Consider the following 41,472-nt stretch of genomic DNA (forward strand, 5'->3'; position numbering starts at 1 on the left):
TTAATGAAGCTCTGAGGTTCATTAACGGAGTTCAAAGACTCATTAACGAAGCTCTGAGGTTCATTAACGGAGTTCAAAGACTCATTAACGAAGCTTAATTTATTCCCCTGCCCCCCTGCCCCCCTGCCCCTCGCCTCCTCATCCTCGACCTTTGGCGAATAGGCTTAAACCCTCTGTGCCGATATCTTTGAAGATATCCATGTAACAACTGTCTAAGTGCCAGATATGGTTTATGGTCGTGAACGAGCCTATTTGGGAACAGGTTGGGCTTATCCACTGCATTTAAGCGTGCAAGGTGGGATACAACTTAGCCGTGAAGATCAAAAAGTTAAAGAATCTATTTGGATTATCCTCCGTACGGGAGTAGGTGAGCGAGTTTATCGACCTACCTTTGGTTCGCGCTTATCAGAACTGGCGTTTGCACCTTTAAATAGCGAAACCTTACTGCGAATCCGTCTTTATGTTTTGGAAGCTTTAGAAGTTTGGGAACCACGCATTATTATCGATGAAGTTGTCACCGATCCTGACCCTATGCGTGGCAGAGTGGACATCATCATCAATTATCGACTTAAAGACAGTCCCGATATTTATAGTTTTGTTTATCCTTATTATTTGGTTTCAGCTGGGGAGGAATCGTGAACTTTGATTTTTTACCGAAATTACCTTCTTCCAACTTAGACGATCGCGCTTTCGATGATTTGGTGGAAGAATGTATTATGCGTATTCCTCGCTACTGTCCAGAATGGACAGACCACAATCTCAGCGATCCTGGAATTACGCTAATTGAGTTATTTGCTTGGTTAACTGACCAAATGTTGCTCAGATTCAACCAAGTACCTCGAAAAAATTATGTCGCTTTCCTAGAATTACTCGGTATTCGCCTCCAGCCACCCGCCCCAGCCCGCACGGAATTAACTTTTTATTTAAGCGCTGCACTACCTGAAGCCTACACTATTCCAGCCGGATTAGAAGCCTCAACTATCCGCACTGAAACTACAGAAGCTATTACATTCAGCACAGATTCTCCTCTAATTATCGGCAACCCCCGCATTCAACATTTCTTAACTGCCCAAACTATTGAAGATATTCCCCAATCTCTGCGCGAAAGAGTCACAACTTCATGGACTCGTCAATCTAACGGTTTCTGGACAGGTAATGAACAAGCGATATTTGAAGAGGAACCCCAGCCTGGTAACTGTTTTTATTTAGCAATTAATTCTGACGATCCTTTAGACGCTAATGTTTTAGAAATTATTTTCCAAGGGGCTGCGGCTACCCCTGCGGGGATTAACCCCAATCAACCACCCCGCAAGTGGGAAGCCTGGGATGGGGAAAATTGGCAACCAGTTTTATTGCAAGAGTCGGATGATAAAACTCGCGGTTTCAGTTTTTATGAAATCGCCCAACAGGGTGGAAACCCGTCTCAAGGTGCAGAGGTACGTTTGCATTTACCTCAAATTTGGCCTGTGGCTAATTTTACTTCTTACCGAGGTCGCTGGTTGCGCTGTAGCTTTATTAGTACAGAAGCCAATGAATCTGGTTACAATCGTCCGCCAAGAATTATTGGTTTAGCAGCGCGGTCAATTGGCGGTACTGTTAGAGCTAGTCACAGTACGCTGATTTTAGATGAGCGATTGGGAATTAGTGATGGTACACCCGGTCAGAGTTTCCAGTTACAAACAGCACCAATTTTAGAACGCCGAGAAAATGAATATATTTTAGTTACTCCCAGTGGTGGTTTGCCTCAAAAGTGGACTGAGGTGAGAGATTTTGCTGATTCTGGGCCACATAACTTTCATTACACCATCGATTCGATCACTGGTACAATCCAGTTTGGGCCGCTGATTCGGGAACCTAGCCAACTTAAACAGCATACCCAGATGCGCTCGCGGATTCAAGAACCATCGCTAGATAGCACATCTGTACAAGTTCTAGAAAATAACCAGTCGGAACACCAATATGGGGCAATTCCTCCTCGTGGTGCAGAGATTAAAGTGGTTGCTTATCGTACAGGTGGCGGGAGAGAAGGTAATGTGCAAACTGGGGCAATCCAGTTTTTGAAGTCTGCGTATCCATACATTACTAGTGTGGTCAATCGCGTACCTGCAATCAATGGGGCGGATGCCGAATCGCTGGAGCAGGCTGTGATGAAGGCTCCCCGCATCCTCCGCACACGCGATCGCGCCGTCACTGCTGAAGATTTTGAAGTTTTGACTCAACAGGCGGGTGCTGGTGCGATCGCGCGCGTCCGGTGTTTGCCAGCAAATTCTCGTAGACAAGCTGGTATAGTTAGTTTACTTGTAGTTCCATTCGCAAATACAGATGCGATCGCGCAAGGTAATGGCATAACACCAGAAGAGTTTAATCTGAGTAATGCACTGCAAGAGCAAATTTTGAGTTACTTAGATGAAAGACGCTTATTAGGGGTACAAATAGAATTACAAGAGCCGAATTACGTAGGTGTTTCTGTGCAGACAGAAATTGCTTTAGAGCCAGCATACAACAACCCTTTTGCCAGCGAAGAAATTCGTCGGAATTTAAGGGTATTACTGTATAAATATTTAAATCCATTAACTGGAGGAATGGACGGCAAAGGTTGGCCATTTGGGCGACCCGTTTATACATCAGATATTGTCGCATTACTACAACAGACCCCAGGCGTGCGTCATTTAGGCCCCGTCCTGCTGTTTCCCATCCGCAAGCAAGGAGAAAATTGGCGACGACAACCATCACCAGAACAACTAATTGACCCAGGATCGGAAGGTTTAATATGTTCTTGGGCTGATACCAATCTACGTTCAAATCACGACATTCAAATAATTCGTAATTCTTAATTGGTTATTGGTCATTTGTCAGTAGTTGTTCTCTCCCCAATTCCCAATCCCCAATTTCCAATCCCCAATCCCCAATTCCCAATCCCCAATCCCCAGTCCCCAATCCCCAATCCTATGGTTCAAAGTCGCTCTAGTCCGGCTGTAAGCATTCAATTAACGCCAATGCAAATACCCGAAGCTCTACCTGTGGCGGGTTTAGGATTTACAAATGCGGATATTGATATAGGTGGACGTACTTTACTTTTGCATCCTGGACATCCCAGCGAGATGATTGTGCAGGTGCAAAACTTAGAACAACGTCCTTTGCGGGTAAGCTTAAGCGTTGATGGAAACTTTCCATCCCAGTGGTGTCAAATTGGCACAGAAGGTAGTGAAATACCGCCTCGTGGACAAATGGATGCTGTTCTATACTTCTCAATTCCCGACACATTTTTTGAAGACCAAGAAGCAATTTCTCCAGGAAAAAAAGACAAATTAACTCTCAATTTTCGCAGCCTAGTTACTTTACATATAGACCAAGGCACTGACAACGAACAAATCGAGAGAAGCGAGTATTTCGATTTATATATTCGTCCCTATACCGCCTACATGGAATTCTTGCCAATTTTGTATCGAGAAGTAGACTTTATTGGTCGCTTCATGAAGATATTTGAGCAAGCTTTTCAACCAATAGTTGATAGTTACAATGTCATGTGGGCAAACCTCGATCCTTTGACAGCACCACAAGCATTACTACCTTTTATGGCTCATTGGGTTGCTTGGCAAGTAGATTCAGTTTGGGATCTCCAGCAACAACGGCGTTTAATTCGTCGGGCTGTAGAACTTTATCGTTGGCGGGGAACTCGTAAAGGATTGCGTCTCTATTTACATCTCTATACTGGTTTACCACTCGACGAAGATTTACCTAATGAAGCTGATAAACATATCAGTCTCACAGAACCTTTCGGCCCAAGTTTCATCATCGGAGATGCCCAATTAGGAAATGCAGTTTTAGCAGGTGGTCAACCATATCATTTTATAGTACGTTTGCGTTCAAATATTTCTAGTGGCATCATTAACGAGCAACTTATCCAAAGAATCATAGAACAAGAAAAACCTGCTTTCTGCACATACGAATTATCTATTGAAAATCCTTCTAATTAAATAATTTTAAATTGTAGGGTGTGTTGTCGCTTTAGCGTAACGCACCATCGATAATTAAAGGTGCGTTAGTCTTTGGCATAACACACCCTACATCTTGAATAGGTAGTACTATTTAAAACTCCTAAAATAGACTTTTAATCCAAAATCCAAAATCGCTATGTCCCATCCTTTCCCACCCCCACCAATCAAATCCTTGGAACGCCTGCAAGCAGCAGACGGGTTACTAATCAATGCAGAACGCTGGCGCACAGCCCATGATTATCACCGGAATCGCCAAAATGCTCAATATCAAAGTTTAAATCAACCAGGAATTGTCTGTGGTTTAGGCGTTCGAGATGTGACAGCCCCAAGCCAAGTAGAAGCTAGATATCGAGATGGGCGTTGGGTGCAAATTCAACCTGGTATTGCAATTGATTTAGCAGGTAATCTAATTATTGTACCGACTTCTTATGACTTTCCTATTGATATAGAAGTAGTAAGTTCTGAACCACTAATGATCTACTTAGTAGTTAGCTATGTAGACCCTGATGAACTGCGACGCGGACAGCAAAAAGATATTGTTCAAGAAACCTATCGAATTGACCAAATAAACTCCATACCAATCAGTTCAGAAATAGAAATATGCCGCATACTTCTGCAACCAGGAAATACTGAAATCACCCAACCTGCGGATGCTTTCTTCCCTGGATATAACAATATTGATTTGCGTTATCGCCGTCAGGCGCAAATGCGTCCTCAAGCACTTGTCTGTATGGCACAGGCGACTCATAGCGATCCTGAATGTGCGCGTAATTTTTTCAGTCTTTCGTATTTGTTACAAGCAGTAGAACCCCTATATCCCAGTTTGCGAGGGGCTGATGAACCAGGACAGGTTTCTTTAGGAGAAAATATTCAAGATTACGATCTACTTTATCTAACAGGTGGACAGGCAATTTCTTTAAATAGCCTCGAATTTGAATCCCTTAAAAATTACTTAAATTTAGGCGGCGTACTTCTGGTTGATGCACCAACAAATGCTAATGCTTTAATTGAGAGTACTCAAGCATTAGCACAACAGTTAGAAAGTCCTTTAAGACCTTTAGAAGAATTGCAACGGAGTCATCCTTTAAGGACAAAACCTTTCTTATTTGCTGCCTTGCCAATGGTTAATCAACAACAAATTAAAATGTTAATCGGTGGCGGAATTATTTTAGCGATTGGAGATTTAGCAACAGCTTGGGGATTGGATAGAGATTTGAGTTTACCTAGATTGACTATTCGTACAGCCCAGGAACTTGGAATTAATATTCTTCACTATGCTTGGAAGCGGCGACAGTTGATAGGTTTGCAACAAGAAGATAATTCAGGACAGTGGTGAGAACCAAGTTAGTAGGGTGGGCATTGCTTTAAATAATATAACAATACTATATTATTTGTGGAAATTAACGGTATCCAGATCCCCGATTTCTTTAAGAAGTCGGGGATCTAACTTTTCACCAATGATTTAAAATTGCTATATATTAAAACTTGGGATAAAAGTAACTTATTATCTATGCGTAAAATTCGGTTTGTAGATTTATTTTCAGGAATAGGAGGAATTAGATTAGCTTTTGAACAGGCGACTGATTCTTTAAATATAGAAAGTAAATGTGTTTTCAGCAGCGAAATCAATTCAGATGCTCAATTAGTTTATGAAAAAAACTTTGCTCAAAAAGCATTAGGTGACATTCGATTAATTGATAAACTACCAGAACATGAATTTTTATTAGCTGGATTTCCTTGCCAGTCTTTTTCTCATGCTGGCAAAAAAGAAGGATTTCTCGATATACGAGGCACGCTATTTTTTGAAATAACAAGATTACTCGATACTTATAAACCACAAGCTTTTATTTTTGAGAATGTCCGAGGGCTTTATAGTCACGATCAAGGGCGAACCTTAGAGGATGTTTGAAAAGTCCTTTTGCTGGTATAAAAAGTCTTATATCCCTCTAAATCTCCCGATAAATTGGGAGACTTTGATTCCGGTTCCCCCCTTAAAAAGGGGGGTTAGGGGGGATCTAAAAGTGCCTAAAATCATAGCGAAATACTTTTAAAACAACCTCTTAGAGGATGTTTTAAAAGTCATGATTGATGTATCTAAATATTTCTTTACCCCACCCTAACCCTCCCCTTATAAAGGGGAGGGAACTAGATTTTCTTATTTCCCACCTTTATAAGGGGGGATTAAGGTAATAATTCGATTAAAGTCACACAGCTAATTACTTTTTAAACAACCTCTAAAGCTGCGGGAATAAACAGAAGAAGATTTTGGCAATTAATATCAATCTTCTGCCTGTAATAACCAAAAGCCGCTATAAGTCATCCCGGAATCATCTGGTTGCACTAACAAAAAATGTAATCCTCGGCAATGCTTTTTTCGTTGTTGATATGTTTGGGCTGCTGTTGTAACTTCTGAATCTTCAAAAGTGGCAACAATCCACCTATCTACTAAGCCAGCTTCTAATACTAAGCCGTCTGGTGCGCCAGAAATGTAGTTTAACGCCACAGAACGGGCTTGCTGTAACCACCGTGCTAGGCGCATTGATTGCCGTCCACCGTAAATTATCACACCAGGGACAGGCACTGTTGACGCTAAACCCAAATTGATCGGTTTAAGATGTTCTGGGATGTGCAAAATGGGAATGGGGCGATCGCTAAATCTTGTTTCTACATCACTAGCAGCTAGAGTCGCAAAACGCCATTGTTCTCCCCAAAGGTTCTCTGGTAATGGTACTGGGGGTGGTTTATCCAGTGTTGAGGGATATTGCTTTTCTTGTAACCACTGTTTCAACGCCGAAGTATGGCGGGTAGGTTCGACATTTATACTTAAATTGCGTCCCGCCGCCTCAATTAAGCTTAGAGACTGAGGACGAAACACCTGGATCGCATCTGGCAATTTTTCACCAGCAGCTAACTCAAGTTGATCTGCAACCCAACTCGAATTTGCTGCTGACTGAAGACAGGTAGCTTCATACTCAAAGCTACGAGTTGCATCACAAATCAACAACTCCCATAAAATTTGTCCCGATGCATCTTGTGAGGGACGACGATAAAAATCAACCTGCCAAATTTTCATAAATTAGGAATTGGGAATTGGGAATTGGGAATTGGGAATTGGGAATTATAATCAATACCCAATGCCCCATGCCCCATTTAAAAAGCTTCAATCCATTCTTTGACAGAATATTCAGTCCAGATGCCATTTTTCCAGTAGGGATCATTTTCAATCAACTGGCGCACAGTGGCTTCGTCTTCGGCTTCGTAAATCCCAAAAACTTTTGTAACATCCTTGGTGGGGCCAATGGTAATCAGCACACCGGATTCTTTCTGTTTTGCTAATCCGTCTAAATGAGCTTGACGGTGGGGGGTACGTTTTTCGAGAACGTCTTCGCAGTAAGTTCCCCAGAGTACATATTTAGGCATAATTCCTTGTTAGTCCTACTAACTGGTTAAGAAGATTCTGATGATGATTCTTCGCCATTACCTACGATAAACTAAGTTAGCTGTACTTAAACTAGCTTGTCTTCATAATGGTTTCTACCTTCCCAAATTCATCTTCTGTCGATCTATCTCGCATCCGACTGGCAATTCGCTCATTGCAACCGCAATTAGTAGAGTGGCGGCGGCGATTGCATCAACAACCAGAGTTGGGTTTTCAAGAAAAACTGACGGCTGAGTTTGTATCACAAAAGCTGCAAAAATGGGGAATTGAGCATCAAACTGGTATTGCTCACACTGGTATTGTTGCCATTATTAAGGGTAACAAACTAGGCACAGAGAAAGTTTTAGCGATTCGGGCAGATATGGATGCTTTGCCAATCCAAGAACTTAACGAAGTCTCCTACAAATCGCAGCATGATGGAGTGATGCACGCTTGTGGACATGATGGACATACTGCGATCGCATTAGGTACAGCTTACTATCTTCAGCAGCATCGTCAAGACTTCTCCGGTATCGTCAAAATTATCTTTCAGCCAGCAGAAGAATCACCAGGAGGCGCAAAGCCGATGATCGAAGCTGGAGTTCTGAAAAATCCTGATGTTGACGCAATTATTGGTTTGCACTTGTGGAATAACTTACCCTTGGGAACAGTGGGTGTCCGGGCTGGGGCGTTGATGGCTGCTGTGGAGTGCTTTAACTGTACAATTTTGGGCAAAGGTGGACACGGCGCACTACCCCATCAAACTGTTGACTCCGTAGTAGTTGCTGCCCAAATTGTAAATGCTCTGCAAACCATTGTCGCTCGGAATGTGAATCCTATTGATTCAGCTGTGGTAACGGTAGGCGAACTTCATGCTGGAACCAAGCGGAATGTGATTGCTGATACAGCGAGAATAAGTGCTACTGTCAGATATTTTAATCCTAGTTTGAAAGGCTTTTTTAACCAGCGTGTCGAGCAGATTATTGCTGGAATTTGTCAAAGTCATGGTGCGAGTTATGACTTAGAATACTGGTCACTTTATCCACCAGTAATTAATGATATTAAGATAGCAGAATTGGTGCGGACTGTAGCAGAAGAAGTGGTAGAAACGCCGTTGGGAATTGTGCCAGAATGCCAAACTATGGCTGCTGAGGATATGTCATTTTTCTTGCAAGAGATTCCTGGTTGCTATTTCTTTTTAGGTTCTGCCAATCCAGAGAAAGATTTGGCCTATCCTCATCATCATCCCCGATTTGATTTTGACGAGACGGCATTGGGAATGGGTGTGGAAATATTTGTTAGATGTGTGGAGAAGTTTTTTAGTTGAGCCTTGGAAAACCTTCCTCGAAGGTATTGAAAAACTTTACTCAAAGTATATTCAAATCTAATCAGATATAGTCTTTTTAGGCTTTCTTAATTCTGCAATCCACGCCCTAACGACATCAGAATTTGATACTCCCCTCTCCGTGTTCTCTGCGCCTCTGTGGTTAGTTACTCCCCATATCGTGCGTAAGTGCGTCCTAGAGACGTTGCATTACAACGTCTCTTATTAAATTATTCGTCGTGTCAACAGTCTGTCTCTATGAAAAAGAAAATAGTTCTAATTTTACTATTTCCTAGACTTAATTGCCTTGATTAACTCATAAAAAGGTTGCCAATTATCCTCTTGAGCAATTGCTTCCCAAATAGACTCAATCACAGGTCTTAATAATGCCGTTTTTGGATTATGAACAGCTAGAGTCTGAGCAATTACATCGGTGTTCTCGTTATCCAAATTGTTCAAAATTTTATGGTACAATATGCACCAATCATCAAAAATTCCTGAAGCACCCGGTACTGGAACAATATCTGAACTATTCATCACAAAACCTGGTTCATCTCGCCATTTAGATGAAAAAGTCCGAGCCATCTCATAAAAGAATTGATGATAATCAACCTGACTCTCTTTCAAAAATTCAATCGTTAGATTCAATAGTTCCAATGCTTCTGGATGCGGCAAAGTCTCAAAACCTAACTTTTTCAACATCAAAGAACTGTATTCAGCCTCATAATACTCATCAAACCTTTCTAATCCAGCTTCCATTTCGCCTTTATTAATAATTGCCTTTAAAGGTTCTTGGAGCATTTGTAAATTCAAGTGGCAAATACTTGGTTGATTCCCGTAACAATAACGTCCAGAATAGTCAAAATATGCAGCTATAAAGGATGGGTTATAAGTCGGGATAAACGCATAAGGGCCATAGTCAAAACTCTCTCCAGTAATCGACATATTGTCAGTATTTAGGACTGCATGACAAAAGCCCACCGCCATCCACTGCGCTACTAGTTCTGCAACCCGTTTAACTAATTCGGCGTAAAACAGAACATATTTATCTTCTTCACTACTTAAGTGTTGATAATACTGCTCAATTACGTGGTCTAATAACTTCTTAGTTAAATCTGGACGCTGGAAATAATGCAGTCGCTCAAAAGTACCAAACCGAATATGAGAACTGCTCATTCTAATCATCACAGATGAGCGGGTAGGTGAAGGTTCATCGCCTCGCCACAGAGGTAAACCTGTTTCAATCAAGCTCAAACAGCGCGAGGTTCGTACACCCAAGTGGTGTAGTGCTTCCGCAGCCAGAACTTCCCGCACCCCACCTTTAAGCGTGAGCATACCATCGCCACCACGGGAGTAGGGCGTTCTCCCAGAACCTTTTGTGCCAAAATCGTACAATTCGCCATCAGTGGCGCGGACTTGCCCATAGAGAAAGCCTCTACCATCACCCAACTGTCTGTTATATTCACCAAATTGATAGCCGTGGTAACGTAGTGCTAACAAGGGTTTGCGCCCCTGAAACCGGCCAAAAGCTGTGATGAAATCTTCGTCTTTGACTGCTTGGGGGTCTAAACCTAAAAGAGGTAATACTGCATCGTTACGCCAGCGCAAGAGGTGTTGGGGAAATTCCTCTGCTGCAACCTCATCGTAGTAGTCATCGCCTAGAGATTCTAAGGCGCTTTCGTAGTTGAGGGAGAGAAAAGGATTGCTAGAATTTTTGTAGTTTGGGGTTTCAGCCAGAGTCATTACGAGCAAAGCTTAATTCATTCTTCCCTTAATACTACCTCTGGCTTCAGCATCAGCATAGATGCAAAAAGCAACTCATATCTAAAATATGGCAGCCCACCATCAAAATCTAGAGCGGATAATGAATAAAGTTTTGCAGTTGCAGAAAAAATTAACTCAATTAACTATTTTAGACGCTACATTTGAGGTTTTTGGTTCAGAATTACACCAGTATCAATTAAAACCTTGCTTGAGTCATAAAGATATTCAAGTATTTGAGTCTAGATACAATATTACCCTACCAAGTGAATATAAAAATTTTCTATCACAAATTGGCAATGGTGGTGCGGGGCCAGGAGATGAATTATCGGTGATTGAATATGAAGATGTTATCCCAGAAAAACTATACCAAGAGAACTATGAAATTCTCTCTAAACTTTTTTCTTTAACAGAACCATTGAATGATTTGGATTTGATTGTCAAGAATAATACAGATTTTGTTACCAACAATAACAATGATACATACTTCGATGAGAAGTTATTCAAGGTACTCTCCCCATTACAAATTATGGTTGTGGAATTTATGGCATGTTAGTTATTACTGGGGAGCAGTCAGGAAAAATTTGGATAGATGACTGGACTAATGATAATGGGATATATCCTGCTTCTTTGATTTTTTGTCATGTTTTCCATGACACTGATACTGATGATTTACATCCAAATAACGATGAGGAGCAGCCTTTGAGTTTTTATGATTGGTATGAAGACTGGCTTAACCGAAATTTGCATCAAATCCGCCAGTCTTCAGAAACTTAACCTTAATTAAATAAAACTAGGTTTTTTACTTTTTAATTGGTTGTGATGGTGGTTGAGTAATACCTACAGAGTTTGATGTTGGTTGCGATGCCTGTGAAGAGAGAATTTGTTTTACTTGCTGGTTATACGCTTGCAAAATTGATTGAACCTGTTTTTCTTGAGCTTGATTCAAATCCAAAGTTTTTAACACTATCCTGATTCTCTGGCGTGATTGCAGTGCTGCCTTAAATTTAGTATCTTGGGACGGGTTTAATAGAGCCTCAATATCTTTATCTCTTTGCTGACGTGCCACTTCGATTTGTTGACGCTGTTGGCTTGTGAGTTTTATTTTTTGGTGTGCTGTAGCACTATTCTGGGTTGTTAAGGCTGGAGCAGTAGAGGAAGTGGGAACTGGTGCTGCCAAAACTACTCCGTGCAATATGGTAGCAAAAGCGAAGGTAGCAGAAAATACAGATAAGCGCTTTATAGAATTAATAGACATTTTGAAAAACTCCTCAATCATCTAAAAAAATACACCCATTGGCTGATAAGCCGGAGAGTGAACAAATATTACTCTCGCATTTGCTTGTGGAGTTATTGTGTATTTATTATGGATTTACTATGAATTTCTATATGTTGCAAACTTCCGTCTCAAATTTGTTAATTAGCTGTGTATAAATAAACATAATACACAGACACTAAAGTTATCAAATAAGTCCAGTATCTCTACAGAGTTAGAGAATAGCTGCTTAAAATTTTGGTGCTTGCCAGTTAGAATTTGTGAGACTTGTCATAATATGATCTTCCCATTCCCCATTAATTAACAAATAGTCTCTAGCATATCCTTCAATGACAAAAGCAAGTCTTTTTAAGACATTGCCACTACGCCGATTGTGAGGCATATAATTAGCCATAACTCGGTGAAAATTTAACTCTTTAAAGAGATATTCAGTTGCGGCTTTTAGCCCTTCTGTCATATATCCTTTACCTTGTTTACTTTCAGCAAGGCTATATCCAACATAGCAAAAATGAGCGGCTCCTCGGACAAAATTACTAAAATTGATCGTTCCAATAATTACAGTAGGATTTTTTTTGGTAAAAATAAATAGCTTTAATGATTGCCCATTAAAAAATTCTAGAAAACTATTCTCTATCTGATATTGCCAATATTCTTCAGTGAAAAAACCATCAACCCATAGAGGGTAGAATGGAGTAAGATAAGTTTTGTTATAAATAAAGTATTTGAGAATTTGGGGTATATCTTCATGAATCCCCGCTCGTAATAATAGGCGATCGCTAGTAATTAGTGGCAGTTCTGATATCATAATCGACGGGAGCTATTCCCAGCACATTCTCTAAATTTTATAAATTGTCTCATACCTCCGGTTTAACAGAGCAGTTAAAGGGTAGGGGCAATTCATGAATTGCCTCTACTACGTGTATTTTTGCCTAATTCCTAACTCGGAACTGTTTTGCCCACTGCCTTTTACCGTAGACAGGGTGAGTATTTTTACTGCTAATCTGCCATTCCACCAAAATCTTGATAAGCTGATGTCTAATATCTAGAGCGCAAGGATTGAGAGCCAATGGGTGATAAAGCACAGTGCGGGGCGTAACTTCGATAAAATCGCTTTGCCCAAACGCTGTACCGCAGGAAATTCAACCAAAATAAAGCTCAAGATTCAACCCAGTCTACAAGAAGGATAGTGATGTGGTGGGAATACGCTACGATTGGCAGGAATTAGAGATTCAGGCGATATACAATATGCCATTGCTAGAGCTTATTTATCAAGCTGCTAGCGTGCATCGCCAATATCATGACCCAACAAAAATACAAGTTTGTAAACTTATATCCATTAAAACGGGGGGTTGTCCAGAAGATTGTAGTTACTGTGCCCAATCTTCGCGCTATAAAACAGAGGTAAAAGCAGAAGCACTCCTAGAGAAGGAAACGGTAATTAACATTGCCCAGAAAGCTAAAGAGACTGGTGTTAGTCGCATCTGCATGGGTGCTGCTTGGCGCGAAGTCCGGGATAACTCACAATTTGAGGAAGTCCTGGAAATGGTCAAGGATGTAACTGCAATGGGTTTAGAAGTGTGCTGCACTCTTGGTATGTTGACGGCAAATCAGGCTAGGAAACTGGAAGAAGCGGGACTTTACGCCTACAACCATAACTTAGATACCTCGCAGGAATATTACAACACAATTATTACCACGAGAACTTATAGCGATCGCTTGAATACAATTGAGAATGTCCGTCAGACTAATGTTACCGTATGTTCTGGCGGTATTCTTGGTTTAGGCGAAACCGTTGATGACCGGGTTGGCATGTTACAAACTCTGGCAAAGTTACATCCGCATCCAGAGTCAGTACCAATTAATATTCTTTCACAAGTACCAGGCACACCCTTAGAAAATCAGCCTGATGTCCCCATTTGGGATATTGTGCGAATGATTGCTACAGCCAGAATTTTAATGCCAGCTTCTGATGTGCGTCTTAGTGCTGGTAGGGCTAGACTTTCTCAAGTTGAACAAGCTTTTTGCTTTATGGCGGGAGCCAATTCTATCTTTTCCAGCGACGACAATAAAATGTTGACGGTGACAACTCCCTGTCCAGATTATGATAGCGATCGAGAAATGCTGAATTTACTTGGTTTAGGAATGCGTCCACCTTCCCAAAGACAGGAGAAGGTAGCAAGTCCGGCTGTTGTCGGATAAATATCTTCTTGTGGGATGGGTGTTTCACCCTTCCCTAATTGAGGGCAGGCAAGATGCCCGCCCCACAAGAGTCTTAGTTAAATTATCTTGGCAGTCCGCAGACCGAACAACAGACCGACTGATAAACCAAAGAACAAAGCTAAAAAGCCGATGTAAGCTGCAATTGCAAACATTTATTTTTCTCCACAATACTTCCTAAATCTATTGAATCATTAGTTGTTGAAGATTGGGCATTGGGCATGGGGCATGGAGCATGGGGAAAACAGTTACTGCAACTTGCAACCTGCAACTTATTTTTACTTCTTCCCAATTGCTAATTCCCAATTCCCAATGCCCAGATTGCGATAGAATACTGCCCACGGGCGCTTGTTTAGGGTTAAGCAATGACTTCTGTAATTAATGTGAATTTACCAGAGCAGTCTTATGAGATTGCCATAACTTCTCTGCGAGACGCTACGCGAACGTTAAGCGACGCTAACGCATCTTCGAGTTTAGATCAACTCGGTCAACAGATGGCCAATTTGAAGCTAGGCAAGAAGGTACTGCTAGTTTCTAATCCAACGATTTTTAAGCATTATGGCGAAAGAGCAATTACATCCCTGAAATCTGCTGGATTTGAAGTTGCTAGCTGCACCTTACCTCCTGGTGAACGCTACAAAAACCTCAATTCCATCCAAAAACTCTACGATGTCGCCTTAGAAAACCGCCTAGAACGTTCTGCTACGATGGTGGCTTTGGGCGGAGGTGTGGTTGGCGATATGACTGGCTTTGCTGCCGCAACCTGGCTGCGCGGCATTAATGTTGTGCAAGTGCCTACAACTCTCTTAGCGATGGTAGATTCGGCAATTGGTGGCAAAACTGGCGTGAATCATCCTCACGGTAAAAACTTGATTGGGGCATTCCATCAGCCGCGTCTAGTATTAATTGACCCAGATGTTTTGAAAACTCTTCCTATCCGCGAATTTCGGGCAGGAATGGCAGAAGTTATTAAGTACGGTGTAATTTGGGATGCTGAATTGTTTGCCCAGTTGGAAGCAAGTAAACGGCTCGACCAACTTCGCTATGTAAAACCTGAATTAATAAACACTATATTAACGCGCTCTTGTCAAGCTAAAGCTGACGTTGTTAGCAAAGATGAGAAAGAAGGCGGATTACGGGCGATTCTCAACTATGGACATACCATCGGTCATGCAGTGGAAAGTTTGACTGGTTATCGTTTAGTAAATCACGGTGAAGCGGTGGCGATTGGGATGGTAGCAGCCGGTCAAATTGCCGTGGAATTGGGAATGTGGCAAAAAGAAGACACCGAACGTCAAAATGCTTTAATTCAAAAAACAGGTTTACCGACTCAGTTACCATCTGGGGTGGATATTGAAGCCATTATTGAGGCGTTGCAGTTAGATAAAAAAGTCAAAGCAGGAAAAGTGCGATTTGTTTTACCAACAGAGATTGGTGTTGTTACAGTTACCGACGAAGTGCCATCAGATATTATTCGGCAAGTGTTGCGGGGAATGTAAACAATTTGAAGAAGAATGCAGGAGTCAGAATAAAAACTAGTTGTTCTGTCCTTTAATTACGAATTACGAATTATTGAGCCATGATACTCCAAGCCAAAAATCAATTAACTTTGCAAGAGTTCCTAAATCTTCCACCAGGTGAAGGAGACATAACTTATGAACTTGTTGATGGTCAAGCAATTCCTAAAATGTCACCAAAATTTTTTCACGCAAAACTTACCCGTGTCCTTCTCAATTTGATTGAGCAATCGTGCGAGGAGAAAGGAGAAGTTTGCCCGGAGTGGGCTATTGCATTAACTCGCCGGGGGCGAGATTGGATGCCAATTCCAGATATTGTATACATTTCTTATGAACGTTTACCGTCCAACTGGGATGAAAACGAAGCTTGTCCTGTTCCTCCTGATTTGGTGATTGAAATTATTTCACCAGGACAAAGTTTTGGACAAATGGCAGCTAAAGCCAAAAACTATTTGGATGCTAAAGTTCTACGGGTGTGGGTGGTAGATAGTAAAGCCAGAAGTATTACTGTTTTTTATCCAGATGCAGCACCACAAACTTATATGGGAGACGAATTACTCACAGATTCTTTATTAGAGGGGCTGGAATTTACTGTTGAGCAGGTGTTTAAAAAGGCGAAAATACCATTAAATGCTGCAATACCTTCGCCAAAACCTTAGATGACTGCTAAATTATTCAAGCTGTTTTTGTAGCCACTAATCTCAATCACGGCATCTGTGAGCGCAGAGAATCCATTAGTATTATCATTGAGTGCCAGAAAAGTCTGCTGATGATTGCCTGTACCAAGGGTAAAAGTTGCTGCACCTTTAGCCACAAAAGCAGTTGCAGTCAATATCTGTTCTACATCCAAAAGATTTAGACTCGCAACAGTGCCAAGTTGAACTAATTTAGCAGCGCTAACTTCATACAGCCCATCAATTTGATCTTCGCAAATATTCAAGTCGGTTATTTTATCAAAGCTAGACAGCAGCGAATCACTCAGACTACTGAACACAAATTTATCAGCGCCACAACCGCCTGTGATGGTATCACGCCCAGCGCCACCATTGAGGATGTCATTACCATTACCACCAACTAGTTTGTCATTTCCGGCTAATCCAAAGAGTTTATCATTGCCGTTTTTGCCGGAAATTTTATCGTTACCAGCCCCACCACTGAGTTCATCTGCACAGTTACCACCCTTTAAGGTAATTTTTGCCACATTTCCTTCTGTGGTGGTATTGCTGATTAATTGACCTAGCTATAGGATGTTTCGTTGCCGTTGGCATCATAAGTATAGGTGGAGACATAATCAACTATGCCGTCGCCGTTCTTGTCAACGCTATTGGATGTTTCGTTGCCGTTGGCATCATAAGTATAGGTGGAGACATAATCAACTATGCCGTCGCCGTTCTTGTCAAGGCTATTGGATGTTTCGTTGCCGTTGGCATCATAAGTATAGGTGGAGACATAATCAACTATGCCGTCGCCGTTCTTGTCAACGCTATAGGATGTCAGGTCATAGCGGTAGGTAATAACTGAGTCTATTATCCCATCACTGTTGTTATCTGTCCTCTCAGATATCACTTTGCCATCAGCATCGTAAGTGTAAGTTGTGGTTGAGGTCATAAATTAGTCTTCCTTATCTGTTTGATTCCAGTTGTGTATTGCGATGTGTTTTAATTACACATCCCTATGTTCTGCAAAATCTTTTTACAATGATGATACATTATCATTATTCATTATTTATAGGACTTACGCATTGACAGAAAACAATAAATATATATCCCGGAAAAACCATATTTCTCGTAGGGGTTTAGCATTGCTAAACCCCTACTCCACGGTTAAGTTATCGGTAAAAATATAATTAGTCAAAGCCTGAAACAATCTATTTCGGTGAAGGCATACTATGACTAATTTGTACAGTGCGTAAGTCCTAATTTAGATGTCTTTTTATTGCATCTTTAACTCAGAACATAAGGAGTTAAGAATGTTACTCTTAACTCCTGCGTCTGTTCCAATTCTTTTAATTTCCTTGCAACGGAGCATTTAAGACTTTCTCAATGCGATCGCGCGTTTCTAGTAAGTGCGCTTTGGTATATTCATCCTCGGAATTTACCCCTTTGAGTTTCTCATCCAACTGTTTGAGTTTATACCAAGCTAGAGTCCGAGCATCTTCTGGGACATTTTCTTTTCGCAACACCATAGCAGTTAAAATGTCCAGATATTGGCGCTGCAAGCCTCGCCGTAAGCTGGTAATCTTCATTGGTTTACCTTTTGGTTTAATTACCTCCGTCCAAATACCTGACTGCAAAGTGTCAAATAATTCTGGTAGAGACAATGCATTTTCGGGCTTCGTTTTAAGTTCAATATCCTTGAGGCGAGAGAGGCGATCGCCTGAAAGTAAATCTCGCAGCACAGAACCTTGCATAAGTAGCACCAAGTCATGAATTGGAAAATCCAAACGCCCAACTTGCGGAGAACTTCCCCAATGTCGCCAACGAGAAGGTGCTAACTTATTCAGTAGTTCTGGTGAAAAGCTCAAGGCATCTTCCGCAAACACATATTTTTGTAGTGTTTCTAAAGCTTGCCGTTGTTCTTCAACTGGTACTGGTTCAAATGGTAATCGATGTTGCCCAATTCCAGAGGGAATCTCGCTAGGGTGAATACGATAGAAAGACTGTCCCCCAATGTATTTAGTCGTATAGTATATTTGCTGAAAATAGTTACCCAATACTGTGCTAAAACGTTCGCTGACATCACTGTAACTATCACCAGCCAATGGGTAACGCTTATCAAGACGTTCCCACATCACCCGCGAATTATTTAACTGCCACTGAGAATAAAGCAGCACATTACTACTGTTATCCCAAGCATTAGCTGTTGGATCAAGATCATACACATCTTCATCTGTAGAATAACTCAACTCTGGCTTATAGGATTGTGCAGCAATTTCTTCCAAAATTGGCTTTTCGGCGATGGGGGTTGATGTCTGAATTGGGATGTAGCCGTACTTAATCGCCCATTCATCATAAAGCCCCACCATACTAGGAAAATAATCTCCCTGTTTTGTCCCTTGAGGGGCAATATTTGGGGGAATATAGTCCATTACGGAAGTTGTCAAACCTTTCTTTTTGGTAATTTCTGTATTATTCATCTCCTGGGGGGGTAGCAGAGTACTACCACGGAAGTTATGGCGTAAGCCAAGAGTATGTCCAACTTCGTGAGCGATAATTAAACGTAAATATTGATTGATATATTCTTTCACCTGATCTGGAGTGGCCATTGTATCTGGCAGTAAAGACATCGCCAGTGAACCAAAGGCAAACTGGTTAGCAGCTTCCATCCCATAGCATAAATCGTACTCTCCTGCCATTTTAGATAAACTATTCAATAACCCTTGTTGCCCTTGCATCTGCTTGGGTACAGCATTGTTTTTGCTATCTAAACCATTGGCGCAAAGTAGACGATTTTGCATCAAAGCTGATAAGGTAGTCTGGCTTTGTGTTTGGCTGGGTTGGACAATTTTGCGATACTCACTCTTAAGTGCCCGGATAAAGCTGGCATCTACGAGAATGTCTGCATTCAAAATTTCCCCAGTCAAGGGGTTAACGCGGGATGGCCCCATTGCAAAATAACCATCTACTGTATTAATCCAGCGAATTGTGTTGTAACGAATATCTGCTGGATCCCATGTTGCATCATCCGGCATTTGGCGGACTTCAATTGCATCCTTGAATCCCGCTTTGAGAAAGGCTTTATTCCACATCAGGATGCCTTCTTTCATCGCATCGCGGTACTCTAAAGGCACAGCGTTATCAATCCAAAAAACAATCGGTTTTTTGGGGCGAGAAATTAATGCTTTTGGGTCTTGTTTTTCCAAATCCCAACGATTTATGTAGCGAACAAAAGAATCGCCGCGATCGTCTTTGGATAAATCTTGGTAGGCGGTGATGAAATAGCCAATGCGATCGTCAGCAATGCGCGGTCGATAATCTTTATCAGGTAGTTGGGAGAGACTATAATGGACACGCAGGGTAAAGCCACGGTTGTCGGCTAGCGAGGCAAAGTTTGCTAGTTCGCTTTCGCCGCTAGCGCCACTAGAGAAATTTAAAACTGACTCAATTTCTAAGTTTTGAGGAAAAGCTTTAGCAGTACCGAAATAGGAATGATCTGTGTTTTTTGGAACTCCTAAACTTGCAGCTAATCCACCTAAATCTGTCAGTAATAAATCGCCTAAATCTACGAGAATAGTTTTGCGTTGTGGATGAATGCTTTTTATGGCAATGCTGTAGAGAACAGAATCACTAAAAGACCGGGCTAGCGATCGCACTTGCGGATCTCCCTCACGAGTGCGAAAATTGACGTTGCGGATAACAAAGTTTAATTTATCATCTACGCGTTGGAAATAAAACAAAAAATCTTGCAGAGGCATACCACTGTAGATACCTCGTTCGCCAATGCCCGATTCCAGAGTTGCTGTTGCTAAATAATTCTTATTAAGTTGCTCTGGCTTAATTTCTAAATAAATTTTATTTTTTTCTTTATTGCGATAAAGGGTGAACAGCCCCCCTGACTTTTGGGTTCCTTTCACTACTTCATCAAACGCCTGTAACTCATCCTTTGCTGTTGGTATTTTAGTAGGTTTAGGTTTTTCTGGGGGTTTTGCAACTTGTAAAAATGGTTGTTCTGATGCTTTTTTAATATCTTTTACTATCCAAATAAACGGTTGAGGCTGTGCAAGTTTATTTTGATTAACTACCCAAACTTGCCCTGACGGTAGCTTCTGTTTCTGACGAATATTGATATTATTTAATGATACTCCTGAGATATTAGTTGCAGAAGTTTCTGTCGTTAACTGACTATCGGCTTTAACTACGGCTTCTACAACCCGCACAGCCTTATGGTTCGCTGAAAATTCTGTATCAACTCCATTCACAGCCAGAGATTTGGCGTTAGCCGTTGCTATTCCTAAAAACAAACCATGTAACAAAATAATATAAAAGGTTAATCTGTTGTTCATCGCATCAATTCCCCGATAAAGATACCGTAGTTAACTTTTAACTTTTACGAAGTTATGTAGCCTACTTTTTACCAATTATGTTAGCTGCTTTAGCTGAAGCAGGAAACTTTAGACTCAGTTTTTGTTGCCATTTTTCTACCTTTGTTACACTCTTGTACAGGATGATTTTTCCTAACAGTTGCGTCTCTTACAAACAGTAAGTATTATTTTTACACCAGATTAAGCTAAAAATCTTTTAATTTGCATTCTCAAAAAAGTGAATCTCTTGTGGGGTGAGCATCTTGCCCGCCCTAGTTGTGCAAATTAAATGCGCGACAGCTTAGTAAATATCTCGAAAAAAAAGTATAACAAATTAGCCAAAGTAGAAAAATTACTTGATTTTTGAAAGATTTTTTCCGATGAAACTTTACTCGCATCAAAAGAAGAAGCTTGAGGTAACTATGGGTTAGGCAGAAGTCGGCATCCAAGAACGCCATTTGTATAGCCCATGTAGATATCCCAACGCATGATATTTTTCGTGTAGTATTTATTGATACTATTTATTTTTGGCAATGAGAAGCAAAGTAGCACAGAAAAATTTTTAGTTCCAAATTATCGAAACGTAATTAAAATGTAACAACGGACACGGAAATGTCAACATATTTATCTCAAGTCTGGCAACTGCTGAGAAATTATGTAAGGGATGTAAGGTTACAAAAGATGCCAAAGACGACATCTGTGGAAACTGAAGCAGTTTTACCCCTAGCAAAAAGTATTAAAGAACTAGACAAAAGCAGTAAATTTACTCAAGATAATTTGCATGAAGATTTATGGTTTCAAAGACTGCAAGAAAGCTTAGAAAAATGGACAATACCAAAGAGTGACTGGACTTCTAAGATAGGCGATCGCACATTAGACACGCCACCATCAGAGTTATATATGAGAGGGTACGTAGGCGTAGCCCGTCGTCGACATCGCCAGATGCATACAGAGATTTATGATTTACTGGGCAATGGAGCGCTGAAACCAGAAATAGTCCAAGAAATAATTCAATTTGTTGTATCTAATCAAAAAATTAGCCTAGAAGTACTTTTCTGGGGGCTAGAAGATTTTTATCGTCGTTGGTGTCAAGGAGAATTTATCGATGGGACACCAGATGATAACCTACCTCAGAAAACAAGGTTAAAGCTAGCGGCACAAAATATTGCTCTTGGGTTGAGACAGGTAGACATATATACAGGGCTGAACGTACTGATTTTACTGTTAGAGTTGCACCGCTATGCCCAAGAGCAAGACGAACTCAAACAAAAAATTACCTTCTATCCATCAGCCCAACCCGATACAGACAATTTTTTCACATCCCAACTACTACGGATCGTCAACTATAGCGATGCCCTAGAAATTGGTAACTTTAGCAGTATAGTCGGGCAATTTCTCAAAGGCGGTAACTTTCGCAGTGCTTACTTAGGCGATGCCAACCTCACCGGAGCAGACTTTAGCGGTGCTGATCTCAGCCTTGCTTATCTCGGCGATGCCAACTTAACTGGCGTAAACTTCATCGGTGCAAACCTTAGCGGTGCAAACCTCGGCGATGCAAACCTCAGTGGTGCAAACCTCAGTGGTGCAAACCTCAGTGGTGCTGACCTCAGCAGCACTAACCTTAGTGGTGCTAACCTCACCTGTGCCAACCTCAGCCGCGCCGACCTCAACCGCGCCGACCTTAACAGCACCAACCTCAGCCGCGCCGACCTCAGCCGCGCCGACCTCAGCCGCGCCGACCTTAGCAGCACCAACCTTAGCCATGCTGACCTGAGTAATGCCATCCTTTTCGGTGCAAATCTCAGTGAAGCTAACCTCAACAGCGTCAACCTTAACCATGCTGACCTCTGCCGCGCCGACCTCAGTGGTGCTGATTTGAGTCATGCCATCCTCAACGGTACTAACCTCAGCGACACAATTCTTTTCAGCACCAATCTTAGTGATGCCATTCTCATCGCTGCTGACCTCAGCTATGCCAAACTTAATGGTGCCAAACTTAACAATGCTAAACTTAACGGTGCAATGTTCTTAGGTGCAGACCTCAGTGGCGTAGACCTAAGTCGGGTGACTCTCAATGAAGCCGATCTCAGTGGGGTGATTCTTAGCGAAGCCGACCTCAGTGGTGCTGACCTCACCGACGCTATCCTTTTCGGCACAGATTTCAGTTATGCCAACCTTAACAGTGCTAACCTCAGTGGCAGTAATCTCAGTGGTGCCATCCTCAATGGCGCGGATCTCAGCAACAGTGACCTCAGCTTTGCCATTCTTGGTGGTGCAGACCTTAGCGATGCCAATATGGAAAAAATGACCTGGGGCAAAAAGCAGCAGTGGGAGGGTGTGCGGGGGTTAGAGACAGCAGTTAATGTGCCGGAGGCATTGAAAGAAGAACTGGGATTGAATTGAAAAGACGTGGAGACATCTTTACTTCTTGCTCTTTAGACTAAATTAACCATGATTTTATTTCCTCATTTTGGGGCGGGGAACTTTTCTTAACTTGACGCTAATGGCAAGATTCCCACCCTGCTTGTGTAAATTAAATACTCAACAGTTTACTAAATCGAGCTTTCCCCAAGTTTTATGGAGTTATTTCTGACACTTTGCCCTTGATTCATCTAATTTGCGTGATTTACTTACACGAACTTTAAATTAACGGTGTAGTATGAGTGTCCAGTTGAACAAGTGTCCAGTTGATTCCAAGATTTCCTTCAAGTACTATTATGTAATGGCTATAATCTCAAGTGGTTTCTTTTGTTGCCTAACAACTGACCCCTATATGCAAACCACAAAAGCGTCTTTACCATCAATCTAGTTAAATTTTAAGATTATTGCCAATATAATACAACTTGGTTATTAAAGTTAATACCCAATTCCTAAACTACAGTTACAAATCATTCTGTCTCATATCCCACTTCTGTACCTCTGCTGTCTATAAGTCTCTGTAGGGTTTCCCAAAATTTATGGGTTTCAACAACATCTACTAAAAACAAGAAACACAAGTAGAAATAAGCTAGTCTATTTTCCAACACAAGCAAGGAATATTTTGTAGCTCTATGATTATTGAGAATAGCGCTAGTAGTTCAAACAAGAAATTGCTCGGTTTTGATGTCAAAAGTTTGACAGCCAATCACCGTGCAATAAATGTGTTAAAGGGAATATTTGCTGTTCTCCCTATCACCTTGGCATTGCCTGTAGACGCTTTACAAGTAAAGGTGACTCCAACTACTCCGAAATTAGGGGATACACTCTCGGTGGAGATTAATCTAGCTAATCCAGACAAGGCTAAAAATCCCACAGTAGCCAGTGGTAATAATACATACCCTGCATTTGAAATTGCCCCCAATCAGTATCGGGCTTTTGTTCCCACAACTCCCCTAGAAAAACCTGGAACTAGAACACTTCGGGTTGCGGGAGATGGTCAAGTACAAAACTTGGCAGTGAATGTGCTTAATCGCAAGTTCCCCGTACAACGCATTACTTTGCCACCTGGCAAAGCCGGAGTGGATGCCACAGAATACGAACTTAAGCGTGTAGCAGCATTCAAAGCACTACAAACACCACAAAAGTATTGGAATGGAGTATTTCTGAAGCCAAATGCAGGGCGGATGAGTACAAACTATGGTGTACGCCGCTACTATAATGGTACATTTGCTAAGGACTACTATCATCGTGGTCTTGACTACGCTGGTGCTGCCGGTTCTCCGGTAATTGCCCCAGCCCCTGGGCGAGTTGCTTTGGTAGGTAGGGTATCCCAAGGGTTTCGGATACACGGTAACGTAGTTGGCATTGACCACGGTCAAGGAGTAACCAGTATTTTCATGCACCTGAGTCGTATTAACGTCAAAGAAGGTGATTTTGTGAAAGCTGGTCAAGTAATTGGCGCAGTTGGTTCAACTGGTGCTGCCACGGGGCCACATTTGCACTGGGGTCTGTATGTCAACGGACAATCTGTTGATCCAACACCTTGGCGAACTAAGGTCGTTAATTAGTAGAGGCGGAATGGATCGCGTCTGTGCATAATTTGTGTTTTTTTTGCTGATAATTGGGCAAAATAAATTGGATTGATACCATCCCTACCAAGCTTTGCTAACATAAATGATGATAAGTGTTATGAGTATCGAAAAAATTGTAGAACAAGCTCTCCAGGATGGTTATTTGACACCAGCAATGGAAGCAGAAGTTGGTAGAATTTGTGACAACGCCTCGGAACTCTCAATTGAAGAGTATATGGCATTGGATAGGCTGATGGGAGCGCTATTGACTGGTGAGGTAGTGGCGGTACCTCGCAAACAATTCATTAACGTTATGGAAGAATTAGTACTAACAGAAGCGATCGCCAGAGTTGCAGAAATAGAAGCGACTAGCGAAAGTTCTCTCGATGTCGGTGATATTGCCGCTTACGCCCTCAATCGGCTACCACCTTTGTATGCTACTACAGAAGAGGGTGCTAGCTTCCAACGCCAAACCGCTTTAGCACAACTGCAAGACTTAATTTCTCAGCAAGTAAGTGAGGCAATTAACCGTTATCTGGATCGACCTAATTTCTTCCCAGAACGGCAAGCCTTGGGTAAAAACACTGGTAATGAGGTTGTACGCCAAGTTAGTGCTTTACTTCAAACATACGCACCTAATTTTGAGCAAAAATTATAATTTTAATGGTCATTGGTCATTAGTCATTTGTCTTAAACTAATGACCAATGACTAATGACAATAACTCTTAATTACGCACTAACACTATTGTCCCTATACTCACTTGCTCATAAAGCATTCTGACATCAGAATTACGCATCCTTAAGCAGCCGTGGGATACAGCCGTTCCTACCAGGTCAATATCTGGCGTGCCATGAAAGCCAATTTCATTGCGTCCATCTGACCAAAAACCAATCCATCTGTCTCCCAAGGGACTATCAGTACCAGCCTCAAATACTTTGCCTGTAATTGGGTGTCGCCAGATTGGATAGTGTCGCATATGGATCACCTGGAAAGAACCTGTGGGTGTTTCCCAACCTTTCTTACCTACAGCAATTGGGTAGCTGGCTATCACTTCATCTCCTGCATATACATAAGTGCGGCGATCGCTTAAATCAACCACCACTTGCGTCTTGCCATCTGCTACCCTACTAGATGGTACTTGTTGGGCTGAAGCCTGAGACCATATACCTTTTGCCCAACTATCTGCAACTGGATTTTGTCTTTCTGTTTGCGCCACCAGCTGCGTATTAATTGGTGGTTCAGTTGCTTGAGCTACATTATTCCTAATTGTTTGAGACTTAATAGTAGGAGACTTTGGTGTAGAGGCCTTCTGAGTCGTTGCTTTAACTACATTTTTCTTAATTATTTTTGACTTAGTTTCAGACTTAAGAGCAGAATATTTGAGTGTAGAAGCTCTCCGAGTCGTTGCTTTCGCTACATTCTTCTTAATTATTTTCGACTTAGTTCCAGGCTTAATCGCAGAGGACTTTGGTGTAACCGCCCTTTGGACAGTTGAGCCTTGGGCTACTTCATCAGGTGTCATAGATGCACCCAGCGCAATTTCCCCTAAACTCACTTGTGACAGATTTTTGTAGACTCCCTCTGAGCGGCTTCCTTTCGGATTAGTGAGGGTGTAATTTCGCCGCATCGAAGTAGATGCAGACTTTTCAAACTGCCGTTGTGCTGTAGTAATCCGCCAATGGACAGCTAAAGATAAAAACGCTGTGCCAAAACAGAGCAACATTACCATCCGCCCTACAGATTCGTTTCTTACCATTGCCATCGCCTATTGTTTATCCCTGACATATCCAGCCGAGCATTTGGATGGGTTCATCATCCGATTATCAAAAATTTATCAATACTTATCATTTCCGATATAAATCTGCCAACACCTCTGGGCAAACTAAGACTATGCAAATTGTCCAAGAAACAGAACTCCAAGTAAGCAACCTCATTTCTCCAAAGTTCTGGGGGTTGTAAGCCAATACTTGGACTTTCTGGCGGAACTTTTGCAATGTAGCACTCAATGAGTAGTGGTGTAGGTGGGAGAAAAATCATGTTTGAAAAACTATTGCTAGCAGTCACAATTACATTTTCCCTGAATTTGTTTTTTCAAGTTCGCATACCAGAGCAACATAACACTGGTGCTACTTATGGGTCACAGCTAGAACAATCAGCAACTATTTTGGTCACAAAATCAAAAAAATAAATCACCATTATAGTAACCGCAGCAACCGAACTCCCAAAAATTATTACCTGAATTTTAAAGGTATCAAGAAGTTAGAAGTACAAAATTTTTATCTTCATTCTTAATAACCAGATTTAATTATTTTTATCAAGCGTATATACCCAGTTGCTAAAAGTACTAAAATATGCATATTGCTGCGCCTTTGTTAGTTGATGAGTCTTAGGCAACTATGCCAGCAGTATAAGGAAAAAGTGGTTCTCCTTATTGCTACAAATGTATCCAAAATTGTCTGCTTCCGTGTTCCAGTCATAAATCCGTCACCTTAGCATGGAACTTCTGTTCCATTAGCAGGTCTAATAGATAGGGATGATTTAGAGCCAGTACGATCTATGAGTCAGTCGATTACTGTATCCTGGTCAACGGTTGATGCAAAGTATCCAGAAGCATCAGTGCAAGTTGACAAACTCCCTAACCACGATTTAATTTTGCGCTGTCAAGCGGGACTGCGGCCAGATCGTGTTGCGTTTTCAGAATTATTACGCCGCTATCAAAGTCAGGTTGATAGAGTTCTATACCACCTAGCTCCAGATTGGTCTGACAGAGCCGATTTAGCTCAAGAAGTTTGGATTCGAGTGTATCGGAATATTAACCGATTACAAGAGCCTGCTAAATTTCGGGGCTGGTTAAGCCGCATTGCCACCAACTTGTTTTACGATGAGTTGCGGAAACGCAAGCGGGTTGTTAGTCCTTTGTCACTGGATGCTCCCCGCTCGTTAGAGGATGGCGAGATGGATTGGGAAATCGCCGGCGATACCCCAGGCCCTGAAGAAGAACTGACAACGAGAGAATTTTACGAGCAATTGCGGGAAGCGATCGCGGATTTACCAGAAGTTTTTCGTACTACCATTGTCCTGAGAGAAATCGAGGGTATGGCTTATGAAGAAATTGCTGAAATCACTGGAGTTTCTTTGGGAACTGTGAAGTCAAGGATAGCCAGAGCTAGATCGAGACTGCAAGCTCACTTGCAGAATTATCTAGACTCATAATTTACAGGATCTTGCCTCTGCCCAATGACAGAATTTAAGCATAGATTAAGAATTACCATAAAGACGTAGATCGCTTCTCCCTTAAGAAGGAAAAATGGCTAATTTTCCCGAAATTCCCGCCCAGTTTAACCGTGTATGAATTGGTAATAATGTTAAGATGACTACTGATTCTCAGTTTTACGACCGTTCTTCTTTGCAACTTCCTCAAGATTTTCCAGATGGAATGGCCAAGCATACCAATGAATCAACGGGTCTTATGGATATGGTGAAGCGCGATCGCTTCGAGTTATTGAGTGCTTATCTTGATGGTGAAGTCACAGCCCCTGAGCGCAAGCAAGTAGAAGAATGGCTGGCAAATGATGCCCCCGTTCAATGCTTGTATGCCCGACTGTTAAAGCTGCGCCAAGGCTTGCGGACTCTCCCAGTGCCCGCAGCCCAGGAGTCAACAGAAGCAACAGTTCAGCAAGTATTGACACGTTTGCGCCGCCGTTCCCGTTTAAACTGGATGGCGGGAGGTGCAGCCGTTGCTGCTTGTGTAATCGGTGCAGTATCTAGCTTAGTATCTGGTGGTTTGAATGTGCCGCAACTGGCGCAACGACCACAAAAAGAGCCGATTCAAACTTCCTCAGCGTCTATAATTCCACCTTCTCCTTTGATGGTGGGACTAAATAACCCAGTTATTGAAATTCCTAAAGCAGCAGTAGCTCCTCGAGAAAATCCAACCTATCCAATACAACCGCAAGGCCAAGATCCAAAACAGGACATAAACTAATCGCATTAACAGTTCAAAGAACATAACTGTACTTTGCGGTTAAACCACAGCCACTCCACCAACCGTCAGGTTGGAGGAATCCTCCTAATTGCTCAACTCGCTCTAGAGTCATGAAATAAACCCAAGCCCAACCCAGAGAAAGCGACTTTGGTTCATAAACCTCGATAATTTGACGATTATAGAGGTTTTCTGATGCTTGTCTAGTGGGCTGGCAATTTTCGAGTATATCTAGCTCATTTAAAATCCTTGGGTTAGAAAAAGAAAGTAAATATCCGTAAACTTGTCCATCCCCTAGCGTCATTGCTGGGTAGCCCATTGGCAAAGCAAACAATTTACCTTCTACAAAAGCTCTTTTAAGATCAACTACCTTGCCAGCACAGTATTTTTTATAGTTAGCTTCACCTGGTTTTAGCGTGCCATAGACAAAAACCCGCACCAAATCAGAAAATTTTATATTTGATTCAAGCATCTAACACGTTTATCGAAATGATTCTTGCCATACCTGAAACACTAGCAGTTCAGGCATAATTTGGCTGATGCTTCATTATATAAATCTGTGATTAGTTGACCTACAATATAGGTTAATCTAATAGGTTGACATAGCAGGTTAACCTAGACAGACCCATTAGGAGAGTTTTTGGTGGATTCCCGATATAACCCAGCAGCAATTGAGGAAAAATGGCAAAAAACATGGGTAGAACTTGGCTTAGATAAGACACCTTCAGCTAGTAAAAAGCCAAAATTTTACGCTTTATCCATGTTCCCTTATCCATCTGGCAGCCTACACATGGGTCATGTCCGTAATTATACGATTAGCGACGTGATTGCCCGCCTCAAGCGAATGCAAGGGTATCGGGTAATACACCCAATGGGGTGGGATGCCTTTGGTTTGCCAGCAGAAAATGCCGCCATTGACCGTGGTGTACCGCCAGCAAAGTGGACTTATCAAAATATTGCCCAGATGCGGCAGCAATTGCAGCGTCTTGGTTTATCCATTGATTGGGAATGTGAACTGGCTACCTGTTCACCAGATTATTACAAGTGGACACAATGGATTTTCTTGCAGTTTTTGCAAGCAGGGTTAGCTTACCAAAAAGAAGCAGCCGTAAACTGGGATCCTATTGACCAAACTGTATTGGCAAATGAGCAAGTTGATAACGAAGGGCGTTCTTGGCGCAGTGGTGCAATAGTTGAGCGCAAATTGTTGCGGCAGTGGTTTTTTAAGATTACCGACTACGCCGAAGAATTGCTCAATGACTTGGATAAGTTGACAGGTTGGCCAGAACGGGTCAAGTTGATGCAGGCAAATTGGATTGGTAAATCTACAGGCGCTTATTTAGAATTTCCCATTGTTGGGATAGATGAAAAAATCGCTGTGTATACCACCCGCCCAGATACAGCTTATGGTGTCAGCTACTTAGTATTAGCACCAGAACATCCCTTAACAAAGCACGTCACCACAAAAGAACAACAAGCTGCGGTAGAAGTATTTATTAAAGAGGTTTCCAATCAAAGTGAGTTGGAACGTACCTCTGAAGACAAACCTAAGCGGGGTATCCCTACAGGTGGGGTGGCAATTAACCCGTTTACAGGGGAAGAAGTGCCGATTTGGATTGCTGACTATGTACTGTATGAGTATGGTACTGGGGCAGTTATGGGTGTACCAGCACACGATGTCAGAGATTTTAAGTTTGCTAATAATTACGATTTACCAATTAATTTTGTCATCGCTTCCCCAGATGATATTGCAGGTTTAGACTTAACTCCAGCATCAGAAATTGGTGAATCACAACTCATCCAAGTTGACTATAAACAGGCATACACTGAACCAGGAATTTTAATTAATTCTGGGGCTTTTACTGGTATGGCTTCTGTAGATGCTAAACAAGCGATAATTAAATACGCCGAACAACAAGGTTTTGGGAAAGTGCGGGTGCAATATCGCTTGCGGGATTGGTTAATTTCACGGCAGCGTTACTGGGGCGCACCGATACCTGTAATTCACTGTTCTAATTGTGGGATAGTGCCAGTACCTGACAAAGATTTGCCAGTCCAATTGCCAGAAGAGGTGGAATTTACTGGACGTGGTGGTTCACCTTTGACTCAACTAGAAAGCTGGGTAAATGTGCCTTGTCCAACTTGCGGCACTCCGGCGAAGCGAGAAACTGACACGATGGATACTTTTATTGATTCCTCGTGGTATTTCTTGCGCTTCCCTGATGCTAAAAATGAACAACAGGTTTTTGATTCCAGTAAAGTTAATGACTGGATGCCAGTAAATCAGTATGTAGGTGGTATTGAACACGCGATTTTACATTTGTTGTATTCGCGGTTTGTTACTAAGGTTCTGCGGGATAGAGGATTACTGAACTTTGATGAACCTTTCCAACGTCTGTTAACTCAAGGGATGGTACAGGGTTTAACTTACCTAAACCCCAATAAGGGCGGTAAAGATAAATGGATTCCTTCTAATCTGGTAAATTCATCTGACCCCCGCGACCCTCAGACGGGTGAACCTTTGCAACGTCTCTACGCTACGATGTCTAAATCAAAGGGCAACGGTGTAGCACCAGAAGATGTAATTGCCAAATACGGTGTAGACACAGCGCGGATGTTCATCTTGTTCAAAGCGCCGCCAGAAAAAGATTTGGAATGGGATGAAGCCGATGTGGAAGGCCAATCCCGCTTTTTAAATCGGGTTTGGCGTTTGGTGACAGATTATATTACTGCTGGGGTATCTCGTAAAAAAGCTCAACTCTCTGATTTAACTAAGGTAGAAAAAGAATTGCGGCGGGCGATTCACACGGCTATTCAAGCGGTAACGGAAGACCTGGAAGACGAATATCAATTCAACACAGCTATTTCCGAATTGATGAAGTTGAGTAATGCTTTAACTGATGCCGACAAAAATTCACCAATTTACGCAGAAGGGATTCGGACTTTGGTGATGTTACTTGCACCCTTTGCACCACACATTGCTGATGAATTGTGGCATTTGTTGGGTGAAAGTGATTCAGTTCACACTCAAACTTGGCCATCGTTTGATCCTGTGGCTTTGGTAGCTGATGAAATTACTTTGGTGATTCAAGTTATGGGTAAAACTCGCGGTGCGATTCAAGTACCAGCACAAGCAGATAAAGCAGCGTTGGAGAAATACGCCCGTGAATCAGAAATTGCCCAGCGTTATATCGAAGGCAAAGAGATTAAAAAGGTAATTGTTGTGCCTGGAAAGTTGGTAAATTTTGTAGTCAGCTAAAAGTCAATATGGTTCGGTTAAAGTTAAAACCGTTTAGGGACTTCCAACAAATAAATTACCCAATCTTGTGGGGTATTTTTTTTATTTGGAAGTCCCTTATTAAACCACAGAGGCACAGAGGACTCAGAGAGAAGAGAAAAATGTTTATACCATTTCTTTATATATTTACCCCCCGGCTACGCCGTCCCCCCTTGTGAAGGGGGGACTTATTATGTGCATCTTCATACAGAATTGGTATTAACTCAATTGTATTGAGCTAAAAGTAGAAGAAAGTCAAGATAATCGAATGTGAGCAAGAGGTAAGGGATAATTGCCTCTTCTTCGCATCGGATTTTATTAAGATTTTTTGAGTATTTTAACCGATTGACAAAAATAATTTTATCCTAATTTATCATGAATGCCGCTATGCGATCGCTTGAAAAAAGTGCTGCCTAAGTAGAAAATTCCAAACGATGGGCAGTACCATCATCTAGAAAACTCTGCTCACCAACGCCGACTAGTTCCACAATGGTTTCACGGGTTACAGGTGAAAACTCGCCTTCTCTAGCTGCAATCTCAACAATGGTTGTTTGCTGGTCGGAATAAACGCGGTAAGTTGTGGTGCAAAAGGCTCCTGTTTGGTACTCAAAAGTATAACCATCATCTTCATAAAGAGTAAACTCACCAACACCTTTCCAGACTCGCAGCCGCATTTGGTTTATGGGATGTTCATCTACATATTGCATTACTGGTGCGATCGCAATAATCGAGCCAGCACGAACATATAATGGCATTTTCTCCAGTGGTGCGAATGCAAGAATGTGAGTTGGCCCTGTAAATTCCTCTCCACTCCACCAATCAAACCAACAACCTTCAGGTAAGTACACGGCGCGATGTTCAACACCTGGACGGTAAATTGGTGCTGCTAGTAAGGAAGGGCCTAGCATTACTTGATCGGCGAGAGAAAAGGTTTTGGGATCGTTGGGGAAATGATAGAGAAGTGGGCGAAGAATTGGTGCGCCAGTAGTTGCAGCCAACCAAAAAAGAGTGTAAATGTAAGGTAGTAATTGATAACGGAGTTCAATATACTCGCGGCAAATTTTTTCAATGCGATCGCCAAATACCCAAGGCTCATGCTGTGCAGTAGTTAATGCTGAATGCCCACGCATCAGGGGATAAAGCATTCCTAGCTGCATCCAACGCGCAAATAGTTCTGCCGTAGCGTTCCCTGCAAACCCCCCAATATCACTACCGACAAAGGCAACACCCGATAAACCCAGGTTACACAGCATTGGTATGGACATTTCTAAGTGTTCCCACAGAGATTGATTGTCTCCTGTCCATATAGCTGACCAGCGTTGAATACCAGCATATCCAGAGCGTGTTAATACAAAAGAGCGTTCAGTTGGACGAGATATTTTAGTTGCTTGATAAGATGCCTGTGCCATCATTAGCCCATAAAGATTGTGAGCTTCCTTGTGGGTGGTTCTCTCATGAGTTGGCCCCTGCGGTGTATCAAGAGGAAAGGAAATTTTGTTACCGGGGTCGCCGAATGGACGGTCATCAAGTGCGGGTTCATTCATGTCATTCCAGATGCCGGCAACACCAATATCAGTTAGACTGCTTTGCCAATTTCCCCACCAATCTCTAACTTCAGGATTTAGGTAATCAGGAAAAACAGCTTTATCTGGCCAAACATAGCCGTGAAATAACTCACCATTAGTTTTTCGGACAAAATAATTGTTTTTTAATCCTTCGTCAAAGACTTTGTAATCTGCTTCTGGCTCATATTTGACTCCCGGATCAACAATAGTTACTACTTTAAAGCCATCTTGCTTAAGATTTTGGATTAATTCTTTAGGGTTAGCAAATCGCTTCGGACTCCAGGTAAAGACCCGGTAGCTATTCATATAATCAATATCTAAATGGATAACATCACAGGGAATGCGACGCTGACGAAATTCGTTAGCTATTTTGCTGACTATATCTTGTGACTCATAACTCCAGCGACATTGGTGATAACCTAATGACCATCGAGGTGGTAAGGGCATCCGTCCAGTTAGCTGGGTGTAAGTCTGGATAATTTTTGCAGGTTCAGGCCCATAAATAATGTAGTAATCTAGTTCACTTCCCTGAGTTTCCATCTGCAAGACTCCAGGCTGCTGTGCGCCTAGATCAAATCGGCTCCAATAAGTGGTATTAAAAAAAAGCCCGTATCCCAATCCCGGACGCAACGCGATGAAGAAGGGAATCGCCTGATACATACTGTCTGTCATGATGCCGTAATCGATCGCATCTGATGTCCAGTTAGTTTTGACTTTCGATCGTTGATCTAATAAACCAGTTGGTTCACCAAAACCATAGAAATGTTCGTCAGATTCAATTCGTTTCCAGCCAGCAACCTCCCCTGTCCGCCACCCCATGCCTAAGTCTGTATCGTGAGCAAAGGGCTGTCCTGCTGAGTCAAAGAACTGGATACGGCACGGATCGCGGGACACGACAATAGACAATTGCTCAGTTTTAATTTCTATAGTCTCTGCTTTTTCTTCAACTTCAAAAGGCACAGCAGGCCATTCTTCATCCGCTTGTGCCACTGCCCACGATCGCCTAGAGAGAAATTCACCACTTGGGGTCATCCGTACCCGAATTAAGTTTGCTGCTAGCACACTAACTATTAGACAGGGGTCGCCGCACTGCAAGAGGATATGGCGCTCATTCTGTTGTATTGCTTGTACTGCTCCCAGGATTGACCAAGGTGCTTCCGTTGTATGTAATTGTCCAAAGTATTGTGGCATAATCCCTGATTCAAAATAACTACTTTCCCCAATTGAGATTCACATAAACTACTACCAAAAAGCGTGTATCTTTAGGCATAGCGGATATCTAACTTTATTTTGGATGGGAAGCTTCCTTAGAGGTTGTTTGAAAAGTCATGATTGATGTATCAAATATTTTTTACCCCACCCTAACCCTCCCCTTATAAAGGGGAGGGAACCGGATTTTTCTTGTTTCCCCCACTTTACAAGGGGGGATTAAGGGGGGTAAGAATGTGATTAAAATTATAGCAAACTACTTTTCAAACAACCTCTTAAGTTAAGGACTTACATTGACCTGAACTTCATCAGTTACTTTAGTTATTAATAGCAATTGTTCGTAATCTTTTGGTGTATCAATATCGATATTCCCTAGAGGAAACTGAAGAGGAAATACTTCATTGAGATTATTATTAATAACTTTCTTTGCTCCTGAAGTCTCTTGCAAAGTAGCAAGTTCTGAAAAAAATCTTTGGCTAAATAGAGCAGGTACACCTAATGTCCCTGCATATTCGCAAGCAATGATTGGTTTTTGGCTCGAATAATATGCATCAACTAGTTGATTGATAATTTGGGTAGAAACGAATGGCTGATCGCAAAGTGTAATAACTACTGCTTCTATTTTTTGCGGAAGATTATTTAATAATTCCAGACCGCTTTTGATGGAAGCACTCATTCCACAAGCCCAATCCGGGTTCTTAGCTACTTGAACGGGAAGCTGCTTAATTTGGGGATAAATCTGTTCTGCATTTGCTCCAAGTACTATTACTACAGGTTTGCAAACTGAAGCGATCGCAATTTCTGCAATGTGATGTACAAAACTCCGTCCCTGATAAAGCAACAGTTGTTTTGGTGTACCCATACGGGTAGATGCACCCGCCGCCAGAATAATAATAGCTATGCTTGATGTTTCAGTTTCTATTTGCTCGGTGATTGATACCATAACAGATAAATACTATGTCGCTAATAACAGATTGCAGTTGCTTTGATAACTTTGATGAATTGGTTGATTCCGATATTTTAAAAAATTACTCTTGCGGTTTGTCAGTACTGCTTGAATTTCTGCAATGATGGCGATCGCTATTTCTTGTGGTGTATCTGCGCCAATATCAATACCAACAGGACTATAGAACCTATTCAATTGTTCGCTGGTAAAAACTATTCCTTGGGTTGATAAATCTTGAAGCAATTTTTCTGTCCGATGCTTTGGCCCTAAAATGCCAATGTAGCGTGCAGGAGATGGAAGGATCATCTTTAAAATTTCTAGATCGTCAAGATAATTATGGGTCATCACTACAGCTACGGTGCGATCGTCTATAAGAACCTGTTTATGTAAAATCTCTCCATTGCTAAGAATCACATCACAAGGCTGAGGAAATCGCGCTCTAGTGGCCTCATTAGCTCGACAATCGACTACAGTCACGTCCCAACCTAATGCTTGAGCAAACTGGGCTACTGGTAAAGCGTCATAACCTGCACCAAATATTACTAAAGGTGTGGGCGGTTGGATGACTTCGATGAAAACTTCTACATTACCTAAAGATAACTGATAGTTGTTTACACTTGACTTTTGATTAGCAAAGGCTACTTGAGTATCTGCACTCAGAGATTTAATTAAATTTGGCTCTTGAATGTCAGTGACAATTTTACCGTTTGGATACAGTAGTAAGCGCGACCCAAGTTTCACATCTAACCCGCCTTCAGAAGCAAAGACTGTAGCAATAATACCCAAATGTTTTTGATGAAAGCACTCTTGTGTAAAAGCGATCGCATTGAGTGTGTTTTCTGTCTCAAGCCGTTCGATGAGAACTTGCACTATCCCATTGCACCCTAAACCAAAGCCCCAAAGAATATCTTCCGAGGCGGTGTGATCGTAAGTAACAACAATTGGTTTGCCGTCCGACATTCGTTGTTTAGTATACTCAAATACGTCGTTCTCTAAGCAACCAGCGCTAATTGTGCCAATCATCCGACCTGTATTTGTGATCAGCATTTTAGCACCCGGTCGGCGATAGGTTGAACCTTGAGTTTTAACTACAGTCGCAAGGAAAGCAATTTCACCACTTTTTTGACTGGACTTGAAACCTTCTAAGATTGCTTGTAATTCGTTCATTTGATTGTTTATAGCATGTAAGTTTGAACCTAAAAGCAAAGAGGTGCTAAGAGAAGTCATTAGCCAAGCTTCGGGTGTGTCCTCCATCCAGCCGTCAATATTTGGAGACAATTGAGGCAATGGGGCGATCGCAAAACAAAGATTTAGGGAGCGGACTCCAAGCAGAGGTTGTCATGGCTGCTATATGCACCTATCTACTTCAGCATTCGAGGAGCGGGGCCACGAGTGGTATCTAGCCCCGACACACGAGGTAGAGCGATCGTTTTGCCTGTTTGTGCGGCTTCGTAAATCACGGCTATTAGTCTTTGGTCTTGCAAACCTTCTTCCCCAGGTGTATGAGGTTGCTTATTCCCAATCACACAATCTGCCATGTGGTCAATTTCTAAAGCAAACTGATTTTTTTCACCTATCCGCACTTCACTAATGTTTTCTGCCATACTATTGGTTGGCGATTTGCGCGAAACCATCATCCGCAAACCGTTGTAAGAAAATGCCGGATCTAGTTGTCCCCAAGCATCGGAGCCGAAGACACGAAACCGCCGCCCCTCGTGAAAGCCGTAGCTAGTGGAGCAAATAGCTAGCACTCCACTGGGAAACCGCAGTTGAAAGGTAACGCTTTCTTCCACTTCTTTGAAGCGTGGATCGCCAGGAGTGCTGAAAGTTTGGGCGCTAATTGCGATCGGTTCTTCTCCTGTCAAATAGCGAGTTGCATTCAAACAATAAATTCCTACATCTGGTAAAGATCCACCTCCAGCTAGAGCGCGTTTCAATCGCCACTGGTTTAAATCGCCGCCCTGGTTTTGTCCGTTATCTGCCTGAATTACCTTAATGGTTCCCAATTCTTTGCTGCGGATCATCTGAATCATGGCGCGATGGTGTGGCTCATATTGGCAGCGATAAGCGATCATCAACTTGCGATCGCTTTGTTTGCACGCATCGATCATCTGTTGACAATCTTCCACGGTTGTAGCCATTGGCTTTTCACACAAAATATGCTTCCCGGCTTTCGCACCACGCACCGTATATTCCCGGTGCATACTGTTGGGCAGTACTATATAGATCACATCAACTTCTGAATTGTTGCGGAGATTGTCGTAATTTTGATAGTTGTAGACATTCTGCGGTTTAATGCCATACTGTTGAGCAACAAGATTTGCTTTGGCAGCATCGCCACTAACTAATGCAGTTGGCTTTGCTAGCTTACATTCTGCAAACGCAGGCATGATTTCTTCTAATGTCAGTCTGCCGAGTCCAACGATCGCAAATCCCAAGCGTCGCTCTGGGGATAATGCAGTCGGTGGCCCACCTGTATCGACCTCAGTCTTTTCTGAGATGGGCGGAAACTGAATCTGAGGCGGTAAAGAACCTCCGCGTGGGGTGGCTTGCTGATTCGGTTGTTGAGCAGCAACTTCTTCGCCTATACTACCAAGGGCGGCGGCTGAAATCGCTCCTAATCCAGCAGTAGTTAGAATCTGACGACGAGAAAATTCTCCTTTAAACAATTCAGACATCGTGGTTCCTTAATGATAAAATTTGAGATTTTCTAAGTAGTCAGACAGAATTAATTACACAATGCCATTGCAAATCGAGCGTAATCCCTTTCTTCGCCAAGGCTCGCAATAACTGTAAATATTTTTGTCCGATTACTTGTCCGTTTAAATAATTGTGATTGCGATTGTTCGCTCTTAGCGTTATTGCAGAGTAGAGATTACTTCCCTACTCTGCAATAACGCCGTTTTACTTGCAATTAACTAACTACGTGTGATTTGCCGGATATCATAATTACGGGGTACTGGTTGGAATTGGGCTGCTAGTTGAAGTTGGTCTACCGTTTGTATTTCCCGGATTAACAATCGAACTAACCTCTTGCAGGTGTTGTTGGAGGGTTGGTAGCGCTTGAGCCGCAAATGCTTTCACGTCTGTATCTTGTCCCTGTTCAGCTTCTTTTTGAAATGCTGCGACATCCTTTTGATGATCTTGAAGCATCTGATTTAGATATTGGCGATCGAACTTACTACCAGAAAGCTGGGACAAGCGTTGCTTCACTTGCTGATTTTTGCTGCCGATAGTAGTTGGCAGCGTAACACCTTTTTGAACCGCCAACTGTTTGAGTTGATTGTTCACCTGGGTATGATCTTTAACCATCTGCTGTCCATACTGTTTGACTGCCTTGCTAGTTCCCCGTTGTGATGCGAGTCGTCCTAGTTGGACTTCTGCTAAACCACCTTGAGCCGCTTCGGTGACAAACTGTCTGTCTGAAGAACTGAGGGTATTTTGCCCTGATGTTGTTGGTGAAGCGGTTGGTGATGGACTCTCGGTTGCTTGCACAGACTGAGCAGGTGGAACTTCTGATGTATTTTGAGATTGTTGAGTAGTTGGTGTGCAACCACCCGCCACAGATAAAGCGATCGCTACTAAACCAGTAGAAAATATTTTTAAGGTAGGCATAATCAATGTTTTCCTTGGATAAACCTGTATTTTGTAATCAGAATCGTAGCGATCGTTTAGTTGGGTGCAATCGCTACGATTTTGATGACGAGTTGTAATCACGCCACACCAAATTTTTGTTAATTGAGTTGCGATCGCCTCCAGGTTTTATTTAAGAATTTGTAGTTATGATTCAATAGTTACTCTTGCTTCTAACTCCAAAGCTTTTCAAGTGAGACAAAAATTAATTTTGAGAGGATGTGTGTAACGCATCAAATCGATGTACCCACACTTGGAAAATTGCTTAGGCGTAGCCCGTCATAGACATCGCTGTTTGCATAAAAAAATAGTTGTACATAAGATTAATATTTACCCTAAATAAGCTGGATTCATCGCTGTACTATCATTTTGGGTTGTGGTCTTATATCGTTCATACTGCCCTTTAGCTGCTGCATCACGGGTACGCGCTAACAGGGCTGTAACTTGTGCTTGATCCATTGGCTTAAAGGTGCGAACTGCCTCAAACGCCTGGTCTAAAATTTCCATGCTATCGATGCCTGTAATTACAACTGATGTTGGCAAATTCATTGCATAATGTAGGCACTCGATCGCACTGACAGTATTGCTTCTAAGAATGTAAGACTCACCGATGGATTTCATTCCCAACACACCAATATTGTTTTTCACTAACACAGGTAAAACCTGCTGTTCAAAACTTCTAAAATGGGCATCCATCACATTTAAAGGCATCTGTACAGTGTCAAAGTGGAAACCATTTTGTGCAGCAGTTTCTAACATCTGAAGATGAATCAGGGGATTCTTATGTCCTGTGAAGCCGATATAGCGAATTTTGCCCGCCTTCTGCGCTTCAACAACTGCTTCCATCGCGCCGCCAGGAGCAAAAACCCGATCGGGGTCTTCAAAGCGCAGTATTTCATGATGCTGCATTAAATCAATATGATCGACTTGTAAATCTTTGAGCGATTCATCAATTTGCATTTTGGCAGCACTTTTACTACGACCATCGATTTTGGTCATTAGGAAAACTTTTTGGCGATAACCATTTTTAAGAGCATTTCCCATCCATCGATGGCTACGTCCATTGTGATAGTCCCAAGAGTTATCCATAAAGTTAATGCCGCGATCGATCGCACTGCGGATTAGCTTGATACTTTCTTGTTCTTCTTTAATACTCCCAATGTGAAATCCACCTAAGCCAATTACAGATACTTTTTCTCCGGTGCGTCCAAGGTTGCGATACAACATTTCGCCGCGTCGAGTTGAAATGGCTGAATTTTGAGTTAGCAGTTGAGTCTTTTCATCAATTGGTTCTGTTTGGGCGAGAAGCGGCTGCAAAAATCCTTCTGAAACTGCAAGTCCTGCTGCTACTAATCCCGAAGCGGAAGCAGTTTTTAACAAGCTGCGTCTACTGATTTCCATAATTGTCTCCTACAAGTAACAACAGGAATGAGCCGAATAATAGCACGAGAATCTGGCACAAAGACTCTAACTAAGGTGTGCTTTGAAATATACTCCGCAAGATGCATTCACAATAGACCTCTTGCATAAATATTTTTTTGTCTCACAAATTCGCCTTTAGGCGTTCCCGCAGAGTAGGTGCATTCCACGGTTTGCGTAGCGTCCCCCAGAGAGGCCGTTTTTAAAGGCTAGAGGCAAAGAAGAAGATCAAAAGGAGGACTAAATCAGAGCGCGATCGCAATTAGACTACTTGCCAATTAGTATTGCATCAGTCTGTTATGCCAATGCATCGACTTGTTATGTTAATACATCGGTCTGTTATGCCAATGCATCGACCTGTTATGTTAATACATCGGTCTGTTATGCTAATGCATCGACCTGTTATGTTAATACATCGGTCTGTTATGCCAATGCATCGGTCTGTTATGTTAGGAGACTTCTAAGTAAGTAAGTGGGTCAAATTAAATATAAAACCTCACCCTGCCTCCGGCTTCCCTCTCCTTACTAAGGCTATGGTGTACACACAAGTCTAATTACCCCCCTTAATCCCCCCTTGGAAAGGTGGGAAACAAGAGAATTTCTTTCCCTCACCTTTATAAGGGGAGGGTTAGGGTGGGGTAATTCAAGGACTGGTAGAGTGATTCGATAACTTGTGTGTACACCATAGCCTAAATATAAAACCTCACCCTGCCTCCGGCTTCCCTCTCCTTACTAAGGCTATGGTTGTACACACAAGTCTAATTACCCCCCTTAATCCCCCCTTGGAAAGGTGGGAAACAAGAGAATTTCTTTCCCTCACCTTTCTAAGGGGAGGGTTAGGGTGGGGTAATTCAAGGACTGGTAGAGTGATTCGATAACTTGTGTGTACACCATAGCCTAAATATAAAACCTCACCCTGC

Annotated in this window: 36 protein-coding genes; 18 read left to right on the forward strand and 18 right to left on the reverse strand. The window is 42.1% G+C overall.

All coding sequences use genetic code 11. The annotated features are described in order from the left end of the window. The first annotated feature begins 225 nt into the window (after positions 1-225). The 5 genes from V7K38_RS19470 to dcm all read left to right on the forward strand — a co-directional run bounded on the left by V7K38_RS19470 (position 226) and on the right by dcm (position 5,907). Positions 226-639, forward strand: coding sequence for a GPW/gp25 family protein (locus V7K38_RS19470; protein WP_334860038.1), 414 nt, complete (start codon positions 226-228; stop codon positions 637-639). Next, on the forward strand, positions 636-2,834 hold the full coding sequence (locus V7K38_RS19475) for a putative baseplate assembly protein (RefSeq protein WP_334860039.1): 2,199 nt from the start codon (positions 636-638) through the stop codon (positions 2,832-2,834). The genes V7K38_RS19470 and V7K38_RS19475 overlap by 4 nt, the downstream gene beginning before the upstream one ends. Before the next feature lie 114 nt (positions 2,835-2,948). Beyond that, complete coding sequence (locus V7K38_RS19480; protein WP_334860040.1) at positions 2,949-3,977, forward strand: phage tail protein; 1,029 nt, start codon at positions 2,949-2,951, stop codon at positions 3,975-3,977. A gap of 157 nt (positions 3,978-4,134) precedes the next feature. Then, positions 4,135-5,334: a DUF4159 domain-containing protein gene (locus tag V7K38_RS19485; RefSeq protein WP_334860041.1), complete on the forward strand. Its 1,200-nt coding sequence runs from the start codon at positions 4,135-4,137 to the stop codon at positions 5,332-5,334. Between the two features lie 174 nt (positions 5,335-5,508). Then, positions 5,509-5,907, forward strand: a complete 399-nt coding sequence (gene dcm, locus V7K38_RS19490) for a DNA (cytosine-5-)-methyltransferase (RefSeq protein ID WP_334860042.1) — start codon at positions 5,509-5,511, stop codon at positions 5,905-5,907. A gap of 369 nt (positions 5,908-6,276) precedes the next feature. Here dcm and V7K38_RS19495 read toward each other — a convergent pair whose 3' ends face one another. Both V7K38_RS19495 and V7K38_RS19500 read right to left on the reverse strand, forming a co-directional pair. Next, positions 6,277-7,071, reverse strand: coding sequence for a Tab2/Atab2 family RNA-binding protein (locus V7K38_RS19495; RefSeq protein ID WP_334860043.1), 795 nt, complete (start codon positions 7,069-7,071; stop codon positions 6,277-6,279). 77 nt (positions 7,072-7,148) lie between these two features. Then, complete coding sequence (locus tag V7K38_RS19500; protein WP_334860044.1) at positions 7,149-7,418, reverse strand: YciI family protein; 270 nt, start codon at positions 7,416-7,418, stop codon at positions 7,149-7,151. 107 nt (positions 7,419-7,525) lie between these two features. Here V7K38_RS19500 and V7K38_RS19505 point away from each other — a divergent pair, with 107 nt between their 5' ends. Continuing rightward, positions 7,526-8,743 carry a M20 family metallopeptidase gene (locus V7K38_RS19505; RefSeq protein ID WP_334860045.1) on the forward strand — a complete coding sequence of 406 codons (1,218 nt, stop codon included), beginning with the start codon at positions 7,526-7,528 and terminating at the stop codon, positions 8,741-8,743. 282 nt (positions 8,744-9,025) lie between these two features. Here V7K38_RS19505 and V7K38_RS19510 read toward each other — a convergent pair whose 3' ends face one another. Beyond that, positions 9,026-10,483 (reverse strand): protein adenylyltransferase SelO, encoded by a 1,458-nt coding sequence (locus V7K38_RS19510; protein WP_334860046.1) that lies wholly within the window; start codon positions 10,481-10,483, stop codon positions 9,026-9,028. An 88-nt stretch (positions 10,484-10,571) separates the two neighbouring features. Between V7K38_RS19510 and V7K38_RS19515 the strand changes: the two genes are divergently transcribed. Further along, the gene (locus V7K38_RS19515; protein WP_334860047.1) at positions 10,572-11,057 is read left to right on the forward strand and encodes an SMI1/KNR4 family protein; all 486 of its coding nucleotides are present in this window, start codon (positions 10,572-10,574) and stop codon (positions 11,055-11,057) included. Further along, on the forward strand, positions 11,051-11,278 hold the full coding sequence (locus tag V7K38_RS19520; RefSeq protein WP_334860048.1) for a hypothetical protein: 228 nt from the start codon (positions 11,051-11,053) through the stop codon (positions 11,276-11,278). The genes V7K38_RS19515 and V7K38_RS19520 overlap by 7 nt, the downstream gene beginning before the upstream one ends. Positions 11,279-11,303: 25 nt before the next feature. Here the strand turns inward: V7K38_RS19520 and V7K38_RS19525 are convergent, their stop codons facing one another. Both V7K38_RS19525 and V7K38_RS19530 read right to left on the reverse strand, forming a co-directional pair. Next, complete coding sequence (locus tag V7K38_RS19525) at positions 11,304-11,759, reverse strand: hypothetical protein (RefSeq protein WP_334860049.1); 456 nt, start codon at positions 11,757-11,759, stop codon at positions 11,304-11,306. Between the two features lie 247 nt (positions 11,760-12,006). Next, complete coding sequence (locus tag V7K38_RS19530) at positions 12,007-12,582, reverse strand: GNAT family N-acetyltransferase (protein WP_334860051.1); 576 nt, start codon at positions 12,580-12,582, stop codon at positions 12,007-12,009. A 386-nt stretch (positions 12,583-12,968) separates the two neighbouring features. Here V7K38_RS19530 and bioB point away from each other — a divergent pair, with 386 nt between their 5' ends. After that, positions 12,969-13,976 carry a biotin synthase BioB gene (bioB, locus tag V7K38_RS19535; RefSeq protein WP_334860052.1) on the forward strand — a complete coding sequence of 336 codons (1,008 nt, stop codon included), beginning with the start codon at positions 12,969-12,971 and terminating at the stop codon, positions 13,974-13,976. A 77-nt stretch (positions 13,977-14,053) separates the two neighbouring features. On the opposite strand, the gene petL is transcribed toward bioB, so the two are convergent. After that, positions 14,054-14,149: a cytochrome b6-f complex subunit PetL gene (gene petL / locus V7K38_RS19540; protein ID WP_094332720.1), complete on the reverse strand. Its 96-nt coding sequence runs from the start codon at positions 14,147-14,149 to the stop codon at positions 14,054-14,056. A gap of 210 nt (positions 14,150-14,359) precedes the next feature. Here petL and aroB point away from each other — a divergent pair, with 210 nt between their 5' ends. Further along, complete coding sequence (aroB, locus tag V7K38_RS19545) at positions 14,360-15,493, forward strand: 3-dehydroquinate synthase (protein WP_334860053.1); 1,134 nt, start codon at positions 14,360-14,362, stop codon at positions 15,491-15,493. A gap of 80 nt (positions 15,494-15,573) precedes the next feature. After that, complete coding sequence (locus tag V7K38_RS19550) at positions 15,574-16,170, forward strand: Uma2 family endonuclease (protein WP_334860054.1); 597 nt, start codon at positions 15,574-15,576, stop codon at positions 16,168-16,170. Here V7K38_RS19550 and V7K38_RS19555 read toward each other — a convergent pair. From V7K38_RS19555 to V7K38_RS19565, 3 genes are all read right to left on the reverse strand, one after another. Further along, positions 16,167-16,712, reverse strand: coding sequence for a calcium-binding protein (locus V7K38_RS19555; protein WP_334860055.1), 546 nt, complete (start codon positions 16,710-16,712; stop codon positions 16,167-16,169). The genes V7K38_RS19550 and V7K38_RS19555 overlap by 4 nt on opposite strands. Positions 16,713-16,747: 35 nt before the next feature. After that, a complete protein-coding gene (locus V7K38_RS19560; protein ID WP_334860056.1) occupies positions 16,748-17,119 on the reverse strand; it encodes a hypothetical protein in 372 nt (123 codons plus the stop codon). Positions 17,120-17,516: 397 nt separating this feature from the next. Next, on the reverse strand, positions 17,517-20,513 hold the full coding sequence (locus V7K38_RS19565; protein ID WP_334860057.1) for a zinc-dependent metalloprotease: 2,997 nt from the start codon (positions 20,511-20,513) through the stop codon (positions 17,517-17,519). A 630-nt stretch (positions 20,514-21,143) separates the two neighbouring features. Here V7K38_RS19565 and V7K38_RS19570 point away from each other — a divergent pair. From V7K38_RS19570 to V7K38_RS19580, 3 genes are all read left to right on the forward strand, one after another. Further along, a complete protein-coding gene (locus V7K38_RS19570; protein WP_334860058.1) occupies positions 21,144-22,934 on the forward strand; it encodes a pentapeptide repeat-containing protein in 1,791 nt (596 codons plus the stop codon). Between the two features lie 647 nt (positions 22,935-23,581). Next, positions 23,582-24,517 (forward strand): M23 family metallopeptidase, encoded by a 936-nt coding sequence (locus V7K38_RS19575; RefSeq protein WP_334860059.1) that lies wholly within the window; start codon positions 23,582-23,584, stop codon positions 24,515-24,517. A gap of 121 nt (positions 24,518-24,638) precedes the next feature. Continuing rightward, positions 24,639-25,178, forward strand: a complete 540-nt coding sequence (locus V7K38_RS19580) for a late competence development ComFB family protein (RefSeq protein ID WP_094331309.1) — start codon at positions 24,639-24,641, stop codon at positions 25,176-25,178. Positions 25,179-25,245: 67 nt separating this feature from the next. Here the strand turns inward: V7K38_RS19580 and V7K38_RS19585 are convergent, their stop codons facing one another. Beyond that, positions 25,246-25,866: a L,D-transpeptidase gene (locus V7K38_RS19585; RefSeq protein WP_334860072.1), complete on the reverse strand. Its 621-nt coding sequence runs from the start codon at positions 25,864-25,866 to the stop codon at positions 25,246-25,248. 499 nt (positions 25,867-26,365) lie between these two features. After that, the gene (locus V7K38_RS19590) at positions 26,366-26,527 is read right to left on the reverse strand and encodes a hypothetical protein (protein WP_334860060.1); all 162 of its coding nucleotides are present in this window, start codon (positions 26,525-26,527) and stop codon (positions 26,366-26,368) included. A 29-nt stretch (positions 26,528-26,556) separates the two neighbouring features. On the opposite strand from V7K38_RS19590, the gene V7K38_RS19595 reads away from it, so the two are divergent. The 3 genes from V7K38_RS19595 (at position 26,557) to V7K38_RS19605 (ending at position 28,506) form a co-directional block, all read left to right on the forward strand. Then, complete coding sequence (locus V7K38_RS19595) at positions 26,557-26,709, forward strand: hypothetical protein (RefSeq protein WP_334860061.1); 153 nt, start codon at positions 26,557-26,559, stop codon at positions 26,707-26,709. Positions 26,710-27,077: 368 nt separating this feature from the next. Then, positions 27,078-27,734: a sigma-70 family RNA polymerase sigma factor gene (locus V7K38_RS19600; RefSeq protein ID WP_114082966.1), complete on the forward strand. Its 657-nt coding sequence runs from the start codon at positions 27,078-27,080 to the stop codon at positions 27,732-27,734. Positions 27,735-27,891: 157 nt separating this feature from the next. Beyond that, the gene (locus V7K38_RS19605) at positions 27,892-28,506 is read left to right on the forward strand and encodes an anti-sigma factor family protein (RefSeq protein WP_334860062.1); all 615 of its coding nucleotides are present in this window, start codon (positions 27,892-27,894) and stop codon (positions 28,504-28,506) included. Positions 28,507-28,519: 13 nt separating this feature from the next. Here the strand turns inward: V7K38_RS19605 and V7K38_RS19610 are convergent, their stop codons facing one another. Beyond that, positions 28,520-28,975: a gamma-glutamylcyclotransferase family protein gene (locus tag V7K38_RS19610; protein WP_334860064.1), complete on the reverse strand. Its 456-nt coding sequence runs from the start codon at positions 28,973-28,975 to the stop codon at positions 28,520-28,522. 171 nt (positions 28,976-29,146) lie between these two features. Here V7K38_RS19610 and leuS point away from each other — a divergent pair, with 171 nt between their 5' ends. Then, the gene (gene leuS / locus V7K38_RS19615; RefSeq protein WP_334860065.1) at positions 29,147-31,762 is read left to right on the forward strand and encodes a leucine--tRNA ligase; all 2,616 of its coding nucleotides are present in this window, start codon (positions 29,147-29,149) and stop codon (positions 31,760-31,762) included. Positions 31,763-32,193: 431 nt separating this feature from the next. On the opposite strand, the gene V7K38_RS19620 is transcribed toward leuS, so the two are convergent. From V7K38_RS19620 to V7K38_RS19645, 6 genes are all read right to left on the reverse strand, one after another. After that, positions 32,194-34,536: a glycoside hydrolase family 31 protein gene (locus V7K38_RS19620; protein ID WP_334860066.1), complete on the reverse strand. Its 2,343-nt coding sequence runs from the start codon at positions 34,534-34,536 to the stop codon at positions 32,194-32,196. A gap of 298 nt (positions 34,537-34,834) precedes the next feature. Next, positions 34,835-35,497 (reverse strand): nucleotidyltransferase family protein, encoded by a 663-nt coding sequence (locus V7K38_RS19625; protein WP_334860067.1) that lies wholly within the window; start codon positions 35,495-35,497, stop codon positions 34,835-34,837. Positions 35,498-35,509: 12 nt separating this feature from the next. Beyond that, complete coding sequence (locus V7K38_RS19630; RefSeq protein ID WP_334860068.1) at positions 35,510-36,787, reverse strand: XdhC family protein; 1,278 nt, start codon at positions 36,785-36,787, stop codon at positions 35,510-35,512. A gap of 74 nt (positions 36,788-36,861) precedes the next feature. Then, on the reverse strand, positions 36,862-38,178 hold the full coding sequence (locus tag V7K38_RS19635; RefSeq protein ID WP_334860069.1) for a Gfo/Idh/MocA family protein: 1,317 nt from the start codon (positions 38,176-38,178) through the stop codon (positions 36,862-36,864). A 271-nt stretch (positions 38,179-38,449) separates the two neighbouring features. After that, complete coding sequence (locus V7K38_RS19640) at positions 38,450-39,217, reverse strand: DUF4142 domain-containing protein (RefSeq protein ID WP_334860070.1); 768 nt, start codon at positions 39,215-39,217, stop codon at positions 38,450-38,452. Positions 39,218-39,463: 246 nt separating this feature from the next. Beyond that, on the reverse strand, positions 39,464-40,534 hold the full coding sequence (locus V7K38_RS19645; protein WP_334860071.1) for an aldo/keto reductase: 1,071 nt from the start codon (positions 40,532-40,534) through the stop codon (positions 39,464-39,466). Between the last annotated feature and the right edge of the window lie 938 nt (positions 40,535-41,472).

The organism is Nostoc sp. (assembly GCF_036917465.1).
Classification (GTDB): domain Bacteria; phylum Cyanobacteriota; class Cyanobacteriia; order Cyanobacteriales; family Nostocaceae; genus Nostoc.

What these genes read in the sequence shown, in the direction of transcription:
- aroB (WP_334860053.1), top strand. Translation starts at nt 14,360, where the DNA reads ATGACTTCTGTAATTAATGTGAATTTACCAGAGCAGTCTTATGAGATT.
- V7K38_RS19560 (WP_334860056.1), bottom strand. Translation starts at nt 17,119, where the DNA reads ATGACCTCAACCACAACTTACACTTACGATGCTGATGGCAAAGTGATA.
- V7K38_RS19550 (WP_334860054.1), top strand. Translation starts at nt 15,574, where the DNA reads ATGATACTCCAAGCCAAAAATCAATTAACTTTGCAAGAGTTCCTAAAT.
- V7K38_RS19485 (WP_334860041.1), top strand. Translation starts at nt 4,135, where the DNA reads ATGTCCCATCCTTTCCCACCCCCACCAATCAAATCCTTGGAACGCCTG.
- V7K38_RS19470 (WP_334860038.1), top strand. Translation starts at nt 226, where the DNA reads ATGGTTTATGGTCGTGAACGAGCCTATTTGGGAACAGGTTGGGCTTAT.
- V7K38_RS19510 (WP_334860046.1), bottom strand. Translation starts at nt 10,483, where the DNA reads ATGACTCTGGCTGAAACCCCAAACTACAAAAATTCTAGCAATCCTTTT.
- V7K38_RS19600 (WP_114082966.1), top strand. Translation starts at nt 27,078, where the DNA reads ATGAGTCAGTCGATTACTGTATCCTGGTCAACGGTTGATGCAAAGTAT.
- V7K38_RS19495 (WP_334860043.1), bottom strand. Translation starts at nt 7,071, where the DNA reads ATGAAAATTTGGCAGGTTGATTTTTATCGTCGTCCCTCACAAGATGCA.
- V7K38_RS19595 (WP_334860061.1), top strand. Translation starts at nt 26,557, where the DNA reads ATGTTTGAAAAACTATTGCTAGCAGTCACAATTACATTTTCCCTGAAT.
- petL (WP_094332720.1), bottom strand. Translation starts at nt 14,149, where the DNA reads ATGTTTGCAATTGCAGCTTACATCGGCTTTTTAGCTTTGTTCTTTGGT.
- V7K38_RS19575 (WP_334860059.1), top strand. Translation starts at nt 23,582, where the DNA reads ATGATTATTGAGAATAGCGCTAGTAGTTCAAACAAGAAATTGCTCGGT.
- V7K38_RS19625 (WP_334860067.1), bottom strand. Translation starts at nt 35,497, where the DNA reads ATGGTATCAATCACCGAGCAAATAGAAACTGAAACATCAAGCATAGCT.
- V7K38_RS19605 (WP_334860062.1), top strand. Translation starts at nt 27,892, where the DNA reads ATGACTACTGATTCTCAGTTTTACGACCGTTCTTCTTTGCAACTTCCT.
- V7K38_RS19500 (WP_334860044.1), bottom strand. Translation starts at nt 7,418, where the DNA reads ATGCCTAAATATGTACTCTGGGGAACTTACTGCGAAGACGTTCTCGAA.
- V7K38_RS19610 (WP_334860064.1), bottom strand. Translation starts at nt 28,975, where the DNA reads ATGCTTGAATCAAATATAAAATTTTCTGATTTGGTGCGGGTTTTTGTC.
- V7K38_RS19645 (WP_334860071.1), bottom strand. Translation starts at nt 40,534, where the DNA reads ATGGAAATCAGTAGACGCAGCTTGTTAAAAACTGCTTCCGCTTCGGGA.
- V7K38_RS19530 (WP_334860051.1), bottom strand. Translation starts at nt 12,582, where the DNA reads ATGATATCAGAACTGCCACTAATTACTAGCGATCGCCTATTATTACGA.
- V7K38_RS19565 (WP_334860057.1), bottom strand. Translation starts at nt 20,513, where the DNA reads ATGAACAACAGATTAACCTTTTATATTATTTTGTTACATGGTTTGTTT.
- V7K38_RS19480 (WP_334860040.1), top strand. Translation starts at nt 2,949, where the DNA reads ATGGTTCAAAGTCGCTCTAGTCCGGCTGTAAGCATTCAATTAACGCCA.
- V7K38_RS19505 (WP_334860045.1), top strand. Translation starts at nt 7,526, where the DNA reads ATGGTTTCTACCTTCCCAAATTCATCTTCTGTCGATCTATCTCGCATC.
- V7K38_RS19620 (WP_334860066.1), bottom strand. Translation starts at nt 34,536, where the DNA reads ATGCCACAATACTTTGGACAATTACATACAACGGAAGCACCTTGGTCA.
- V7K38_RS19525 (WP_334860049.1), bottom strand. Translation starts at nt 11,759, where the DNA reads ATGTCTATTAATTCTATAAAGCGCTTATCTGTATTTTCTGCTACCTTC.
- V7K38_RS19570 (WP_334860058.1), top strand. Translation starts at nt 21,144, where the DNA reads ATGTCAACATATTTATCTCAAGTCTGGCAACTGCTGAGAAATTATGTA.
- V7K38_RS19515 (WP_334860047.1), top strand. Translation starts at nt 10,572, where the DNA reads ATGGCAGCCCACCATCAAAATCTAGAGCGGATAATGAATAAAGTTTTG.
- V7K38_RS19520 (WP_334860048.1), top strand. Translation starts at nt 11,051, where the DNA reads ATGTTAGTTATTACTGGGGAGCAGTCAGGAAAAATTTGGATAGATGAC.
- V7K38_RS19635 (WP_334860069.1), bottom strand. Translation starts at nt 38,178, where the DNA reads ATGTCTGAATTGTTTAAAGGAGAATTTTCTCGTCGTCAGATTCTAACT.
- dcm (WP_334860042.1), top strand. Translation starts at nt 5,509, where the DNA reads ATGCGTAAAATTCGGTTTGTAGATTTATTTTCAGGAATAGGAGGAATT.
- V7K38_RS19580 (WP_094331309.1), top strand. Translation starts at nt 24,639, where the DNA reads ATGAGTATCGAAAAAATTGTAGAACAAGCTCTCCAGGATGGTTATTTG.